General features: G+C 57.3%; 36 protein-coding genes and 2 pseudogenes (1 of these 38 only partly in view). 19 read left to right on the forward strand and 19 right to left on the reverse strand.

Annotated features, from left to right (window positions below; all coding sequences use genetic code 11):
* Positions 1-2,997: the 3' portion of an FG-GAP-like repeat-containing protein gene (locus tag HDF16_RS13500; protein ID WP_184217313.1), read on the forward strand. 4,362 nt of this gene lie to the left of the window's left edge; 2,997 of the gene's 7,359 nt are visible here — the last part of the coding sequence; its start codon lies off the left edge, out of view; it ends in the stop codon at positions 2,995-2,997.
* Positions 2,998-3,407: 410 nt separating this feature from the next.
* On the opposite strand, the pseudogene HDF16_RS13505 reads toward HDF16_RS13500, so the two are convergent.
* Positions 3,408-4,562, reverse strand: a pseudogene (locus HDF16_RS13505) (aldo/keto reductase).
* A 233-nt stretch (positions 4,563-4,795) separates the two neighbouring features.
* Here HDF16_RS13505 and HDF16_RS13510 point away from each other — a divergent pair.
* Entirely contained in the window at positions 4,796-5,803 is a 1,008-nt protein-coding gene (locus HDF16_RS13510; protein ID WP_184217315.1) for an AraC family transcriptional regulator, read from the forward strand.
* A gap of 302 nt (positions 5,804-6,105) precedes the next feature.
* Here the strand turns inward: HDF16_RS13510 and HDF16_RS13515 are convergent, their stop codons facing one another.
* Positions 6,106-7,041 carry an alpha/beta hydrolase-fold protein gene (locus HDF16_RS13515; RefSeq protein ID WP_246409058.1) on the reverse strand — a complete coding sequence of 312 codons (936 nt, stop codon included), beginning with the start codon at positions 7,039-7,041 and terminating at the stop codon, positions 6,106-6,108.
* Between the two features lie 706 nt (positions 7,042-7,747).
* On the opposite strand from HDF16_RS13515, the gene HDF16_RS13520 reads away from it, so the two are divergent.
* The 4 genes from HDF16_RS13520 to HDF16_RS13535 all read left to right on the forward strand — a co-directional run bounded on the left by HDF16_RS13520 (position 7,748) and on the right by HDF16_RS13535 (position 9,672).
* Positions 7,748-7,948: a YgaP family membrane protein gene (locus HDF16_RS13520; RefSeq protein WP_184217319.1), complete on the forward strand. Its 201-nt coding sequence runs from the start codon at positions 7,748-7,750 to the stop codon at positions 7,946-7,948.
* A 13-nt stretch (positions 7,949-7,961) separates the two neighbouring features.
* A complete protein-coding gene (locus tag HDF16_RS13525) occupies positions 7,962-8,468 on the forward strand; it encodes a sigma-70 family RNA polymerase sigma factor (protein WP_184217321.1) in 507 nt (168 codons plus the stop codon).
* Between the two features lie 2 nt (positions 8,469-8,470).
* Positions 8,471-8,713, forward strand: coding sequence for a hypothetical protein (locus tag HDF16_RS13530; RefSeq protein WP_184217323.1), 243 nt, complete (start codon positions 8,471-8,473; stop codon positions 8,711-8,713).
* A gap of 383 nt (positions 8,714-9,096) precedes the next feature.
* A complete protein-coding gene (locus HDF16_RS13535) occupies positions 9,097-9,672 on the forward strand; it encodes a TetR/AcrR family transcriptional regulator (protein ID WP_184217325.1) in 576 nt (191 codons plus the stop codon).
* A 106-nt stretch (positions 9,673-9,778) separates the two neighbouring features.
* Here HDF16_RS13535 and HDF16_RS13540 read toward each other — a convergent pair whose 3' ends face one another.
* From HDF16_RS13540 to HDF16_RS13585, 10 genes are all read right to left on the reverse strand, one after another.
* Positions 9,779-10,507 (reverse strand): SDR family NAD(P)-dependent oxidoreductase, encoded by a 729-nt coding sequence (locus HDF16_RS13540; RefSeq protein ID WP_184217327.1) that lies wholly within the window; start codon positions 10,505-10,507, stop codon positions 9,779-9,781.
* Between the two features lie 94 nt (positions 10,508-10,601).
* Positions 10,602-11,492, reverse strand: coding sequence for an NmrA family NAD(P)-binding protein (locus HDF16_RS13545; protein WP_184217329.1), 891 nt, complete (start codon positions 11,490-11,492; stop codon positions 10,602-10,604).
* A 99-nt stretch (positions 11,493-11,591) separates the two neighbouring features.
* Positions 11,592-11,921 (reverse strand): hypothetical protein, encoded by a 330-nt coding sequence (locus tag HDF16_RS13550; RefSeq protein ID WP_184217331.1) that lies wholly within the window; start codon positions 11,919-11,921, stop codon positions 11,592-11,594.
* An 83-nt stretch (positions 11,922-12,004) separates the two neighbouring features.
* Entirely contained in the window at positions 12,005-12,916 is a 912-nt protein-coding gene (locus HDF16_RS13555; protein ID WP_184217333.1) for an NmrA family NAD(P)-binding protein, read from the reverse strand.
* 144 nt (positions 12,917-13,060) lie between these two features.
* Positions 13,061-13,465 carry a hypothetical protein gene (locus HDF16_RS13560; RefSeq protein ID WP_184217334.1) on the reverse strand — a complete coding sequence of 135 codons (405 nt, stop codon included), beginning with the start codon at positions 13,463-13,465 and terminating at the stop codon, positions 13,061-13,063.
* Between the two features lie 345 nt (positions 13,466-13,810).
* Entirely contained in the window at positions 13,811-14,368 is a 558-nt protein-coding gene (locus HDF16_RS13565) for a DUF417 family protein (protein WP_221312724.1), read from the reverse strand.
* Between the two features lie 90 nt (positions 14,369-14,458).
* Entirely contained in the window at positions 14,459-15,001 is a 543-nt protein-coding gene (locus HDF16_RS13570; RefSeq protein WP_184217338.1) for a carbonic anhydrase, read from the reverse strand.
* 103 nt (positions 15,002-15,104) lie between these two features.
* Complete coding sequence (locus HDF16_RS13575; protein ID WP_221312725.1) at positions 15,105-15,947, reverse strand: alpha/beta fold hydrolase; 843 nt, start codon at positions 15,945-15,947, stop codon at positions 15,105-15,107.
* Positions 15,948-16,218: 271 nt separating this feature from the next.
* Positions 16,219-16,935, reverse strand: coding sequence for a hypothetical protein (locus HDF16_RS13580; RefSeq protein WP_184217340.1), 717 nt, complete (start codon positions 16,933-16,935; stop codon positions 16,219-16,221).
* Between the two features lie 313 nt (positions 16,936-17,248).
* Positions 17,249-20,506 carry a protein kinase domain-containing protein gene (locus HDF16_RS13585; protein ID WP_184217342.1) on the reverse strand — a complete coding sequence of 1,086 codons (3,258 nt, stop codon included), beginning with the start codon at positions 20,504-20,506 and terminating at the stop codon, positions 17,249-17,251.
* 380 nt (positions 20,507-20,886) lie between these two features.
* Between HDF16_RS13585 and HDF16_RS13590 the strand changes: the two genes are divergently transcribed.
* Both HDF16_RS13590 and HDF16_RS13595 read left to right on the forward strand, forming a co-directional pair.
* Complete coding sequence (locus tag HDF16_RS13590) at positions 20,887-21,744, forward strand: helix-turn-helix domain-containing protein (protein ID WP_184217344.1); 858 nt, start codon at positions 20,887-20,889, stop codon at positions 21,742-21,744.
* Positions 21,745-22,355: 611 nt separating this feature from the next.
* Complete coding sequence (locus HDF16_RS13595; RefSeq protein ID WP_184217345.1) at positions 22,356-23,165, forward strand: cupin-like domain-containing protein; 810 nt, start codon at positions 22,356-22,358, stop codon at positions 23,163-23,165.
* A gap of 714 nt (positions 23,166-23,879) precedes the next feature.
* Here HDF16_RS13595 and HDF16_RS13600 read toward each other — a convergent pair.
* From HDF16_RS13600 to HDF16_RS13620, 5 genes are all read right to left on the reverse strand, one after another.
* On the reverse strand, positions 23,880-29,939 hold the full coding sequence (locus tag HDF16_RS13600; RefSeq protein WP_184217347.1) for a beta strand repeat-containing protein: 6,060 nt from the start codon (positions 29,937-29,939) through the stop codon (positions 23,880-23,882).
* A gap of 599 nt (positions 29,940-30,538) precedes the next feature.
* Positions 30,539-31,969, reverse strand: a complete 1,431-nt coding sequence (locus tag HDF16_RS13605; RefSeq protein WP_184217349.1) for a sugar porter family MFS transporter — start codon at positions 31,967-31,969, stop codon at positions 30,539-30,541.
* Position 31,970: 1 nt separating this feature from the next.
* Positions 31,971-35,390, reverse strand: coding sequence for a tetratricopeptide repeat protein (locus HDF16_RS13610; RefSeq protein WP_184217351.1), 3,420 nt, complete (start codon positions 35,388-35,390; stop codon positions 31,971-31,973).
* Between the two features lie 66 nt (positions 35,391-35,456).
* Positions 35,457-37,439: a family 16 glycoside hydrolase gene (locus HDF16_RS13615; protein ID WP_184217353.1), complete on the reverse strand. Its 1,983-nt coding sequence runs from the start codon at positions 37,437-37,439 to the stop codon at positions 35,457-35,459.
* Between the two features lie 80 nt (positions 37,440-37,519).
* Positions 37,520-41,089 carry a TonB-dependent receptor gene (locus HDF16_RS13620; RefSeq protein ID WP_246409060.1) on the reverse strand — a complete coding sequence of 1,190 codons (3,570 nt, stop codon included), beginning with the start codon at positions 41,087-41,089 and terminating at the stop codon, positions 37,520-37,522.
* 305 nt (positions 41,090-41,394) lie between these two features.
* On the opposite strand from HDF16_RS13620, the gene HDF16_RS13625 reads away from it, so the two are divergent.
* A complete protein-coding gene (locus HDF16_RS13625; protein ID WP_184217355.1) occupies positions 41,395-42,489 on the forward strand; it encodes a LacI family DNA-binding transcriptional regulator in 1,095 nt (364 codons plus the stop codon).
* 678 nt (positions 42,490-43,167) lie between these two features.
* Here the strand turns inward: HDF16_RS13625 and HDF16_RS13630 are convergent.
* Both HDF16_RS13630 and HDF16_RS13635 read right to left on the reverse strand, forming a co-directional pair.
* On the reverse strand, positions 43,168-43,983 hold the full coding sequence (locus tag HDF16_RS13630; RefSeq protein WP_184217357.1) for a nucleotidyl transferase AbiEii/AbiGii toxin family protein: 816 nt from the start codon (positions 43,981-43,983) through the stop codon (positions 43,168-43,170).
* Positions 43,967-44,662, reverse strand: coding sequence for a type IV toxin-antitoxin system AbiEi family antitoxin domain-containing protein (locus HDF16_RS13635; RefSeq protein WP_221312726.1), 696 nt, complete (start codon positions 44,660-44,662; stop codon positions 43,967-43,969). Before HDF16_RS13635 ends, HDF16_RS13630 begins: the two co-directional genes overlap by 17 nt.
* A gap of 318 nt (positions 44,663-44,980) precedes the next feature.
* Between HDF16_RS13635 and HDF16_RS13640 the strand changes: the two genes are divergently transcribed.
* The 10 genes and pseudogenes from HDF16_RS13640 to HDF16_RS13695 all read left to right on the forward strand — a co-directional run bounded on the left by HDF16_RS13640 (position 44,981) and on the right by HDF16_RS13695 (position 56,654).
* Entirely contained in the window at positions 44,981-45,811 is an 831-nt protein-coding gene (locus HDF16_RS13640) for an SDR family oxidoreductase (RefSeq protein ID WP_184217361.1), read from the forward strand.
* A gap of 41 nt (positions 45,812-45,852) precedes the next feature.
* Positions 45,853-46,878, forward strand: coding sequence for an AraC family transcriptional regulator (locus HDF16_RS13645; protein ID WP_184217364.1), 1,026 nt, complete (start codon positions 45,853-45,855; stop codon positions 46,876-46,878).
* A 17-nt stretch (positions 46,879-46,895) separates the two neighbouring features.
* Positions 46,896-47,102, forward strand: a complete 207-nt coding sequence (locus HDF16_RS13650; RefSeq protein WP_281383462.1) for an ATP-binding protein — start codon at positions 46,896-46,898, stop codon at positions 47,100-47,102.
* Between the two features lie 717 nt (positions 47,103-47,819).
* Positions 47,820-48,047, forward strand: coding sequence for a hypothetical protein (locus HDF16_RS13655; RefSeq protein ID WP_184217366.1), 228 nt, complete (start codon positions 47,820-47,822; stop codon positions 48,045-48,047).
* A 1,936-nt stretch (positions 48,048-49,983) separates the two neighbouring features.
* A complete protein-coding gene (locus HDF16_RS13665; RefSeq protein WP_184217370.1) occupies positions 49,984-50,199 on the forward strand; it encodes a hypothetical protein in 216 nt (71 codons plus the stop codon).
* 115 nt (positions 50,200-50,314) lie between these two features.
* Positions 50,315-50,797 (forward strand): annotated as a pseudogene (locus HDF16_RS13670) (SOS response-associated peptidase); the annotation flags it as partial.
* Positions 50,798-51,038: 241 nt separating this feature from the next.
* The gene (locus tag HDF16_RS13675; protein ID WP_184217372.1) at positions 51,039-51,425 is read left to right on the forward strand and encodes a hypothetical protein; all 387 of its coding nucleotides are present in this window, start codon (positions 51,039-51,041) and stop codon (positions 51,423-51,425) included.
* 633 nt (positions 51,426-52,058) lie between these two features.
* The gene (locus HDF16_RS13680; RefSeq protein WP_184217374.1) at positions 52,059-54,539 is read left to right on the forward strand and encodes an ABC transporter permease; all 2,481 of its coding nucleotides are present in this window, start codon (positions 52,059-52,061) and stop codon (positions 54,537-54,539) included.
* Positions 54,540-54,796: 257 nt separating this feature from the next.
* On the forward strand, positions 54,797-55,015 hold the full coding sequence (locus tag HDF16_RS13685) for a hypothetical protein (RefSeq protein ID WP_184217376.1): 219 nt from the start codon (positions 54,797-54,799) through the stop codon (positions 55,013-55,015).
* A gap of 1,324 nt (positions 55,016-56,339) precedes the next feature.
* The gene (locus tag HDF16_RS13695) at positions 56,340-56,654 is read left to right on the forward strand and encodes a hypothetical protein (protein WP_221312727.1); all 315 of its coding nucleotides are present in this window, start codon (positions 56,340-56,342) and stop codon (positions 56,652-56,654) included.
* The last annotated feature ends 1,017 nt before the right edge of the window (positions 56,655-57,671 follow it).

Consider the following 57,671-nt stretch of genomic DNA (forward strand, 5'->3'; position numbering starts at 1 on the left):
AGCGGAGTCATCACAACGATCGCCGGCAACGGCGCTCAGCAGGCCAGCGGTGACGGTGGACCGGCAACCAGCGCGGGAGTCCCTTTCCCGACAGCAGTCGCGCTCGACGGCTTAGGCAATATCTTTATCGCCACGCCATCATCAGACACGATCCGCAAGATCGACGCGAAAACGGGAACGATCTCCACCTACGCTGGAGGAGGTGCGGGTATCTCGGGCGACGGTGGTCCCGCAACGGCAACAACCTTGTCCGACCCAGAGGGTATTGCTTTGGACGGCGCCGGTAATCTTTACATCGCAGAGATGTACAACAACGACATCCGAAAGGTCACAGTCGCAACAGGCGTTATTTCAACTGTCGCGGGCCAGCCAGTAGTAAACGGACAAAACCACGCCGGGTTTAGCGGCGACAACGGGCCTGCGAGCAGCGCATTGCTCAATGAGCCGGAAGGAATGACGGTTGATAGCTCCGGCAACCTTTATTTCGCAGACAGCTACAACCTGAGAGTGCGCAAGATCGCGTCCGCTACGGGCATCATCACGACCGTGGCCGGAAACGGCGATCAGAACTGCAACCCGCAGAGTGGTGACGGCGGACCCGCGCTGAGTTCTTCCTTCTGCTATCCGCGTTCCGTGACGGTCGACACTGCAGGCAACCTGTATGTGACGGACTACTCCCGGGTATCCTTCGTGACTGCACCAGGCGCTCCGCCAACGGCTGCGACCTCCGCACCGGCCTTTACCCTGGCCGCGGGAAGTTACGCCGGGCCGCAGACGCTGACCATCTCGGATACGGCAGTTGGCGCCGAGATCTACGTCACACTTGACGGCACCGAGCCTACCGCCTTGTCTGCCGCCTACCAGGGACCGGTCACCATTACTGGCAGTGTCACGGTAAAGGCGATTGCGCTGGCACCAGGCATGTTGCCAAGCAGCTCGACCTCGGCAGGCTACACGATCCTGTCGCCCCCCACCGCCGTGCTCAAGACCATTGCCGGCAACGGCAAGTATGGATTCTCCGGGCAAGACGGTCCGGCGGCATCCGCCACGCTGGGCGATCTTGAGGCGTTGGCCCTGGATTCAGCCGGGAATATCTATTTCTCAGACATTGGCAACGAGGTTGTCTGGCGCATTTCAGCGAGTACCGGAACCATCTCAGTGGTTGCCGGAAGCGGAACTCCTGGAAGGAACGGGGACGGCGGTGCGGCGACGAGCGCGCAACTGTATTACCCTCAGGGGCTTGCGATCAATGCTGCCGGAGACCTTTTCATCGCGGACTCCTTCAACAATGTCGTTCGCAAAGTCTCGGCGACGACAGGCATCATCACGACGGTGGCCGGGAGCGGCACCTTCAGCTACCCGCCCTTAATTGGGGACGGCGGTCCGGCGACCATGGCACAGTTGAGCGAGCCGCTCTCCCTGGCGCTCGATGGCGCGGGAAACCTCTACATCACGGATTTTAGCGCCAACCGGGTGCGCATGGTGGCGGCAGCGACGGGCATTATCACCACCGTCGCGGGTACCGGCGACAACATCGATAAAGGCGACGGCGGGCTGGCCACAAACGCATCGATCCAATATCCGACTGCATTGACGATCGACAAGACGGGCAATCTTTTCTTTGCATCGGCACAAGGCGGATCGATCCGCCGCGTGGATGCGGTGACAAAGAAGATCTCCACCCTCGGAGGCAACAAAAATCTTGGAAACAGCGGAGACGGTGGAGTTGCCCTGGCTGCCGAGGTCCGCGCCGAAGCTCTTGCCGTGGACGCTGCGGGCAATATTTACTTTTCAAATGTGCCGGGTTCGATCCGCAAGATCGATCCAACGACTGGAATCATCAGCAGAGTCGCCGGCAGCGGATATCCCGGAGTCGTAGCCGATGGCACTTCGGCAACTCTGGCCAGCCTGTCACAGCCGTACGGCATTGCCTTCGATAGCTCCGGCAACCTCTACATTGCCGAATACAACGGCTTCCGTGTTCGCGAATTGACCTTCCCGGGAGCGGCAGCGGCACCGGTGTTCAGTCCGGGAGCAGGTACGTATACAGGCACTCAGAACGTGACGCTGACGGATTCGACTCCTGGTGCCGCCATCTACTACACCTTGGATGGCTCGACGCCTTCGCCGGCCTCGACCGCATATACCGGAGCGATTTCGTTGACTTCGAGCGCTACGATCCGTGCGATCGCGGTGGCAGCGGGCTTTTCGGAGAGCCCGGTAGCGTCGGCAACTTTCACCATCAACCAGCCCGTCATCGACCCCCCTGTGCTCGGGACGCTTTCGCCGGCCTTCGTAAGTGCTGGAAGCTCAGCCTTCGTGTTGACGGTCAGCGGCTCGGCCTTCACCTCAAGCAGCGTTGTCTTGTGGGGCTCGACGAGCCTGCCAACGCAGTTCATCAGCGCGACTCAACTCACGGCATCTGTTCCGGCATCGGACGTAGCGATAGCAGGAACTGCGAATGTAACGGTACAGACGCCAGGAGCCGGCGGAGGCACGTCGAACGCTCTTGCCTTCGAGATCGACTCCGCAGGTTCGGGTGGCGCAGCCACCTTCTCTCCAACCACCGCAACCGTGACGGCCGGGGCGACCGCAACCTATCCTGTGACGCTGCCCGCGTCGGCTACAAATGTCACGGCGACATGCCTTAACCTGCCCTCGGGGGGCATATGCAGCTACTCGGCCTCCACAAAGTCGCTTACGATTTCAACAGCATCGACGACTCCAAAGGGGACCTACCAGATCACGGTGGTCTTCACGGAGACGCTTCCTGGCGCGGCTGCAGGATCTCTTCTGCCGCTGCTTCTCCTGCTGCCAGTTCGCAGGGGAAAGCGTAGAGTTAGCCGTGGCTCGCTCGTTGTCATCACAATCGTGCTCGCGTCCGCCGCCTTCTTCACGATCGGCTGCTCAAGTGGTGGAGGCGGCGGTACGACGACGCCACCGCCCCAGACCCATCAGGCTACAAGTTCGGCAATAGTGACCTTGACCGTACAGTGATGTTGCCGGCGACTTTGCCCGCTCTCAGCAAATGGGGAGGAGCAAGCAAAGTCGCCGGAGTCCGCGTCGACGTACTAAGCTGGTCGGTGAGCGCATTGGGCTTTGTCACTTATTGACATGGCTACGTCGGAAGTCTGTTCGCACCTAAGCACAAATGCACCTTGGGTAGTCGAATCTCTGGACGAAGTGGCGGGCATGCCTAGATCCGCACTCGCAGCGCACTCCAAAAGATCTGCTCGGATGGAGGAGCTGGCGATTGCTGTGCGCATGAGGATTGCAAGGTCAGTGCCGATAACAGTAGGCCTAGCATTACGGTTTTCATGGCTCTCCTTGATGTGTGGTTGCCGGTTATGAAACGTGAAGAGCCTAACTGGTCGTTCACGCTACGTAGATAAAGGAGGATTCGACACTCAGGATTTCGGGGGCGCTTCGACGCCCGACAGTGCGAGTACCCCGTCCGGCAGACGCTTCCCTTGAACCTCAATGCTCGATACCGAGGCGTTCAGCTCCTTGAGTTCATCCGGACCGAATTTGATAGAGCTGCCGCCGAGATTTTCCATCATGTGTGCCATCTGGGTAGTGCCAGGGATCGGCACGATCCAAGGCTTTTGCGCCAGCAGCCAGGCGAGCGCAATCTGAACCGGAGCGGCCTGCTTTCGCTCAGCCCATGTCTTCACGAGTTTTACAAGCTCAAGGTTGTGCTTCAAGTTGTCCGGAGCAAATCGAGGTTCCGCCCCGCGAATGTCACCCGCTGCGAAACGAGTGTTCTCGTCAATTGCTCCAGTGAGGAACTCCACACCTAAGGGACTCCACGGCACAAACCCGATGCCCAGCTCCTGGCATGTCGCGATGACGACCTCTTCCGGGCCGCCCCAGAGCATTGAGTATTCGCTTTGCACAGCGGTGACAGGCAACGCTGCGTGCGCTCGGCGAAGAGGGTTGAGTCCCATTTCGCAAAGGCCCCAGTGCAGGACTTTGCCTTGTGACATGAGATCCTTGACCGCCACTGCGACATCTTCGATAGGAACCTGCGGATCGACTCGGTGCTGATAGAGAAGCTCGATTCGGTCGGTCCGGAGCCGCTCGAGCATCCCTTCGACAGCCTTCCGACTGTGATCGGGCTTGCTGTTAAGCCCCGCTTAGCGCTGGCCCGCTTCGGGGTCGATATTCCATCCGAACTTCGATGTAATCACGACCTTGTCGCGAAAGGGCGCTATGCTCTCACCGAGAATTCGTTCGCATTCCAAGGGCCCGTAAGCCTCAGCCGTGTCGAAGAACGTGACGCCATGATCGTAGGCTGCCCGGATAATCTCGATCATCTCGGGGCGGTAAGGTACGGTCGTCTCGTATTTGCGGCTCATGTTCTGGACGCCGAGACCCACACTTGGAACGTCGAGCGAACCCAGCTTGCGCCGCCCACTCACATGATGTGGGGCGACCGGCTCAGCGATTGCGGAAACCGAGAGGCCGCTAGCTACCACCGCAGCGGCGGCAACTCTAGTGACGCCTAGGAAAGAGCGACGGTCGATGTTGCGCGTTGTGCCGCTATCGTCGATTTTGCTCATGTTTGATCCCTCTAATCGTGATGTCGGTATCGGGCCTGCTATTCCCAATTCGCCGCAACCACCTCTTAAAATTAGCTTCGGCACAATGACTCTGCACTGCCGCCTACGACAATCACACTGCGAATCACGACAATTTCGCTAGCAACCGACTTGACGCTTTTCGCAGGCTCTTTGACGTCTTTCGCATGGCCGGGCGTTGCTCACCCCCGGTATGCTTAGCGGAGAAGTCTGTCATGCTCAAACACTTCCGGGTGCCAGGACGTCTTGCTGTAAAGCTTGAGGAACTGGGCGTTTCCGTTTCTGCGGTACTCCGCAGAGCTGGTCTCCCACGGGATCTCTTCGAGCAGACTCGCGTGCTTGTTTCTACAGGTGAGCTTTTTGCCCTCTGGCGAGCGATTGATCAGGTCTGCTCCGACCCACTGATTGGAGTAACGCTTCGAGTCGAAACGAAGACTGAGCGCTTTCACCCAATTGCGATCGCCGCGCTGTCTACCGAAAATCTTGTCGCTGCTTCACAGCACATGGCTCGATTCAAGAAGCTCACAGCGCCCGAAGAGATCCTTGTGGAGCTGGATGAAGAGGAGTTCACCGTCGGCTTCCGCTGGCTGCTTGCCGTCGATGACGAGCCACGGACTCTAACCGACTACTGCTTCTCGTGGATGCGTTCTCTGGCCCGACACGGGAGTGGAACGGCGCTCAACCCAGTGAGAGTCGAGTACGTTCAGCAGCGTTCCAACGTCCGGCAGATCGAACGTCGTCTCGGGTGCGAGGTCATTACCGGTGCACCGCGTAATGTCGTTGTCTTCTCTGCCTCAGACGCGACGAAGCCTTTCGTCACTCGCAATGCCGAATTACTCGACATGCTAGCTCCTCAATTCGAGGAGCAGTTGCGCCAGTACAAAGAGGAGGACAGCTTCCTGGAGCTGGTTCGCCGGACCATCCAGGACAATCTGAACGGGCACCCTCCGTCAATCAACGCGATCTCGCAAGCCCTGTATATGGGGCCGCGAACACTACAGCGCCGCCTGCAGGATTCGGGGTCGAGCTTCCAGCGCGTACTGGATGAAGCCCGTCATCAGATGGCTCGGTACTGTCTCACCAACTCTGCGCTGGAGCTGAACGAAGCAGCTTACTTGCTTGGTTTTGAAGACCCTAACTCGTTCGGGCGAGCATTCCATAACTGGGAAGGTATGCCGCCAAGCGACTGGCGGGAAACAAATCGATCAACAAAGGTGATGTGATCACCACTCGCGTTTTTGCAGCAGATATTACTTTTCCTTAGGCGCACTCCCGTCATCTATTCTGTCGGGTGCCAAGAAGGAACACGTGTTACCTGCCATCTCGGATGAGTGATAAATCGCCAATGCGCGTTTCGATGAGATCGCTTGGAAATGGGCATTAGCCTGAAGTCAACAGCTGGGTCTAAAGACCACTTGTCCGAAAAGCTGACTACACAGACAAGTGGAGCGAAGCGTGTTGGTGTATTCCGGTCGGTGAACTTCACGTTGCATCGAAGACTCTCTGCTTCAGTCGAACCGACGAGCTATTGCGAGGTCTGGAACAGGAGCGTGGCGAACCGAGTCAGGCTTGGATGCCACACGGTCCAGGTATGGCCTCCAGGCATCGTGACGCTGGTGACGGGCAGATTATTCTGTTTCATCCAGGCCGCGAGCTCGAGGTTTGGATGAAGATCCGGGTCACTCTCGCCGCAGCTAATCCAGATGAGGTTCAGGTCCGCATTCTTGTAACTTGTGGGTAGGTGATCGCGAATATTCCCATGCGTGCCGGAACTGAAGCCTCCGATCCAGGCGAACTGGTCGGGGTGATTGAGTCCGATCATGATGCTTTCCGCTCCGCCCATGGACATGCCGGCAATGGCGCGCATTTTGCGATCTTTGGAGACGTGGTACTCGGCATTGATCCTGGGCATGATTTCCTCCAGGAGGACCGGAGAGAACAGAACGTCGCTGTTGTCCCAGGTAGCGTAGAAAGAATCATCTCCGGTGGGCGGAGACCCCACCACGCCATACGAGAGCGGCATGACGACGACCATCGGCTGTGCCTTACCCTGCGCAATGAGGTGGTCGAGAATGAAGTTTGCGCCGCCGGGATAAGTCCAGTCGGAAGCCATCATGCTGAAGCCGTGAAGCAAATAGAGCGTTGGATATTGTTTTCCCGCCGGATCGTAACCGGGCGGCGTGTACACGTAGTATTCGCTTTGCCCATTGGGCAGCCCCTTCATCAGCTTTGAGGTATAGAAATGATGAGCCACCGCCCCATGCGGGATGTTATCGACTTCCCATAACTGGGGCTTTGGCCCAGGAACGGTGATTACGCTGTCAAGGTAGAAGTAGTTGGGGAGCGAGACCTTGTTGTAAGGGTCGAGTTGGTCGTGGCCGTCGACATTGAAGGAATACCAATAGATTTCAGGCGAAAGCCGAGGAGTGGTCGCCGACCAGATGCCGTTGGTGTTGGACATGGGGATTGGCTTCGGCAGGGTATCGACCCTTACGAGTACGGACGTGGCTCCCGAGTCTTTGTAATGGAAAGTGACCCTTCCGTCGGTCAGTATTTCAAAGGACCGAAAAGGCGCGTCCTGCCCGAGGCAGTAACAGGAGACTGCCTGGAGAGCCACCAGAACTCCGATACACAGGTACCGACCACGATCTTTCAGCATGGCAGATCAGCTTAGCACGCACACCGCTAAGTGTGGTCTATAGTAAACCGAGGGCAACGTGATCTCCGCTTTCCGGACATGGCTACATTCGTGGATCGGCCGACATGGTCTAGTTCAAGTGAACGTGTAACCGGCTGCTCAGACAAGTGATCTTCGCCAATAGAATCGTCCGGGCTTTCACGATGCGCGCATTATCGCCTATCCACTTATCGAGGAGCCGTCGAACTCGAAACGTGCATTGGCCTGTTGTCGTCAGTCGAGAAGACTACCTGTTGCCTCCCGTAAGCCGACTTGTCAGTACCGGCCCGAGGCCGAATCGAACAACCTTTCGCAAACCCTCTGCACATCCTGTACCACCGACTGCCAGCGGCAGATAAGACCACCCGAACCGCGCGTGGTAATGGCATGAGCAAGGCAAAGGGGCCGGAAGCCCGCCAACAAAATACCTCAGTCCACCGAACCCTTTTGCCCGGTGCGGGTCTCTTGTGATTGACCAAAGGAGGTCACCATGCTCTATCGCAAGAACCTTCCAACCTGGGAACGATTTGCCCGCATCTTTGGCGCGATCGTCCTGACGACCTGCGCGTTTCATTACGGCAGGAATGCTGTCGGAATCACCTTTGGTGTGGCCGCGATCGGCACGGTCCTCACCGGCCTGGTTGGATATTGCCCCTTCTGCCGGATCGGCGGCAGGAAAGGAATAGCCTGAGTCAGGGTCACTTGTGGAACGAGACCAACTTATTGCCGCGGCACGGGCCGGCGATACCGACGCGCTGAGTGCTTTGTTGAAAGAGTGCCAGCCTGATCTGCGCCGGTACGCTCAGAGCAAGTGTGCGTCCAAAGACGTCGATGATGCAGTGCAGGACGCACTCTGGATCCTGCATGAACAGTACAAAGCCCTGAAGCATGCCGCCGCTCTATCTGGATGGCTATTCAAGATCATAAAAGGCATCTGCTTTCGTATGGGATACCGTGAGAGGAATCTTACGACTCTCGAGGAGGACGTTGCTGAAGGGCAGACCTCTCACCCTGAAGACTTGCGTCTCGACCTGGAGCGCGCACTGGCGGCGCTCGAGCCGCAGCACCTGGAAGTTCTTCTGTTACGGGATATGTACGGGTACTCTGCGGAGGAGGCGGCCACACGGCTACAAATTTCCGCAGAAGCAGTAAAGAGTCGTCTACATAGAGCGCGCACCAACGTGAGGCAAGCGTTGGGCAGAGGAGAATAACGATGTTGATGTTTGGAAACAGATCGCTGTCGATTCATATACTCCGTGGCATCGGCGGTCTAAGCCTCGTAGCCATGTCAGTGCACCTCATCGGTAAACCGCATGGCTGGCTCGCAATCCTCTTCATGCCGGCAGCCCTCTACCTGTTGAAGGGGTGTCCGGTTTGCTGGACCATCGGCCTCTTCGAGACCCTTGCACATCGGGTCCGCGAGTGGTCTGAAAAAAAAGCGTTTGTCGGCCAATAGCGGAGCAGACGGACAGCCTGCAAGTCCTTACCAGGTTGCGCGCACTCGTCCCGAGCTAAGCTCGACAACAGCCTGCCTCGCCTAAGCAGCAGTTCCCACCAACTGTCTGTTGCGATTCTGCGCAGGCTAGTCCTCATAAACGCTCTTCTCGGAAGCAGTCCATCTCGCCCTAGAGGGATGTGGTCTCAATGAGTGCCTTGGCCTGATATCGCCAACCGAAGACCGTGCGCACACAGATCTGCGGGCAGCGATCGGTCTGAGAGGCCAATCTGCAGATTGCTCCGGACTTCGGTAAAGGTCTGTAATGCTCGATGAGCAAGCCTCGTGGACTTGCCTTGAACCAATGAGAGGACGCATGCCATCTAACGATTCGGGAGCCGCAAATGAGGAAGTCCAAAACCGAAACTGCTGAGACACGAGCGCGAATCGTTCACACAGCCGCGAAAATGTTCTTAGAGAACGGACTAGGTGCAGTTGGAATGAGGGACATCATGGCCGCGGCCGGCCTCACCCGCGGGGCTTTTTACCGGCACTTCGCCTCGAAGGACGAACTGATAGCCGAAGCCAATGGGTCATCAAGTGAGCGGCTGTACTCCAGGCTTCAAAACGGCATAATTGGCAAGTCGCAAGCGAAGGCGCTCGAGAACATTGTGTCCATCTATCTCAGCCAGGCTGAACAACAGGATGAGCAATCACCCTGCACGCTCGCAATGATAGGGGCAGAACTCAGTCACTATGACCGTGGTGTTCGCGACGTCGCGGTTAGTGCGTATGACCACATCGTCCAGCTCATCGCAAGTCAGTTGCCACAACAGAACAAGAAAAAGCGCCTGAGGATTGCGAGCGGAATAGTGAGCACGATGGTTGGTGCAGTGACCCTCGCGCGGATTGCCCCTGATGCGGCAGTCGCGAAGACAATCCTCGCCAACGCGAAAGCTGCGGTATTGGCGGCACAGTGAACAGCTCCGTTAAGTAGGTGGTCCTGACCATGTGCAATCCTCCAGCCTGTACCAACGTGGCGCGAGACTGGAGGAATGAACGACTCTTCACCTAATCTGCGCATGCTCAGGGAAGCCGGGTCAACATTTTCGCCTGAAACCCTTTGGGATCGGCTGAGAAGGCCTGGTAAGCATTCTTTGTCAGAGTTCCGGCGAACACTTCATCATTGGTGCCCCCCTCCACTGCATCAAGAGCATCCGCGACTACCTCCTCGGGTGTTAGCCGAGGCGAAGGTAGCTTTGCTCCCATGGATGTTTCGGCCTGTACTGCCAGAACGCCGACCACTAGCGTACCCTGGGCCGCCAACTCAGCACGAATACTTCGGGTGACAGAAAGGCCCGCTGCTTTGGAAGCCGAATAGGTCGCAGCCGCAGGGAGACTGATCAGAGAGAGCATGGACAGCATGTTGACGATCGCACCTCCGCCCGACGCTGCGAGAGTAGATTTGAATGCTCGCGAAAGGGCGAGGGGCCCAAAGTAATTAACTTCCATCTCCTCACGTGCATTCGAAAGGTCAGGAGACGAGATTGCACCTTCGAATGCAGCAAAACCGGCATTGTTGATGAGAAGAGTGACATCCGAAGCGACCTCGGTTGCATCCGCGATCTGAGCTTGATCCGTGACATCGAGAACCATCGGAATGACACGAGGATCTTCCGAGCTGATGATGGATGCAGCGTCGCGAGAGGCCACGTATACCTTCGCCGCACCCCGCTTCAGGACCTCTGCTACGAATGCTTTGCCGATGCCTCGATTTCCTCCGGTGACGAGAACTACTGATTCGCTGATCTTCATGGTGTTGCTCCTCTGGTGTTGCATTTCCGCTGTTAGGTACCGATAGTCTAAAAAGCAGGCGCGGAGTCGGCCGTCGCGTGAGTCACTTGGTGGGCTAAGAAGCACGCTTGGGATTGAGCTGATCGATGTGTGCGAGCGCAAACTCGCCGACGGTCATGGAACGCTGCCCGGTCAGCTTTTCGATATTGTTATCCGCACCAGACATCACACCGTTTTGGTAGTCAGCCATCGCTCCGCCGAGATGCTGCACGACGTAGGGAGGAACTCCCATTGCGGCGATCGATGCACAGTATTCATCGATGGGCAGATCTTGGAAGGTAATCTTACGCCCCAGGGCTGCCGTGAGTTCAGCCGCCATCTGCTCATGATCCATCTCAACGGGACCCGAGAGATCGAGCGTCTGGCCGAATAATTCGTCCGGATTCTTCAGGATGGCGGCGATGGCCCGCCCTTGATCCTCCGCCGCAATCGGAGAGTGACGGCCCCTCCCGACTGGCATACGGAGTTTGCCCTCGTTTACAAAGAACGGCAACTGCCAGGGATACAAGAGCCATTGAAGAAAGTAAGTTGGTCTCAGATTGATAAACGGAATACCAGACCACTTGATCACTTCTTCCGCGATGAATGTGTCACGGCACGACCAGCTCGTGGATGTGCGGCTTGCTGAACGTTGCGACAGGTTCACGATAAAGGAAACACCAGCTTCCTTGGCCGCTTGAAGAAAATTGACTGTTGCGTTGACGAGGCCTGGGGCGACCGGGTAGACGAAGTAAGCTGCTTCGACACCTTCCATGGCCTTGCTGAGTGTATTGATCTCTTGGAGGTCCCCAATCACGACCTCAGCGCCCAGCGCTTCAAGCGCTTTGGAGCGCTCGTCGACCTTTCTTACCATGGCCCGGACCGTTAGCCCCGCTTTGATGGACTCCGCGACGGCGGCCCTGCCTGTATCTCCGGTTGCTCCTGTGATGAGAACTTTACGGCTCATAGAGTGCCCTTCCTCGTGGCGCTTCGCGCCGATAGTGCATGCAGCGATCAATTGTGATTGCCAGCGGTGGAGCGGAGTTCCAGCGTCGGCGGTGGGCGATTACTGAGTGAGTAGAAGCCTGAGCGGAAAGAGTGGGCCCAATTCGATGAGTTCGAAGTTCATCAAGTGTTCTTTCGCCAGGGGTAACGCGCTGAGGTACGTGTGCGCCTGATCAAGTGAGGTCAAATTCAGAATGAAGACAACGCCCTTTCCGTCTGGTCGACCGAACCATTGGTCGATCACGCCGTCGAGGTAAAGCCGAACCGTGTCCGGCACTTCCTGTGGCATAATGGCTGCTCGCTGCTGTGGCGTAATGGGCTCGTCGACCTTGCCGATCGCCAGGATCTTTGTTGTACGGCGTGTCAATTTCTCATCGGTAGCAGTTGCCATGTATCCCTCCAGGATGGTGTTGCCGTCAAGTGCGCCGAGGAAAGGCCCCGGCGCACTTCGCTTCTTCTCTGGGTTGCCGGTATCTAAACGAAGGCGGCATGATTCGCCATGACGAAGTCCTCAACGGTCATCAAGGGTTGGCCGATAATTGCCGTTCCTGTCTCGTCGGTTCCACTCAAGAGGCCCTCTTGTTGATCCACCAGAACAGAGGTGAAATGGTTTCGCTTAGCGGTGTCCTCGGACAAGCCAAACATATCCAGGAATTCGGAGACGCTAACTTGCTCAAACTTGATCTCCTTGCCCAAGACGCGACCTACCTCTGCAGCCAGCTCTTTGTGACTAAATTCAACGGGTCCGTGGAGTTGATAGGCCTTTCCTTTGTGAAGAGACGGGTTCTCTAAAATGCCAACCACCACTCGAGCGATATCGCTCGCAGGCATCGGAGCGAAACGGCTCTCAGCGTCGAACGGCACAACATACCGCCCTTTCCGAATGAGTGGCGCAATGTAGAGCAACCATTCTGCGAAGAATGTGACTCTGAGATGCGCTGTCGGAACCCCGGACCAATTGAACACTTGCTCTGAGAGCCAGTGGCCCCGGGTTGCGGGGCTTCGAGCATAGGGGCGCGATTGCTTGTGTGACATGTTGGCGATCATCTCCACTCCCTGCTCCTTCGCCGCCTGAGCGAAGATGACGGAAGCCTCGACGATTCCAGCTGCGAGTGGGTAAACGAAGTAGGCGGTTGACACGCCCTTTATCGCCGCCCTGATTTCGTTGAGATCCAAGAAGTTTCCGACGACCACCTCGGCGCCGAGCTTTCTTAGAGCGTCAGCACGCTCGTCCTCTTTTCTGACCATCGCCCTGACGCGGTGACCCTTTTCCAGCAGAAGCTTGACTGTTGGGCGTCCCGTGTCACCTGTGGCCCCCGTCACGAGAATCAGCTTCGCGTCGGGAGCGCATGAAGCGCCCTCTTTGATCGTTTTCTCTGTCGTCATGTGATTTCTGCTTTCTTCCCGCCTAGTGGCTTCCGCCCTAAGGGGGTCTCGATGTAAGTGTTTTCTTTTCTGATTACCTAGCTGTGAACAGGTGTGTGCTGCCTAAAACAAGAGCCAACGGGTCAGCTCCGGCTTGGTACTGGTTCAGTGTTGGCTTGCATGAGGAAGCGAAAGCGCCAGCGGGCTGAGCGGACCGATTGGAATCAATTCGAAGGTCATGATGTTCTTCTGGACAAACGGGAGATTGCCCAGGAAGGCTTGAGCATCACTGACCGAAGAGGCGTTGATCACGAAAACAACCCCGTCTCGATCTGTGAGGCTGTACCACTGATCGATCTTCCCGGAGAGATACATCTTGACTGTGTCGGGAAGCTCGTCAGAAGCCAGGAGTTTTATGATCTCCGGCGTGCGCGGACCGGTAAGGTGCCCAATCGCCAGAACTTTTGTGGTTGGAACGGCTGGAAGCCGAGCTGGTTCCGTGTTCTGAGCGCGTAACGAAGCTGGGCAAGTTGCTGCGAAAAGAAGTACTGCAAGGACAAGATTCTTCATAAAGCTCTCCAGTAGACGTTCTGGTGATGCCGTGGCGACCGCGGTTCGGCGTGACGGTGATCTCTCATGCAGGTGCATGCAACCTACAGCTATCGGTCCATTTGCTTCTTTGCTGATTCAATCAAAAAGGTAGAAAAAACCTCGTTAGTTGCTACCTAGATGACTTCCTTCCGCTGTGACGGTGTCCCTCATGCAAATTTAGAGCGCAACTGTCAGCTAAAAGATGCAGAAAGTTTCAATCGGGACTGGCTGGCTGATGCGATGGATCCCTGCGCTTTGATTAGAGCAACGCCGCCCCGCAGGGGTCACGGTCTGTGAGAGCGGTCATGCATTGATCAGTCAGGTCTATTTAGAAAGTGCTCTTCGAGCGGAGTCAGACAGTGTGACAAGGGAAGCCGCGAGCATGATCGCATCTTTGATCACCAGTCGCCCGACCCCGGATAGGTATGGAAAGCCATGGGCCGTGTCCCCGAGTGCCGGCACCCATGCTTCTGGCGTCGTGATAAGAAAGCTGAGCGTTGTAAGGGACATGAAGAAGAGCAAAGCACTTCCTATAGCAGACACTCGCGGTGCGATTGGGGCACATGCGACGAGCAGTCCGATCCCTACGATGACGGCACCTAAGAGATGAGAGAAGGTGTAGGTTCCATTGTTTTCGTGCCATCGCCGATTAGCTGGCTTGAGTTCACCTTCCTTGTTCATATGTGAGCGATAAGAGGCGGGGTCCCGATATAAGAACTTCATCAACGGGCTATTGGCAACCAGAGGAACGATGCTGTCGGCTTCATAGTTTGCGAACTTCAAGCCACCGATCCAGAGGAGCACGAGAACCAAAGCGCACCGCAACAGGTTGAGTCCGAAGCGCTCGAGATTTGCAGCGCGGCCTAATAATGTCGTTGCCATCTTCATCTCTTAGGAACCTCTTGCCTCAGACAACTTTTGAACTTGCGACCGCCGTGGCGTTGGACGCCGACCGCTTCGAGTTGCGGGACATCACTCGTTACCGCGAAGCTGGGTGGGTGCCACGATGACTTCTATCTTTCCCGATGAGACATCGTAGACGAGACCCGAGATCATGAATCCGCCTGGGATATCTTTCTGTCTCCTATACGCTACGACATCCATCGCGACCGCTTTCCTCGGATCGGTGATCTCCATAGTGTCCAGCTCAGATCGGCTAACGCCGAGATGGGTTGCGAGCAGATCCGGCGCGTGTTTGTAGCACCCAGTGATCCCACACTCGGTGTGGTGAAGCACGACCAGGTTCCAGCCCGATCCCATCTCTTGACCGGCCGCCCTAGTAACGATTGGAAGAAGAATCATAGCTTCAACCAAGGCCGGATTGATCCTCCCACCAATGTTCCGATAGATGGCCGCTTCTCCTGGCTTAAGCCCAAGAACATCCAGCGGGTCAACTCTGGGGTCGAGGCACCCGATGATGATAGTCTTCGTCGATGGAATGATCTTCAGATCCGCCGAATGACCGTGATTCGCAAATTCCGAGTTGCGCTGAATAACTGTTTCGATGAATGTCACAACATCCTCCGCTTATTGACCAGGATTCCTTTTCGTGGGACCAACAGTGTTGTTGCTCTCTGACTTGCAGCGAGCTAGGTGGTTTCGTAGGCCATTACAGCTTTCAGACGTTAACCGTCAGATGAAGGTCAATCCAGGACTTGATGTCGGAGATCACCACCGACTTGTCGATGTCGTTGAGCAGATCGTGGAAGCCGCCCTCGTAGAGCTTCAAAGTCTTATCCACAGAACCGACCACGTCGTAGAAATGCTGGCTTCCGCTCGGCTTGGTATTCTCGTCAGCGGTGCCATGAAGAATGAGCACCGGCAGCGTAATCAAAGGAAATTCCTTCTTGAGACGCTCGTCCGCGCGAACCAAAGCAGCCATTGTTCGGGTCGGCTGAGTCTCTTTCCCGATCAGCGGGTCATTGTCCATGACCTCCACCGCCCGCGCGTCGCGCGAGAATTTCTCGTTTGGAAGGTGGAGCAGATGAGTGTGAGGTGCGATCAAGCTCAGCCCTTTGAAAACGGCGAGAACGAAATCCGGCGCCGGCAGTTCGTGAGCAAAGCTTTCGCAAATCAGTCCAGCCAGTTCATTCGGATGATCAATCGTATAGAGACAGGCGACAACGCCCCCGGCGCTGTGGCCAAGCATCAGGATCGGAAGCCCGGCTTCTCTTGCTTTCACGATGTCCATGAGGGCTTCAACGTCGTCGACATAATCTTCGAATGTCTCAACATAGAAGCGCTCTCCATCCGATTTACCGCGTCCACGTAGATCGATCGCGTATACGGCAAGATCGCCGGCAACGAACTGTTCGGCCACCCAGCCGTAATAACCACTGTGCGCGTTGAATCCGGGGATGATGACGATCACCGCTCGAGCCTTTGATGCAGGCTGCCATGATTGAACGAAGATATTCTGCCCCTTCGCGTTTTGAATCATTTCCTGTTTAGGTTCGCTCACAAAGAATTCCTTCTAGACTAGGTGATTTCCCCATTGCGTTACATGAGGTAGACACGTACGACGCTACATGGGGGTTTGTGATCCTTCTTTGCGAAACAGACCAATCGTTGTCGAAAAAGGTGACGATCATCGCGGGATACCTCCCTAACCTCGGAGTACTACCAAAAGCTTGCTCACTTTCGGTAAAGGCGGAATAGGACAGGCGGAATGACGACCCCTTGATGCTGTCGGGCCCGGCGTCGCGGGTGTGCTCTAGCTTTGCGTTCTTGTGCTAATACGCCGTCACTTCGATCATGTCTACAGCAAGGAGTGGCGCCGCCGGGACGATCCGATAGTCGCCGTCGGACGCGTACACTCGTCTCTTAGTAGGTACAACGATCCCTTGAACTTGGCGATATCGTGACGCGAAGTTAAGCCAAGTGGCTCCCTTGAGCAGATCGACTGAGTAGTCCTGTCGGCGGAGCAGACCGTCGGGGCCGAAGCAGGACACCTGGTCGCGAGTGTGACTGGTTACACCTTCCGGAAATGTCACCCACAGCCTTCGCCAGGTCTCCCCCTCCTCCTCGACCGAGGCAATCTCCCGGGTGACGAAACCATCGTAGCTGTACAGAAATGGGACAGTGAGATCGGTCCAAAGAGCTTCACTGCTAAAGCAAGCGACATCGAAGTCATCCCAGGGTGTCACGCGGTTGTGATTCGCCAAGCTGCCTCTTGGGTCATCGCGAGTCTCAAGAATCTTACCGTCGAAAGTTTCAAACACGATCCGATTCGGTTCGAAGATAGATCGCTTGCCTTGGGTGGGGAAGTCCGTAATGAGCCGCTCCCGCTTGGTTTCCGCCGTCATCACAACTTCTTTGAGAACATCCTCCTGGCCCTTATCAGACCAAAGAGTGCCGGTTATCGAAGCGACAATTCGAATGGAATGGAGCTTGTTCCAAGCTTTCAGCCCTCCATGCGCCTCGATAGCAAGATTTAGTAGATCGCTCATCTGGATCTCTCAATAGTCAGAGCGTGTCGGCGCAAACGTGGCTGTTCATACCTAGGCTGTTATGTCGTGCAGAGTTGCGAGGCTCTTCGAAAGAAGGCGGTAGCGCTTTAGTAAAAAGCCGCCGAGCGACCTGGGTACGTGGTCTGTCACCAACATCCCAGGGGTTGGCCTGGAGCTTCGCTTAGACTAGGACATTGAGAAGGATTACATCTTGTTCAAAAGGATCCTCTCCTTGTCTATTTCGGGCATAATGATGCCAGTCTGTTCCAGTTTCTAGGCAAGCTCTTGTTGAGTTGATTCGAGCATGTTTGCACTAAGCCTTGGCATGCAGGTGAGCGTACTCGATCTTGGCCTGCTGGAATATAGGGAGACTTGCGTCTGCGCTCTTCCAGAGCGCGAAGAAGGTCTCATAGGACTTCTGCGCGGCAGCCGGGTTCCCTTCCATGGTTTCAGCTCTTGCCACCTGTAGGTGCGCTAGGGCGGCGGTTACGTCTCGACCGGTTAAGCCGGGGTTATCGATAAGCTTTTGAAACTCGAGGGACGCGAGGTGACCTTGACCTGTTTGCAAATACGCCAGCCCGCGTATGTACGCGGGGTAGATACCATTGAAGGATTCGGGGGCGGCTAATTCATACGGGGAGGTCGATCGCAGGGCATCGATCGCCCCTTTAGGGTCATGATTGCAAATCATAATCGATGCTCGGATGGTGGGTAAGTAATAGTGTTGGACGATCGTATCTAGCGGGGTTTCTAGATCAAGCTCATCCATGATCTTCTGAGCTTTTGCCGGCTCGCCGGCTCTCGCGAAAGCCAATGCAAGGATTGGCAAAGTATTCGCGTTCTGGACCATAATCGAGTACTTTGCTGCAAGCTTTCGTGCGACGGCCTCGTCACCAATTTCGGCTCTATCGAGAGCAAGGAGATCACCATATTTAGCAGTGGTGGCTGAGTCTCCGCCCTTGTCAGCCATTTCGATGGAGCTATTTGTCAGGCGAGTCTCATCCGCAAACCGCCCGTAATACCCCTGCACCATCGCCTCTGCGAATAGAAACCTGTGATCGATGTGAGGCTTGCCAACTGCCCAACTCGACTGTTCCTGCATGCCCGGTTCATTCTTCGTCAAAAAGGCAAGAATGAATTTCTGATTGCGGAGATCGGGGTTGTCGAAGTTCAGCCTTTCTGCCTCTGCGATCGTCGCTGCAGCTTCTTCAAATCGATTGGTCACAATATAGACATAAGCAAGGGAGTCATAGCTCCATGGACTGGGGAATACGCGGACAGATTCCCTGGCCTCAGATAACGCCTGATCTAGCCTCCCGACCGTAAGCAAACTGATGCCGTAATTGGTATGAGCTATAAAATCGTCGGGATATAGTTGGACCCACTTCGCGAGGACGGAAAGATTCTTTTCCTGGTCCCCGGTCGCGGCTTGGTAATAGACATTATCGATTTGGAACTGAACTGGCTGCGTGACCCTGTCTCGGAGAGTGAAGGCCTTTTTAGCAGCCTCGACAGCTAAACTGTGGAGTCCGATCTTGTCCTCCATTCCGGCCAACGCGGTGTAAGCCATCGCGAGATTTGGGTCGACAGCTATGGCTCTATTGAGGTCTGAGAGAGCCGCCGGAATGTCGAGAGCGAGGATGCCTCTGTAACCCTCCATCAGGAGTTGCAATGCTTCGGGCGAGGCGCTCAGTGCTATGTCTAAGGGCTTGTTATAGGCGTTGACTGAATCTGGGGGTTCCCCTAGTTTGCCTCGCAGTTCGGCAAGCAGCTGCCCCGCCTCATGGGTTATCTGGGTCCTGCTTGGAACTCCCTCCTCAACGGCCGCGAGAATAGCCCCGGACTTGCAATCAAGCCCCTTCATCTCGATGCGAAAGTTGTTCCCTTCGTTGGCGATGGATGCCTCGATGACCATTCTGCTGTTGGTACGAACGCAGACCTGACGCCCTATCTCCGGAGTGATCTTGGCGTCGTTCGCTATGTGCATCTCAGCCATTGCTTCCTGAAGCTTCACGGTCTGCATCACATGCACGTAGGGCGTTTGCTGAAGGCCGAAATAGAGCGTCGAGTACAGCGCATCATCGAAGACTGGATCTCTTGTCTCATTCGCGGTTGCAAGTACGACCGTATCGTTTGGGGAGAGGACGATCCGCGGGTGGGCACGGCGATAGAGTGCTGTCCCTGTTCCGACAAGCGCGAGAACAGAAGCAGCCAAGATGCTAAGCTGCCTGCGGCTTGGCTTCAAGGTCGAGTCTGCTCGAACTTGCTCAAGAGCGCGACGCATCTCCAACGCGGAGGAGTATCTTCGTTTACGGTCTTTTTCCAGGGCCTTTGCTATGACTGCATCAAGCTGTCGCGGCACCGATGGGTTGACTCGTCTGGGAGCGAGGGGGGTCTGACTGAGAATCGCATTGTGAACGAGTGTTGCATCCTCACCCTCGAAGGCACGCCGACCGGCTGCCGCCTCGTACAGAACAAGCCCCAAAGAGAAGATGTCCGTTGCGGGATCAAGTGGTGCTCCGCGGATCTGCTCCGGTGACATATAGCTTGCCGTCCCGATCTTCGAACCCGCGACTGTGATCGAGGTGTGGATCGCCTTGGACGCAGAGCCGCTGAGTCGACCGCCCTCCGTGTTCTCGATCGATGCTGGAAGCGCGGGGACGCCCACAACATCCTCCTGATCAATCAGTTTCGCCAAGCCGAAGTCGAGTATCTTTATCGGTCCCGATGTGGTCAGAAAAATGTTCGCTGGCTTGATGTCACGATGAATGATGCCTTTAGTGTGAGCTGCCTGAAGGCCGTCGCAAACCTGAAGTGCGATCTCGATGATCCTCGTTGCCGAAAGAGAGTGGGAGACAGACTGATCAAGTTCGTGGCTCAGCGAAACTCCGTCGAGCAACTCCATCACAATGAAAGGTTGGGCATCCTGCTCCTCAACTTCATAGACCGTACAGATATTCGGATGGTTCAGAGTAGAGGCGGTCTGTGCCTCGCGCTCAAATCTTAAGAGCGTAGTTTCATCATTGGCCACCGCCGGAGGAAGAAATTTCAGTGCAACGCGACGGCCGAGCCTTAGATCCTCGGCGCTGTAGACGACCCCCATTCCTCCTACTCCGATGGCCTCGAGTACCCGGTAGTGCGATACCTTCTTTCCGATGATTTCGTCGCGCGGAGGAAGATCCTGTGCGATCTGCAAGCGTGGCAGCTGAGGCAGAGCGGCCGACTGAAGGACTTCTACTTCGACCAGCAGCCGATAGCCGCGTCTCGCCAGGGTTTCAATGTACCGGGGTTTGTCAGCAGAATCGGATAGCGCGCGGCGAAGGATACCTATGGCTACATTGATGCTGTGATCAAAGTTCACGATGGTGTCGTTTGGCCAGAGGGTCTTGCGCATTTCGTCGCGGCTGACCATTTTGCCGGGACGCTCAAGGAGCAATTTGAGAACACGGAAAGGCTGCTCTCTGAGGATCAGCCCATTGCCGCCATCGCCGTGCTGGGAACGCAATTCACCCGTCTGCAGATTGAGCTCAAATCCGCCAAATCGGACCCGTGATGGAGCGATCTTTTCCATTTCCTTCTTACAGGTCAAGCCACCACAGTTCCGCGTTGCCTCAGACCAGCGCGGGTTCGCGTGAGTATCCAGGCCGACGCGTCCAAGGCATTCACTGTCGTCGGACTTGCCTAAAGTCTATCGCGAAGGGGGCCCAGGAAGACCAACACTCGACGTGATGCACAAGGGGAAACGGTCGGCATGTGTCCTCATCAGCTGCGAAACGCGTGGTCAAGTGTAGATGTTGCCTCAAATGACCGCTAGATGATCGGTGGTGTACCTGATGTTTGGTCGAAAAGAGATACGGTTTTTCTGTGATGCAGCATCCGGTTGTCGCTCACGAGCTCCACTCCACGATTCATTCAGTCTAACGCGCTCAGATTCCGATCACAGGCACTGGAATGCAGACAAGCTCTTCGCATAAGCTCGACGGCCCGCGCCTCCCAATCTCCTTCACTGGCGATCCGGAGATGCCAACTTTCGATTTGCGCCTCAGCCACAGGAGCCCGGGTTCCGAGGTTGCCGAAGGCTCTGAACCGTTCTTGATCGTGATCGTGAACCTGTACCCAGCGTCGGTGAAGCAGCAGTGGTCAACAGGCCTGTCTGCTCCTGCAGACCGCCCGCTCCTTGCAGATTCTTCGATTGGGAAGAACCACAAATACAGAGGAGTTCGCTACCATGTCCCGTCCGACACTCTTGACCACTGCGCGAAGCTTCATGGACTGAACTTGGCGGCCATCGAAATCAAGACAAAGATGTTCCGCTGCCCGATCTTCAACCGGCTCACCCATCTTTTTCTGGCGTCGATCGAATCTCCAATCGCTGTAGCCCCAGCATTCATGGACCATTTCGCCACCTTGTTTAGTGCCCAGCTACTCCATGCCCAACTTCCGGCCTCGAATCAATTTCCGGCGAGGGGTGGACTAACGGCTCGCCAGAAACGCCAGATTGGGGAAGTGTTTGACGAAAATGGGCGTGAAAATGCGAGCCTCCCGCAGCTCGCCGGAAGGTGCGGCCTCTCGGTAAGCCATTTCGCGCGATCATTCAAGATCAGCTTCGGCACGTCAGTTCACCAGTGGATCATCGCCCAAAGAATCGAGCGATCCAAGGAACTCCTGCTGAACTCGGATATACCGCTCATAGAGATCGCGTTTCTCGCAGGCTTCTGTGATCAGGCTTCGTTCAATCGGGCCTTTGCAAAAATCACGGGCGAAACTCCGGGCCGCTGGCGTAGTGCGGGCAGATGTCCTCGCGGCTAATGCTTCGCTGTCGAGCGTTGATCTCGGAACGACACCGACTCCCGCGCGACCAAGAAATAAAGGGAGTGAGCACACTCCTTTTGGGGAGAATCGCCTGAAATTTGGGTGAGCCCTCCAACGCCCTCAATTCCACTCGAGCGGTAGACGCGCGACGGTTCGCCGTACACTGGAATGGTGCCAAATCGCCAATGCACTCGTCGAACGGTCGGATTGCTTCCGACATGCCGACTTATCGGTACCGATTAGCCGCGTGCAGGAAGGAATTCGGCGGAAGTGATGGTGCGGCGGCTGGCATGCCGTGCTGCACCGCCGGACACCGCCGTCTTCGACGAGGAACTTCGGGTGACGCTAGCTACGGCTCGCACCGTTCCGTCCCTCGCACAAAACAGGTCAGCGTCTCTTTGAACCTCAGCATGGAAGGCGGCAGCTTGGTCGCCGGCAGCGCGATAGGATTTACGAAGACAGCAAAGCGATATTCGAGCCCGTCCCGTGAACCGGTCGAGACTGCATAGAAGACGCCAAAGCCATCGATATTCTCGTACTGATTGTTTTACTTTAGACCGGGCTGGAGTCGTCCAGGATCTATTCTCAAAAGGTGTAGGAGTCGATAGATGGACAGTCCTGTTGTTTGGTTTCCCAAGATATGTGAGGCTACCCGTGAGATGCCTCGCCTCGCCGCCCTGGACGTTCTTGATTCTCTAAGTGACGAGGCGTTTTCGAAAGAGTATGCAGCGCGCTCCAAGCCTTTTCTACTGCGGCTGGGTGCGTTAAAGTTCTCTGAAGCGGAGATCTTAGGTCTGCTGCAAGGAGCCTACGGCGATCAGCCCGTGAACGTCCGTTTCGGCAATATGGCAGATCCAGGAAGCTACCTGAATCGCCGCGAAGAAGCGATGCCCCTGAGAAATTTTATTGGGGAACACTTCATGCAAGTAAACGATGCCGGGACGGCCTATGCCGCCGGCACCGTGATACCCGTCGAGATGGCGCGCGATCTAGGGGTCCCTTTTCCGATGTTCTACCCTGAGTATTTTCTCAATGAGCCACGTATGTGGATGGGTAAGAAGGGAACGGTGACTGCCCTGCACAAAGACATCCCGGACAACTTCTCGTTCGCATACTTCGGTGCCAAAGAATGGCTTCTCTATCCGCCAGCCGATTTTCCTTATCTATACATGATTCACCCGAACCCGAATGCACTTCCAGACTTCGGGGTCAGCATGGTCAACGCAAAGTCTCCGGATGCGACTCGCTTCCCGGAGTTCTCGAAGGCTACACCGATCTCCATCACGCAGCGTGCGGGTGATCTGCTCTATGTGCCTGCGGGGTGGAGTCATTTCGTGGAGAACCACGAAGACTCTCTGATGATCAATTTCTGGCTAAGGCGCGGAAGATCCCCTGCGGTGTTAGGCAGGGACCGATGACAGGCGTACTCACCTTGTCTAACAATTGCGCCTTGAGAAGGATCAGTGGCAGCGCTTCAGACAATGCATCGTCTTTTGGTCGGACATGGAGAAATTGTACGGTGCGAGCCTACTACGACGGCCAGGAGGCCGTCCGTATGGCGAAAAGAGCAAAGAGACCCAGGAGCGTTCTCAAACTTCCCAACCTCGATTATTCCAAGTCGGCGGTTCTCAACAGTCTTCCATCCTTGAACTCGCGACGGTCGTACGAACACGCCATCCGAGACTTCATCGAGTGGTGTTACTCCGAGCCACGGCTCGCGTTCAACAAAACGGTTGTGACCCGCTATCGTATCGCTTTGGAGCAACGTAGCGATGTAAAGCCTCAACTGTTTCCATATCGTCACTTCTACAGCACACAGGTGACAAAAGCGAGATTGGTCCTGATAAACGCTCTTCTCGGAAGCAGTCCATCTCGCCCTAGAGGGATGTGGTCTCAATGAGTGCCTTGGCCTGATTCTCGTTAACCGAGAATCGAAGCTCCATATCAGAATTCGAGAGGCAGAATGTAGCGCAAGTAGTATTCGATTACCAGCGCCGCGCTTGCCCCGTCCGATTTGCTACAACTTCTACGGCCTGCCGGCCGGTTTAGCGACCAAAGAGAGGCCGCATCGTCGCGAACTCCAGCCCTAAATCAATACTTCGTTTCGCCCTACGGTGTCGCAGGAAATCCTGCTACTGCGTCTGAAGCAACACTGATACCCCCACCGAATTCGTTAAGGTCACCGCTACTCCTGCGATGGACGTCGCATCCGAGTCCAGCGTAAACGGCTGCGTATAAGTAAACGCCGACCCATACGCATCCGACGGCGCTGATCCATACCAACGCGCAAACACCGCACTTACATCGATTGTCACATCGGGGTCCTTGATCAACGAGCCAGCCACCGGCGTAAAGTGAAACACCGCCTGTGTCACCTCGCGCGTGTTCGAGAAGCCGACCACCGCGACCGTCACCGTCTCTCCGCTCTTCGTCATCCTGGCAGAGTTCAGAGTGGGCACCGCCGCTGGAATGGTGATGACCACCGGGGCCACATCCGCTGGAGTCACATCCGCCCCATTGGAAGTCACCGCAAGCGTCACGGTAGCCGTTCCCGCGATCGTTCCCGTTTGCAACTGCACAGCCGGGGTTGCCGTCGAGTTCGCCGGAATGCTGAAGTCGATCACCTGTCCGCCCGTTGCAAACTGCACGGCCGGATCACCCGTCACCTTCGCTGAGGCGACCGGCGCGAACGTCAGCGTCAGAGCTCCGGCCAGCGGAAACGGATAGGGATTGGTCAGCGTGAAGTTAAGCGCAGGCTGTTCGCCCGAGCTCGCAGTGGATGGTCCCGACAATACGAACTGCGGCGCTGGCGCGACAGTAAACGTCGCCGCCGCTGTCACCGTCTTGCTCACGGAATCGGCGACCGTAATCAGGCCCGTCCCTGCCCCGGCAAAAAAGGTGGCAGGCAGTGTCGCCGTCAAACTTGTCGCGCTAACCAGAGTCGAAGGAACCGCCGTCCCATTCAACTGCACCGTGTCCGTGCTCGCGAAGTTTGTCCCCGTCAGCGTCACCACCGTCGCGCCGCTTCCCACGATCCCAATCGTTGGCGAGATACTCGCCAACGTCGGCCCCGGTGCACTTACGAGGAAGCTCCGCGAGACAGGCGTCGCTGCGGCGTAAGTCGTGTTGCCCGCCTGCGCCGCCTGGATCGTCACAGTGCCGACTCCGGTCACCGTCACCGTACTGCCGACTACAGTAGCCGGGCCGCTGACTACGCTGTAGCTTATGTCGAGACCGGAGGATGCCGTCGCCGTCAGCACAAATGGCGCATCCCCATAGACATGGTTCGGAATGGCAGGGAATGTGATGGTCTGCGCAGTCCCCGTTACGGTGACGATCTGCGCGCCGCTGCTGCTGGCGATGTAGTTCGTGTCGCCACCATAGCGCGCCGTAATGCTATGCGATCCCACGCCAAGCGATCGGACGGTCAGGCTCGCGATACCCGTGGCACCGGACACCGTCAGCGTTCCATTGCCCAGCGACGTCGTGCCATCGAAGAACGTGACACTGCCCGTGATCGCAGGAGAAGTGAGGTCGGTGACCGTAGCTGTCAGCGTCTCTGCTTGCCCGGCGGTGATATTCGCCGCCGAGACTCCGAGCGTCGTTGCCGAAGTCGCCTGCCCCACCGACACCGTCTGCGCCGCACTTGTGCTCGCCTCAACATTCCCACCGCTATAGCTCGCCGTAATGCTGTGGGTCCCTACCGCCAGCGCCGTCGTCTGGAACTGCGCCATCGCCGTCCCGCTCTCCTGCGATGCGCTCAAAGCCTGCGTCCCGATCACCGTCGTCCCATCAAGGAAGTTCACCGTTCCGGTCGGCGTCGGTCCGGGCACCGTCGGTGCGAGAGGCGCTGCGGTAACAACTGCCTGGAAGCTCGCCGCCTGTCCTGCAGAAAGCTGTAGCGACGAAGCACTCAGCGCTGTCGTACTCGTCACCGGACCCGGGATGTAGACCGTTCCCACGGCACCCGCGTTGCCGCCGTCAGAGCTTCCGCCCGTAGCGGTGGCCAGCGTCAGATTGAAGCCATTGGTGTTGAAGTAGAGCGCGACTCTTCCGCCGCCACCGCCCGCCTCACCGCCCCCGCCACCGTTCGCCGCGATGCTTCCGGAGCCCGCGAGGGCCGCTGTATGGATGGATACCGATCCACCCGATCCGCCCCCGACCTGGAGACCGCTTCCGTCTCCGCCGTTCGCCGATATGACGCCATCGTCGGTCAGCGTTCCTGAAACCGTGAGCAGAAGCGCACCGCCACCCGGTCCAGGAATCGTTCCGCAGCAGCGCGAGCCACCCCCGGAGCCGAGATCGACGGGCAGCATCAAGGATCCATAGATCGGGGATGGAGCAGCTCCGTCGCCCACTCCACCCAGCCCGCCATAAGACCCACCCGCGCTTGTACCAGCCGGAGAGCCGCCCGGCCCCGCGTTCGCGACGTACCCTTGCGTGTCGGCGTTCAGCGAACCCGCTGCATTGACGTTGATCGAGCCAGCACTGATGGCTACGCCGGATCCCACCCACACGTCGTTCACCTGTGCCGTATTATTCGCGGATTGCGCGACCACGGTCCCGCTCACGGTAAGCGCCTTGGTCACCGTCACGGTGGCGCCGCCTCCGATCGTCAACAGCGCCCCACTTTGCACCGTCACGTTGTTGTACGTCGGAGAGGCTCCCGCAGGAACCGTGAAGTTCTGGTAGACAGCAAGGTTGTTGTTCGTCGCCGAAGTATCGAAGAACGCCGATGTACCGTTGCTCCCCGGAGAAGCTGTAGCGCTGGTGCACTGGGTGCCGCAACCTCCACCCGAGGCGGTCGATGCGGAGAAGCCGGTGAAGTTGCTGGACGGTGCGTCGTAATAAATGGCCACACGACCGCCGCCTCCACCCGCCTCCCCGCCCAGCCCACCGTTGGCAGTAAAGGCTCCCGCCCCTGACAGCCCCGCGGTCTTGACGTAGACGGTTCCGCCGGAGCCGCCCCCAGCCTGGTAGCCGACGATAGCCGCGCCGTTAGCGGAGATCGTTCCATTATTAGTGAGAGTTCCCGACACATTGAAGAAGAGCGCACCCCCGCCCGCTCCCGCAGAGGTGGAGCAACAACGCAGGCCGCCGCCCGAACCGAGGTCGACGGGAAGACTCGCCGAACCATACGTAGCTGCCGAGGCGCTTCCGTCTCCCGTTCCTCCCGCTCCTCCATAGGAGCCACCCGCACTGGTGCCGACCGCGGCCCCGCCAGGGCCAGCACTCGGGACATATCCCTGGCCATCGGCGTTGATCGAGCCATTCGCGTTGACGACCACCTCTGCCACGTTTAGGGTGACTCCGCTACCTTGCCAGGTTCCGTTCACCAGGGCTGTGTTGTTGATCGATTGCGCGACCACTGTTCCACTCACCGTCAAAGAGCCGGCAACCGTAACCGTCGATCCGCCGCCAATCGTCAGGACCGCATTCGGCTGCACCGTGATCGAGTTATAGGCGACAGTCGTACCTGCGGGGATCGTAAGGTCCTGGTCCACCATCAGGTTGCTGTTAGTCGCCGAGGTATCAAAAAAGCCTACGGTCCCAACTGCGCCTGCCGAAGCTGCTCCGTTCGAGCATTGCGTGCCGCAACTGGCCCCGTTCGACGTGGACGTCGAGAAACCGGTAAAGCTGCTGGTCGGTGCGTTGTAGTAAACCGCGATCCGTCCACCGCCACCGGCTGCCTCGCCGCCCGTACCGCCATTGGCCGTAAATACACCCAAGCCCGCCAGCCCCGCCGTCGTGACCCAGACCGATCCGCCGGAGCCTCCCCCACCCTGATATCCGACCAAGTTCGCGCCGTTCGCGGAGATAGCACCGTTGTCAGTCAAAGTCCCACTTACGATCAGGCGAATCGCTCCGCCGCCATTCCCAGCCACCGCTCCGCAGCAGCGAGATCCACCGCCCGAGCCAAGATCGGTGGGTGTTGTATCGGAACCATAGATCGGACCCGCCGGAGTAGGCCCTGACCCCGATCCCCCCATTCCACCATAGGACCCGCCAGCGCTCGAGCCAGCCAGAGCTCCACCCGGACCCGCACTTGCCAGATACCCCTGACCATCGGCATTGATCGAACTGCCTGCATCCACCTGTACAGAGCCCGCATTGATCGTTACGCCCGCCCCCCTCCATGCACCGTTCACCTGCGCTGCGTTGTTGATCGACTGCAGCACCATCTTCGAATCGCCCGTGACCAGGACCTCGCCGCTGATATTCAGCGTGGAGCCGCCGCCAACAGTAAAGTTGCCGCCGCCTGTCACCGTGACACTATGGGAAGCCAGGGTCGTACCGCTACCCACCGTCAGCGTCGCCGCGTTGTTCACCGTGACGCTATTGAAGCTGAGGTTCGCATTCGGCGGCAAGGTCGTATTGTCCGAGACGGTCAGGTTCGAACCCGCACCGAGTGTGTAAACCGTTCCCACCGCTCCCGGATTGCCGCCGCTCGATGCACCTCCGTTGGACGTGACCATCGCTGTGTCGAAGCCGTTGTTCGTGTTGTAGTAAAGCGCGACCCTGCCCCCTCCGCCGCCCGCCTCTCCGCCCGACCCCGCATTCGCCGCGACGCTGCCCGAACCCGTCAGGGTCGCGGTCTGAATCGATACGGTTCCCCCCGAACCTCCACCCACCTGCAGCCCGACCCCATCTCCACCATTCGCCGAGATGACGCCGTTATCGGTCAAAGTGCCCGAGACGGTGATCGTCAACGCTCCGCCGCCCGCACCCGGAATCGTTCCGCAGCAGCGCGTGTTGCCCCCCGAGCCGAGATCGGTGGGCGCAGTCGTCGAGCCATAAATCGGCCCCGGAGAGACGCCGTCACCTACGCCGCCAAGCCCGCCATACGATCCACCCGCGCTCGAGCCGCTTGGCGCGCCGCCCGGCCCCGCCCCCGCAACATATCCCTGGCCATCCGCATTGATTGAACCGCCCGCATTGACCACAACGGACGCCGCATGAAGAGTAACGCCGCTCCCTTGCCAGCTGCCGCTCACCTGCGCCGAATTGTTGATCGCCTGCCCGACCAGCGTACCGCTGACCGTCACCGCACCCGCCACATTAATAGTCGAGCCGCCGCCGATCGACAGCGTCGCCCCTGCCTGCACCGTAATCGCATTCAGGCTATGCGTCGCTCCCGCAGGAATAGTGAAGCTCTGATAGACACTCAGATTGTTATTCGTCGCCGAAGTATCGAAGAACGCCGACGTACCCGTGCCGCCCGCCGAAGCCGTGCCGTTGGAGCACTGCGTCTGGCAGCTTCCTCCCACCGCAGTGGACGCTGAAAATCCGGTAAAGCTGCTGCCTGCCGCGTTGTAATAGACGGCAATCCTTCCGCCACCGCCCGCCGCTTCGCCGCCCGTACCTCCCGTGGCCGAAAAGACGCCCGCACCCGCCAGTCCCGCCGTCGTCACATACACCGATCCGCCGCCGCCCCCGCCGCCTTGGTACCCTACCAAATTCCCACCATTCGCTGAGATCACCCCGTTGTCGGTCAGAGTTCCGCTCACGATCAGCCGAATCGCTCCGCCGCCGGTCCCGGCAATCGCTCCACAGCATCGAGAGCCACCGCCCGAACCCAGGTCGGTCGGAGTAGCGGCCATACCGTAAATAGCGCCCGCAGCGGTTCCGGCACCCGTTCCGCCCAGGCCACCATACGATCCACCCGCGCTCGATCCCGCGGCCGCTCCAGCCGGACCGGCATTCGCAACATATCCCTGGCCGTCCGCATTGATCGAGCTACCGGCATCGACCTGAACCGAACCCGCGTTCACCGTCACGCCCGTGCCCTGCCAGGTTCCGTTCACCTGCGAAGCGTTGTTGACCGATTGCAGCACGACGTTGGAGTTCGCCGTCACAAGAATCGCTCCGCTGACCGTCACCGTCGAGCCGCCGCCAACCGTCAGCGTGGCGCCATTCTCAACCGACAGGCTCGTCAGGTTATAAGTGCCTGTCGGATAGGTTGTGTTCGTGGAGATCACCACGTTGCCCGTCTGCGCAAGGAGAACGGGCTGAAACGCCGAAATCGATGCAACCAGAACGCAGAGACCGAGAAGGGCAGACTGCCAGGACTTTGGGATCAGGGCACCAATCACCAACTCCTGAAACGAGAGCAGCTTAACGAGGTGAATCGAGTTATGTCGACCGTTGAAGGTTGATTGAGGGCTCGCTTTCGCGCTTGCGTCAGCCTGCATTGGGACTCCATGGTCGAGTGCGTGTACGGCGTGCAACCGTGAAACGAGCCCAATCGCGGCGATGCGCTACGACGGGCACAGAACGCAAGGGACACCCGGAATCTTGACCGTTTACCTATTGACCTGGGGGCCGACTCGGAAAGCCTAACACGACAGGGATTTACTGGAGGCCGATTTGACGGCATATCCGACATTCCCGAAGTGCATTTAAGTAACTAGGCGCCCGGAGCTCAGGCGTGCCGTCTGCCTCGTTGATTTGGGGCCGGTATAGACGAAAGGCTACAAGCGGATGAGGAGACCGACCTGGTTTCAAGTTTCTCTCTCATTGACATCCATTCATATGTCCGCTTACAAGGTGCGTCGATTTGTCACGGCCCATGTGCACCTCGTAAGGGATGCTTCTGGATTCACTCGAAATCGCCAATGCACTCGTTGAGGCAGACGGGGCTGGTAACGTGCATTGGCCTGATATCGCCAATCGAGCGTATGCGGGTGTCAGGGGCGGAGCAAGAGTGAGTCATCTGCGCCGGTAGGAGCTTTGAGATTGGTACGGCACGAGGCAAGCCGTATCAACCGGAAGAAACAGGCCGCCCCGATCATCACAGTGAATTGAAGAGCTCTTCAATTTCCTCGAGCGACCTACCTTTGGTCTCCGGGACGAAGCGATAGACAAAGACCGCTCCAAAAAGACAGATGGCAGCGTAGGCCGAGAAGGTGCCCCCGGTGCCGAGTGCACGATTCAGAAAAGGGAAAGAGTACGTAAGCGCAAAAGATGAGGCCCACAGTGCGGCGACAGCGATCGAAACTGCGAGCCCGCGGACACGATTCGGAAAGATCTCTGCGATGAGAACCCAGGTGATTGGCGCTAGCGAGACGGCATAGCACGCGATCGCACTGAGCGTGAGGATGAGAACAGCCGGGCCGCGCATGCCGCGTGAGTAAGCAAACGCAGAGAGAAGGTGGGAGACACCTACTCCCAGAGTGCCGAAGAGCATGATGGAGCGCCGGCCAAAGCGATCGACGCAAGCCATGGCGACGATGGTGAAGACGAAGTTGATGGCACCGGTGATGACGATGTTGAAGAGTATCTCGTTAACGCCATAGCCGGCGCTCCGGAAGACTTCCTCCGCATAGTTGAAGAGGATGTTGATGCCGCTCCATTGCTGGATGACAGCGAGTGTGATGCCGATCAGCAGGACTCGGCGCAGGCTGGGGGCGAATAATTCGCGCCAGGCGACGCGGGACTTCGTTTCATGATTCAGACCCTCATGGATAGTAGCGACCGAGTGATCGGCATAGCCTGGTCCGCCGATCCGATTGAGGGTGAGGCGGGCCGCAGATTCGAACCCATGCACCATCTGCCAGCGTGGGCTCTCGGGAATCAACAGCGTGGCGAAGAAGAAAATCACACCAGGAAGCGCGACTGCGGTAAACATCCAGCGCCATCCATACTGCACGTTCCAAGATTGTTCGAGCGCGAGAGCGCTGGCACCTTCTACAACTTTGCGTGCGATGGCGAAGTTAGCAACCTGGGCCATCAGGATTCCGCTCACGAGAGCAAGCTGATTGAGGCTGATAAGCTTGCCACGCCATTGCGAAGGACTGATCTCCGCAATGTAGGTTGGACACACATTGGACGCGAGTCCAATCGCTACGCCACCAGCGATCCTCCAAAAGATAAACGCGACGAAGCTATAAGACCATCCGGTAAGCAACGATGAAAGAGTAAAAAGTAAGGCAGAGCAAAGAAGGGTCTTCTTTCGCCCCGCCGAATCGCTTAATTTGCCTGCGGCGAGCGAGCCAAGCAGGCAGCCTATAAGAGCACAGCCATTGGCCCAACCGACCTGAAACTCCGAGGTGAGATGGAAGAAAGACTCGTAGAAGGGCTTGGCTCCGCCGATCACTACCCAGTCGTATCCGAAGAGAAGTCCCCCAAGCGCAGCGACGGATGCGATACCCCAGATGTAGCCGGCGTTCAGCTGCGTATTGACGTCTCCTGTATCCGTAGCTGGCGAGTGTACGGTCTGCATGCTACCGGCCTCTCGTACTCGCAGCGGATTGCTGCACCAGTCTGCTGAGATTCTGTGCGGCCACATGGTTGATGTCGAGCGATTGGACGATCTGCAGCAGGCGGCCGGCCTCAGCAAAGTTGCGCATACCGAAGCGTGCCTGCGCTTCGAGGAACGTGGCTTCGATCTTATTGCGTTGCCCGAGATCTTCCTCAAAGAGCAGCATCGTTGGCAGCGATGTAGCGAAGTAATCAATGGCGGGCAAAGTGGAGTGAAGCTCCTCGGCGAAGTCGAAGATGTTGCGCATTAGATCTTGCGCTGCCGCCTCCTCACCAAGCATGGCGAGCGATAGCCCAGTCCACAGGGTCGCAGTTGAGACGGAGCGCACGCTCATCTGCTGGAAATCGCCGGTCTGTCGTGCAGCGCGCTGCCACCAGTCGCGGGCTTGGCCATTCTCACCGGCCATGTGGAAGGCCATACCGAGCCAGTAGTAGATCTCACTCTGATTGACGAGTAGATGTCTAGCTTCGCCTAGATTCTCCGGGGTGTGCAGCGCGGCGGAGAAGCGCTCGACCGCGATACGTGGATCTGATTGCACGAGCGCATCCTGTCCAAGCACCAGATTGGCGCGAATGTATTGGTCAAGAACGAGACCTTCGCCTCCCTCCCACGCCTGGAAGGGACGCGATGTTAGAAGGTCGAGGGCTTCGCTCGAACGGCCTGCCTGATTGAACAGGGTTGCGAGCTCGACAGAGAGATCGTTGCGGCGAGCGGTCAGGTCTGGGCGATTGAGTAACTCTTTGAGCCTGAGAACGGGATCAACCCCGATACGCTTCCAGAGCTGGTCACGCTCGTAGAAGATGCGGGCGTCTGCCGGATTTGCGGCCAGGGCGCGTTCATAAGCTTCACGCGATCTCTTCCCATCGCCCTGCACGTTGAAGTAGGCGACGCCGAGGTTTCTCCATACCGTCGCAAAGGAGACTCCGAGCTTGAGTGCTTGTTCCCATGCGGCAATCGCCTCCTGGTGACGGCGCCGGTCGTAGAGAAGGTTGCCAAGATAGTAGGAGGCCATTCCATCTCCAGCCGTTGCAGCCTGCTCGAGAATCAGCATCTCCTGAAGCGTGCTGGGAAAACAGTATCGTGGATCAGCGCTCTGTGCTTTCGCACTGCAGGAAGCGGCCAGGCTAACATCACCCACCGTCCTGTAACAGTGGGCAAGCGTGTAAAGAGCGATCGGATTCGAACCATCCAGGGCTTCACTCGAAGAAGCGGTTAGAACAATAATTGCCTCGGCGAAGAGTGCACAGCGCATCAGATCGGAGGCAAGCGCGAGACGCTTGTATCCGTCAGCGGGGACGATGCCTTCAGCAAGAAAGAGCGACCAACTGTCGAGCCGATCAAGTGTGCGTGTTTCTCCGAGTACTTGTTCAGCTTCGACCGAGTTACCTGTGCGTTCAAGCGCAACAGCAAGAAGGTTCCTTAGATTGAGATCGTCGGCGTTCATGCGCAGCGAAACGCGTGCGTGCTCGACGGCAAGAGTCCAGTCTCCGCGTGAGGCATCAATCTGCGAGAGTGCATGATAGCCAGGTCCGCGCCATGCTGCATTCCATGTTGCTTTGTAGAAGGCCTTATACGCTGCGTCCTCTTCCCCGAGATAGCGGCATACGAGGCCAAGCGTGTAATAAGGCTCCCCGTCATACGGGTTGGGGTTGAGTTCCGTAAGTCTGGCAATCGATCGCTCCAGATGCACTTTGGCTTGGACTAACTCACCGCGCTGCAGATGCCAGCGCCCCATCGCATGGCTAGCGCGAGCATCGTTGGCATCCCTGCGCAGGCACTCCCGCCAGTAGTCTTCAGGACGGCGCGTTGCGTGACGATATTGCTCGAGGTGCATGCCGATCAGGAAGAGTTGATCGGCGCTGGAAACATCTGCAGGCAGCGGGGGCTCAACTGCCGGTGCAGGCTCTACCGCCTCGACATAGCCAGCAGGTTGATGGGCGTAATGCAGGAGACGCTGCGCCCCCTGATAGATGGATACGTCCAGGTCTTCCATTGAGACGCTTCGAGGTAGTCTTTCTACGAAGAAAAAGGGGTGACCGACTGTCAGGTCTTGCTCCGCAGAATAGAGCGTCTGGCCACCCGCTTTAACTTTTACCGAAGCGGCCGGTCGATCGCTGGTCACGGAGATGCCGAAACGGGCTACGCCGTCTTTGACGGCAATGCTTAGCGCGGCATCGCAGCTTGCCTGAACCGGAGGGCCGATCTCACGGATCGGATACCAGAATTGGCTGAAGGTCTTCGTCTCTCCCGAAGCAAGAAAGGAGAAGTCCGGCTGATTATCGGTATACACACCAGCCATCAGCTCGATGTAGGGGCCGTCGTTATCGGTGAGATTTCGGTCCCAGAGATATCCAAAGTCATGATTGCCCCACGTCCACTGCTTCTTGCCCGGAGCAATGTGGTGGTTCGCGTAGTGCACGAGGCCGGCACGCGCTGCGTGGTCATATCCTCCGACAAAGTCGCCTTCGCTTCCAAGGACCATGTAGCTCGTTGGCACAGGGATATTGGCGTACCAACTGAGATCATTCGCTGCGTAGCTACCGTCCGGGATGTGGTGGCGCGGCATCTCTTCAGCCGGAACGCCATCCTTTGCGCGTCCCGCATAGTCGATACCGTAGTAAGTCCCTTCGCAAAGGGGAAACTTACTGATGGCACGCTTGGCATGGTCCGCGACGTACTTCGCGTCGGGCGGGAAAAAAGATTGATAGTGCTCGTGGACGCGCGTGGCGACGTTGGCCCACCACAAGAAGGTCTGCGTGAGAGGAGTGGGATTGTAGAGGCGAGCCTTCAGTTCGAGATAGGACTTGCCGGGATGAAGGCATACTCCGTGCATCCCCTTCAAGCCGCTCATACGATCCACATCGCTGCACCAAACGGTCACGCTTCCATCGCTGTGCCGTTCGATGTCGATATCGACAGGCATGAACGTGGCCGGACGATGATGCTGCGGCCAGTTGAACTCAACGCCCCCTGATGCCCAAGGGCCAGCGAGACCCACCAGGGCAGGTTTGATCACGTTCTGACGGTAGAAGAAATCGTAGCCGTTCCTCTTGTCGAGACCGATGTGAATGCGGCCGCCGATCTCCGGAAGAATCATCACACGGATTGATTCGTTTTCGATATGCACCGCCTGCCACTGATGCTGCACAGGCTCAACGGCAACATGGTCGATCACGGGCAAAGGGTAGACACGTCCGCTGCTGCCCTGGTAGACACGCTTCTCCAGAAAGAGCGGATTTACATCCGGAAGGTCCGGCATATAACTGCGCATGACAACTGGCTCCTGCCAGGCGCGCACAGCGTAACGATGTTGCTCCGCCGGAGCATCGGGCAGATGAAGCAGCCCCTCTGACTTACCCTCTGTGCCGGTTTTTTCTTGCATGCAATTTTCACCCTTCTCAGCTTTACTGCAGTTATGCAGTCGTTTGGTTCCGAGACGTTCAAGATGTCAATTCGGAGTGACTTTGAGATTGTCGAACTCTGCCCTGGTCCAGCCAGTGCCGATGGCAAACATACCACGCGTGTGGTCTTCGTCGTCCGCGGAGAAAAGTTGTTTACCGTTCACGGTCGCACTGACGGTCTTGCCTGAGAAGTGCAGTTCCAGATGCTGCCATTGCTTCGACGGAAAGCCGATCTTGCCAGCCGCAAGGGCGTGAGTGGGCTTTTTGTAGATAGAGGAGTTCAATTGCCAGCGGCCATTCTCAAAGAGGCTGAGAATGTAACCACTTGGCCAGAGCGCCTTGCCATCCTGAAAGACGTCCGCAGAATCGACACGACCCATCAGGGTGATCGGACCATCATCGACGAAGCGGGCATCCACGGAGACGGTGTAGTCGCGCCAGACGACATCGCCTGCCAGCGTGAAGGGGTCCGGAAGAGGCGACCAGGGAATGGGCTTCTCGGTGATGACCTGCTCAAGGCACTTCCCTGCCCTGCCTGTGCATGGATGCACTTCGAAGGCTCCATCCTGATCTGAAAGATACTTCGGTGCACGCGCAAGCGGCGTGCCCTCAAAGTCATCACCGTAAGGCATGGGAAAGGCTGCGGGCGCGGGCGGCTGTGCTGTTCCCTTATGTTGCCCGGTGGTGGTGGTCAGCGAATAGAGAGAGTCCGGATCGAACTTATATTCGTAGACACCATTCGTCACTGGCACATCTGCAACATGCTCGAACGACTTAGAGCGATTGGTCTGCCAGATGTGTACAACTCCAGTCGAAAGACCATTCTTGAGTTCGAAGCGCACCTGCTGTGGTTTTGTCGCGGCAATTGTTTCGAGCACGGTGCTCCAGTTTTTTCCATCAGTTGACCTCAGCGTAACGAAGCTCCCCTTGCCAGAGAGCGTTCCGGAACCCGTGTCGAGATATTGCCAGCCTGGCTGCGCAAACTGGGTCGTATGCGCGGTCACCCAGATTGTCGATTGCACATCATAGTGGCCCGACCATGGAGTATTCGCATACATGAGGCCCGAGTTTGGCGCGGCAAGAATGTCGTAGTAAGAGGTGATTGGACTCCAGATTTCAGTCTTGGTCAGGGCACCCTCCAGGTAGTTTCGGTTGTAGACCGTAGCAAGAATCCGGCCGCCTGGGTTCCAAGTACGCTGCAGGATCGGTCCGCTCCCAGGGTTGGGCTGATCTTCGCTAGACCACAGAGGTTTCCCGGAGTTTCGCGCGGCTTCCGTCGTGTTGAGCTTGCCGTTGTCCTGGGGATAATGGGATCCGATCGCGGCAACCGCTTCTCGCAGTTCAGGATCGCTCTGCATCGCTTTCGCGACCTCCCATTGTTCTCCATCTTTCGTCTCGTCCTGGTCGCAGCAGACGATCTTGGTCTCGAGGTGTGCAGCATCGAGGGCTCGGCGCAGCTCCTTCACGTAGGCGGCATCGTACTTGCGCTCATTCCAACTGCCCGTGTACGCGATGTCGAGCCCATATTTCGTCTTGGCGCCGGCGATGAAGTCGGCCATGTACTGCGCCATATCCGGCGAGTAGAGTTTCCCGTTCCCGATCCACCCTGGAGCACCCCACGGCAGTGTGTCAAGGATGATCTTGGGATTGCGCTTTCTCGCTTCGAGCATCAACCACCACTCATAGCCGCGAGTGTAGTCTCGATCCGTACGAGAACGCATATGACTCGGCTCAGATCCATCGGTCGAGTTCACATCTCCGCCGACCTCGACCTTGAGATGCTGTAGCGAGGCGCCGTAGCCAAGCTTGAAGAGATAGTCGAGTATCTGGCTTCTCTGCGGTTCCGGGTAGTCGACAAGCAGACGTGAAGAAGCCCCTGCGCTGAGGGCTCCGATACCTTCGAAGACGCGGCCTTTGCTGGTTCCATCGACGATGACAGATTGCTGCGACCACACCGGTGCGACTGAACAGGGGGATACCGCAATGCAAATCAAAGCCACAAGGCCGAACAGATTCTGACGTACTCGCATGGCACACCTTACCTTTTGGATGCTCGCTGAATTTTCAAAAAAGAATGGCGGGAAGACAGGATGCTTCCCGCCATTGGAGATCAAAAGATAAACTTCATTGCAAACTGAACGAAGCGCGCGTCAGGACTGTTGCTTTGCAGCGATCGAGACGAGGTGATCTGGCCGCCATTGTCTCCAACACCGCCGTTCCGCGTGCCATAGGCCGGCGTATTCAATACGTTGAATACGTCAGTACGGAACTGGATGGTCGTTTCGCGATACACAGGGAAGACCTTGAAGATAGACATATCGATTCGCTCATAGCCAGGACCATACGCCTGATTTCTTTTACCTCCTAGATAAGCGAGCGCGGCAAAGCCGGTGATCTGCTGATTACCGGTGATGAGGTTTCCGTTGGGCGGGTTGGCGAAGGCGCAAGGGTTATACCAGTTAGCGACAGTGCGCACCTTGGTCGGGCAGGTGATCTCCGGATTGGTCGGATCAGGACTACCACCGGCCTTGAAGGGGTCGCGCACCTGGATGGCGTGGGAGCTGGCTCCATTGACGGCGGAGTTGTTGCCGTTGACGGTGTACGGTTGGCCCGTCTGCGCACGGAAGACGAGTGTGCTCGACCAGCCACCAGCGATGTAGTTCAACGTTGAGCCTTTATTCAGATAAGGTTTGCCATGTCCGAAAGGAAGCTCATACGTGCCGTTGAAAGTGATGCGATGCCTAGTGTCCCAGGGAGAATTGCTGTAGTCGGCCCCGATGCCGACCAGGTTCGGATTCCGGAAACCGCCATCTCCGTTGCTACCTAACTGAGTGGGGGCGTCGTCGAGAGAGTGCGAATAGGTGTAGGTTGCCAGCAGGTTCAGGCCGTGGGAGTAGCGTTTGTCGAGCTTGCCTTGGAAGGAGTTGTAGTTACTTGAGCCTTCGTAGACGGTGTACTCGACACCGTTGAGCAGGGGGAAGGCACGTACCGTGTTTGAGTTGAGGTTAGGAGCGATGAGCGCTTCTGGGCCGTTCCGATCATAGGCCGTTGCCAGGTGACGCGACAGCGATCCAACATAACCGGCAGTCGCAACCAGATCGTGAGACAGGGCGTACTCCATCGTAAGGTTGAACTGCTCACTGTAAGCGGTCTTCTGGTTCTGCTGCGTACCAACGAGAGACGGACTTTGCACCGCGTTGACCAGGCCCGCCGCGATCTGACTACTGAAGCCGGTCTCGAGGTTGAGCCCATTCGTAGGACAATCGTTGGGATCGCAGTTCCCGCTGTTGAAGTTTGATGAAAACTGGAATGGATAGTTGAAGCCAAGATTCGGTGATCCACCCTGACTTTCGAGACCTCCAAAGAAGATACCGAATCCGGCACGCGCAACAAGGCTGTCTCGCACTTTGTAGGCTAACCCGACACGTGGAGCGAAGTTGAGGTGCTGCGCGTCTACCAGCGAATTGTTGTTCGTATATTGCAAGGTGACGTTGCTACTGGACAGTAGATTGAGGAAGGTGTCCGGAAACTGGATGCTTCGGTTCACGCTGGGGAGTATGAAGTCTCCAGTTCCTATACCGGGTCCAGTCTGTCCAGTCACATCGAAGCGAGCCTGGCGCTGATGACGCTCGAAGATGGGCTGTTGGTACTCATACCGGACACCCATGTTCAAAGTAAGGGACGGAGTGACCTTCCAATCGTCCTGGAAGTACGCGGAACGAGCCCAGCGAACCTGATCAACGCCGGCAAAATTGGAGATGCCGGCCGAATCGATCTGATCGGTAAGGAAGTCGGCGACACCGCTACCCGTAAAGCTCGTTCCTGGCTTTCCTGTGAACTTGCCACTGAAGGCATAGGAGCCGCGCGCATTGATGGGTGCCAGCGTATAGAAACGGATGTGCTGGAAGTTTACGCCGCCCTTCAAGGTGTGGTTTCCAGCGACCTTCGTGAGATTGTCGAGGATTTGAAAGACGTTCTCGTACTCGTTTGCAGCATAGAACTCCGGACCTCCGAAGTTTGCAATGCCCGTGATACTCGTGAAGGGCAAACCGCCGTTGAGCGGCGCATAGGGAATGCCGCCGAGACCAACCGCGGCGGCGGTATCTGTATTCGCGCCTTCTTGCAGATCAGAAAAATGGCCGTAGTTGTAACCGAAGCGGAACTCATTGATGAGCGTATCGGAGAAGCTGTGGGTCTCGCTCATAGCAAAGTTCTCACCGAGATTCTTGGTCGTACCTGTGCTGCCATAGCTGCCGCCATCGAGGACCGGCCCGAGTGGAGCAGGGTAATTCACCGGCTCATTCAAATAACTGAATCGAGCGAATGTCTGGTCACGCTGACGAATGTTCCAATCGGCACGTACATCGAATTGAAAGGTGTTATCGGCGACATTGCGCAGCACATTGAGATTGTTATAGGTGTTCGCGCCGTTCGTATTGGGCAACGGATAAAGATTAAGCAGCTTTTGCGCCACAGCACTGATTTGGTCTGCGCAGAGCACGTTCTGCTGTCCGTCGCAGTTCTGGAGCGTTGCCCCTCCAGAACCAGGGCGGTAGAGCGTAACTGGCGCTTGCCCGGTCAGAGAGGTATTCAGAAGCTCTGTGAAATTGCCCTGGCGCATCAGAGGCGTGGGTACCGTGTAGATGTTTTGTTGACCAAATATGATGCGGTTTGCCTCCACATCCCCGAAAAGAAAGAGCTTGTCTTTAAGGACTGGAAAACCAAGCGTAGCGCCGAACTGGTTCTGCCGGTACTTGGGGACTGCTGGCGCAAAGTAGTCGCGCGCGTCCAGCACATCATTCCGGAAATACTCCCACAGATCACCGTGGATCTTGTTGGTGCCGGACTTGATGCTGGCATTAACCACAGCCCCCGCAGAGTGACCGAACTCTGCGCTGTAGGCGCCCGTCTGGACCTTGAACTCCGCAAGTGCATCAGGTGGAGGCCGCACCACGAAGCTGGCCCCGTTGAGGAAGTCGACGACGTTGGTGTTATTGTCCACTCCGTCGAGGATGAAATTATTCTGTTCGGCTCGTTGTCCGTTGGCGTTGAAATCGCCTTTGCCCTGCCCGCGTGCCCCGTTTGATCCGTCGACTCCAGCGGTCAGCTGTGCGATGAAGACCCAATTGCGTCCATTCAAAGGAGTGGCATCGATCGTTTTAGCCTCGATGACCTGGCCGGTCGAGCTATCTTCGGTCTGCATCAACGGAGGTGGGTCCGTAACCTGCACCGTCTGACTGACTGAACCCACCGATAGCTTGACGTTGACTTCAAGACGCTGCTGAATGTCTACGCGGATGTTTTCCTGGTTGGTCGTCTGGAAGCCCGGGGCCGTAACGCTTAGCGAATAGCGGCCGATTTTGATCGGCGAGAAGACATAGACACCAGATTCGTCGGTGTGTCGCGTCAACAGCAGGCCAGTGTCAGTGCTCGTCAAGGTGACTGCGGCATTAGGAATACTGGCCCCAGCCTGGTCCTGCACCGTGCCAGTGATGGCTCCCTGATCGGTTTGTGCGGAGAGAGAGCATCCTGGGCCGATCAACAGGAACAAGCTCACGGTCCAGAAGACGGAAGCAATTCTCCGCCAAGCCCAGGACATGAGCTTACCCATCTTGCGCTCGGTAGAAGTTCGGTTGAACTGAAAGCCCTTTTCGATGGGCCGGCCTGCATCAATCGCCATTTTCTTCTCCCCTAAATCGCCACTCTCAACCCAATTCCCCGGACGCTCGTTGTTCAATCTGAAACACCGTGTACGTACACGTTTTTTGACGAAACGAAATGTAGCGATTCGCAGCCGGATTTGTCAATAAGAATTCTGAACAAATTTTCGCAGTGACATTGGCTAGGTTTCGGGAACGCATCCCACAAGTGATAACTTCGTGTTCGTTACCGCTTTTTCGCGCTCTTTCGCACTACCGACCCTGCGACAGGGACTTCGGAGCAACCTCGGCCTTCGTCCTCCGCCTACCCTTGTATCCTTGCCAGATGCAGGACTCGATTAAGCTCGCCGGAATCCGAGAGATCGCCGAGGCGCTCTCGATCTCGAATGGCACGGTGGACCGCGCTCTTCATGGACGCGGAGGCGTTAGCGCGAAGACCGCGGCGCGCGTGCTGAAAATGGCCGAAGAGCTTGGCTATCGCCCAAACCTTGCGGCAAGAGCGCTGAAGCTGAACCGGCGCATCCGCATCGGCGTGCAATTGCCGAAGCAGATTGCTTCGTTCTTCGATCCTCTTAGATCGGCAATACGCAGTGCTGCGACGGCTTCGCGGGGGTTCCAGATAGCGTTGGACTTCGAAGAGTATCCGCGCTTGGGTCACGGCGACGTCGAACTGCTCACGAGAGTACTGGGGAGGCCCAGCGACCAGCGCTACGATGCGCTGATCGTCACCCCCGGCAACCCAGCACGCGTCGATGCGTTGCTGACGAGTATCGCGCGATCTGGGACAGCGATTATTTGTGTCGCCAGCGATGCCCCACGCAGTGAGCGACTGGCATCCGTCGCGGTCGATGCCTATACGAGTGGTTCGATCGCGGCAGAATTGCTTGCAAGAACACTGCCAAACGGTTCGGTTGCGACGATTACAGGCGACCTGACAACCCTCGACCACGCAGACAAGCTGCGAGGATTTGCTGCGACACTCGCAACGCTAGCACCGCATTTGACTCTGCTCACTGCGGTCGAATCGCACGATCGAGCAGAGGAAGCGTACCGTCAGACCGTCGCTCTCTTGAAACGGAGGCCTCGTCCTGTCGGCCTCTATCTCAGCACGGCCAACAGTATTCCTGTCCTCGAGGCAGTGCGCGAACATAGAATGGCTGGCAAGATCCAGATCGTAACAACCGATCTCTTCAATGCCCTGCTGCCCTATATCGAGTCCGGAGATGTACTCGCTACGCTGTATCAGCGGCCCCAGACGCAGGCCAAGATCGCCCTGGAAACGATCACTAGCTACCTGCTTGAAGGTACGTTGCTCAATCCAGTCACGCGACTTGCTCCGCACATCATTCTGCGAAGCAATCTCCCGCTTTTTCTAGATCACGTCACGGAACGCCAAATATCCCGCGGAGTAAGCTTCTAGCACTCACCATCCTCTGAACAAATAGGGCGATCATTACTCTGTCGATGGCCTTGTGTCATCTGGATCATCTAGCGCTCTCGGCCGAGGATTACAACATCGCGCCGTCAACCGATCAAGCTGTCATTCGGCAAAGCCGCCAGACCGGAGAGTGCGAGTTGATTTGGCCCGCTGGGACCTGGTGCCGCTCTTCACGAAGAGCCTTACTGACATAAAGCGTTGCACCATCCACCTGGGCAGACAGGTCTAGTGAGGCATCTGGGGCCACATCCATTGCCCACATTCTCTTCGACCGTTCCCTACACTATTCCCCACAGTTAGCATTAGCTAGGGGTCTTGCAGCGGCTATCCTGCACTTCTACCTAATGTGCAAACGGTTGAAAAGATTAAGCGAAAATCGATAAAACACTGGCATTTTGCAGAATCTGGGACCATAAACGTCTCAACGAGAATGCCCGCTTGGGTTTTATGTTCTTGATTATAAGAGATTTATATGCGCTGGTTGCCCCCCAGGGAACCACTGGCTTTGATAGTACAGGGGTTACGGTCTTTTCCACATTTTTCCCCAAACCTTTCCCCAAACGCAAATTAAGGATGTGTATCCCGGTCTACTGCTCTTCGTGGGGCCTCGTCAGAATAGCCGTGTGCAATCCGCCGAAGCGAGCGTGGACGGAATCACTCCTATGCTTTCGCCAGCAAGTCTACGAAGACACTGAACCGTGACTCAATCTCAGTGGCCGAAGTTGTCGAATAGCCCAGCTCCTTCGCCAGCACTTCGAGCTCCGGCTTCCACTCCGCTGCGAGCTGAACAGTCGGCGGAAAGCCATGGGTAGCGCGTTCCTTGAACACCTGTTCCGCCGCCGCTTGTACTTTCTTCGCATCCAACTTGCCGAGCATGTCGATCAACAGAATGTCGAGAACGTCGCGGGCGCGGCCCGCAGAGTACGGCCCCGTGCAGGCGTGAAGTTTTTGAGCGATTTGTTCGCTCAGATTGAGGCAGCGGATCGGAGATGGGACGCGCAATCCCATCGCGGCAAGTCCTTGAATTGTTGGCACGACAAATTCCACCGCGCCCCGTCCAGATGGTCCCAAATCAACGTCGATGGTTTGCCACGCGCGGGTTCGGTATCGGATGGCGAGTTCCAGTCGAACCGCGTCCACCTTGTCGATGTTCAAGGGCTTCCCTTTCAAACGAAAGGTGAAGTCATCGAAGCTGAGCGCGACGGCATCCTGAAATGCCCGTAGCCGCTTAGTCCGTTCGGCCGGTACACCGATGTCGATGTCCTTTGTCGCTCGTGCTCCCTCGGCGAATCTGAGTTCAAGAGCGACGCCGCCTTTCAGGTCGTAGCTGTCGAGAATACCTTCGCTCACCGCTCGTTCAAGAACGCCGCAAAGCGCCAGGAACGTAACCCAGCGGCGAAGACGCTCCTGCGCGACTCCCTGTTCCTTGGCGACCCGAGCTAGTGTCTTTTCGAGGCGTTCAACTGGCTGCGGCATGATGCACCTTCACCGACTTTCCGTTCGTCGATGGTGAGGGGATAGATGAAGTACGAGTAATGGATCTCCGAAGGCTGCTTGCCTCCGCGTTGTTGAGTAGCCCCTCGCGGAGCGCGGCGCTAACGGACTGCCGGGCAACATCGGTTCGGTGTGTGGCCGAGAGTACGTCCAAGATGCTGCGGCTCAGCGTGGTAACGGGGAGACCTTCATGTTCCCCGATGTCCTGGGGAGAAAGATTGGCTCTATGGATCGCTACCCACTCCGGGCACTTCCGACGCAATCTTGCTGAGGTGGGAACGGTAAGATTTACGCGCGGTGGGTTTGCATCGGAGATACCGTAGAGTAGCAATGCCGTCTCATGCGAGAGGGCGATGTCCTCTGGCCCTTGGCTGGCCTTAGCCCACAGGACGGCCTCGCGGTATTGAGCGAGACGGTCTGACGGGTAATGAGCAATCCGATAGACCCCCCTAGTCATGCGCTCCAATCGGCCACGCTGCGCCAGACGAACCAAAACGGAATCTTGTATGCCGGCGGCGCGCGCCTCTTTCGACGTGAGCAGCCCATCATGCTCTTCGGCAAGTGCAAACAGTTCATCCATGCGGGTGCGCGGCATTAATTGATTTTGCTCCCAGCGCGCTAGCTCTGTCAATATCGTTCCATTGTTGAATGATACTGACATGCTCAGATTGCTCAGTGAGTAACTCGGCGATTTCGAGTCAATGGAGAAACGCTACGGCCGAGATCACCGGCTTTAGTGATTTCTTTGCGAGGCCTATCGGCCGCCAGGTATCGCCTGCACTTAAGCTCGGCGCTCACTTCCCGGCGTTCCTCCTCCGAAAGATACACCTTTCAGGGATTGGCGCCCTCTGCAGGGTAATTGGCGTGCTTTGCTTGGCAGCCATCATCTCCGAAACCTAGCTTAAAACATATTGATTGCGAACGGAGCTCGACCCCTGAAAGGTTTGGAAGCGAGTCGGCGATCCATAGGAGAAAGTCTATGAACACTGAAGTGGTTGTAGTCATCGGTGCTGGTGGCATTGGGATGGCAATCGCCCGTCGTCAGGGCTTTGGCAGACACATTCTTTTAGCGGACTTCAACGAGCCGTTGTTAGCGGTCGCTGTAAAAGAACTTGAGGTGGCGAGTTACAAGGTTTCCCCGCTGAAGGTCGATGTTTCGTCCCGCAAGTCCGTGCGTGCTCTTGCCGATATGGCGGTCTCCCTCGGAAGCGTAATCAATGTCGTCAATACGGCCGGGGTTTCGCCGAACATGGCACCTCCCGACCGCGTGCTGGCCGTGGACTTATACGGGAGCGCAGTTGTCTTCGAAGAGTTCGAACATGTGATCGCTCCCGGCGGGTCGGCGCTGCTTGTTTCCAGCATGGCAGGCTATATGTCCCCGGCGCTGCCGAAGGAGCAGGACCACGCCCTGGCGTTTACACCGGCAGATGAATTGCTAACGCTGCCGTTCCTCAGCGCGGAAGCGGTTCCGAATTCGATGGTTGCGTACATCCTCTCCAAACGGGCAAACCACCTGCGTGTACAGGCATCCAGCATTAGCTGGGGAAAGCGTGGCGCTCGCGTGAACTCCATCAGCCCAGGAATCGTCTCGACTCCTCTTGCACAGCATGAGTTGAACTCGCCGATCGGCGATATGTACCGCGCCATGATTGAGGCGTCGCCCGCGAAGCGGATGGCTTCGCCCGATGAGATCGCCGTTGCAGCAAACTATCTCCTTGGCCCAGATGCAGGCTTCATCACTGGGACCGACCTGCTGATTGACGGCGGTGTCATTGCTGCAATGCTCGCCGGTCTCCTGCCAACACCGTAACAGGCCATCACAACATATCTCTCTTGAAAGCTGAGACGACAATGGTCAAACACTTTCGCGTACCAGGTAGTCTTCGGTTGAGGTTGGAAGAGGCGGGCATCCTTGTTCCTGCAGTGCTGCGCAGGGCGGGGCTGTCGCAGAACCTCTTCGATCAAACCCGTATCCTCGTTTCCACGGAAGAACTCTTCGCGCTTTGGACTGCCATTGGCGAGGTCAGCAAGGACGCGTCTATCGGCGTGCGCCTTGGGACAGAGAGCAGCATCGCACGCTTCCACCCCATGGGGCTGGCAGCTCTCTCGACGGAGAGCTTTGGCACGGCAATCAAACACATGGCCAGATACAAGCGGCTCGCTGCCCCGGAAGAGATCCTGCATGAGGCGGTCGAGGACGAGTGGGCCATCCAGTTCCGGTGGACGCTTGCTGTTGATATCGAACCTGCGGTGCTTGTCGAGCATTGCTTCGCATGGGTGCTCACCATCGCGCGGGAAGGCACAGGAACCCGGATCAAACCGCTTCGCGTTGAGTTGGTACAGCCACGAAGCCACACGAAGGCGTTGGAAAAGCACTTCGGCTGCCCCGTGATCTGTGGCGCGTCGCGCAACGCAATTATCTTCCGCGCCGAGGATGCAGCCATCCCGTTTGTGACACGGAATGCAGAGCTCCTGGAGATGCTCGCGCCTCAATTCGATCAGGAGCTGAAGACACGAACTGCGGACGAAGACCACTTCATCGACCTGGTGCGCGGCACGATTCAGCAGAGGCTTACCGGGCACCGTCCAGTGGTGGACGACGTTGCAAAGGACCTGCACATGAGCTCCCGCACACTTCAGCGGCGTCTTCAGGATTCAGGCTCCAGCTATCAACGGGTTCTTGACGATGCCAGGCACCAGATGGCCCGGTACTACCTCAGCAATTCGGTACTCGAACTTGCAGAAGCTGCATATCTTCTGGGCTATGAAGATGCTAACTCTTTCGCACGGGCCTTCCGCGCCTGGGAGGGAATGCCGCCGAAGAATTGGCGCGAGGCCCAGCGAGCCACCCCGTCCAGCAGCTCTCGGCCCAACTGACCTTAAAAGACTTCGAGATGCTCAGCCAGCGATACGAACGCGGATCGACTCTGATCACTTCGAACCTGCCGTTTCAAGAGTGGACCGAGATCCTCGGCTCGGAACGGCTGACCGGAGCCTTGCTCGACCGCCTTACCCACCACGTCCACATCCTGGAGATGAACGGCGACAGCTATCGCCTCAAGCAGAGCCGCCGCAAGCGTCCCCCATCTTCCGAACGCTGACTCTACCCCCGAACGCGCCTCGGGGGAGAAGGGCCGCTTCCGCTACGCTCCAGCGGCCCTTCTCCCCCGATACTCAACAACCTGACTGCCAAATACTGGCCTACTTTTACTCCGCAACGTTGGTCTGGTTTTACTCCGCCCTTGACACCGGTCGTCTTGAACCTCACGCCAGATCAATACCACCGGCTAAAGTTCGGCTGCTAGATCACGATCGCAAACGTTGTCACCAAAGCCGCGCTTCTTCGATGGTTCGCCGGTACTCGAAACTTGATCCGACAGATACCTCTCGCCAGTTACGACGGATTCCACTAAACCTTGTTTTTGGTCGTGGGTGCTTATTTGAGGATGCTAGGGTTTCCCAATGACAAGGGCTCATGCAATCTTTCTTGCAACACAACGAAAGCAACTTATTGCCTTACTCGCATCCGAAGGTGGCGCGGATACTTCATCCGACAGTGGAGGCAGGTATTCGCATCTTGCCGAACTCTATGATGAACTCTCACTAGTCGAAAGTGCCTTGGACGGAATTCCCTACGAACAACTTACGCTGCTACTGTCCGGGCTCGCAGTTTTGGGCGAAACCGGCCAAAGAGTTGCTGTGCCTCAAACGGTTTTGCGCAACACCTGAAGTACCTCTCCGTGCCATCTCTCCCCAACTGACGCTGCCAAGTTCGACTTGCGCTCCGAGACTCCTACCTCTAGGACTAGAATCGGCGGATGCACCGTGAAGCCCTCCTCAAGCTTTGGAACATGGACGAGATACCAGCTTGCGACAAAGGTATGGAACTCGCCCAGGCTTTCCTCATATCCGCTGGAGAGGCCGTCTACCGCCTCGGCACCGAAGAGCCTGGCGACCGGCTCACGGAGCTAACGGCGGCGTACATGGCAATGGCGGAACATTACGGCGGTTGCGACAACTGCAACGAAAACGCTCAGGCTGGCTAAAGTTTGCAGAAAAGTGGCCACCCCGAAGAGTGGCCGATGAGAAGCCATTGTGTGAGAGGTGAAGGTCTTCGCCTTCTGCTCTAGCTTATCGAAATTTCGCTGATAGGCGACATAATCCATGCGGTCAAACCACCTAGACGAGAGTGCAATTTCTAGATTGCATCCAAGGAAGCACGGCTTGCCGGTCTCGAACCTGCACGGATAGGATGATGGCGATGAATTGCTCATGCAAAGGCGGCGCGCTCATACGACAGCAACGGAGAGGCTGGATAGACGCAATTATGCGAGCGCTCAACCTCTTCCCTTGGCGTTGCACTAGCTGCGACCGAAAAGCCTATCGGTCTGCGCGGCACTAATGGTAGGAGGTCGCCCGTCTCGATGGCACATCTAGCAGACTCTGAGATAGAAGGTTGCAGAGAGTCGCCCCGAAGTGGGATGGGTTATCTTCGCCGACGGCATTAGTCTCTTCTCACTGATTCATTGCGCAACATTCTGCGATTCCGAGCTTGACACGCAGCCTCCTTTGAACAGTTGCCCTGAGTGTCAAGCTCTCTTTCTCATTCGCGGACAGCGTGCTGGATGTCGACTCGTGGAGAAACGACGGCTACATGACAAGCGCCGAAGAACAAGTGTCGAGGCCGGCGGCCATTTTGGGGTAAATGTATTGAAGTCTCCTGCACTTTTTGATGGTGAGGCTGGAGTTTCCACTCGGGTGAATAGTTCTTTGGCGTTGTGTACTATGCCGGACGCACCAATTCGTTTGTTCACCCATAGAATCGGGCGATGCCTAGCGGCCAATCGAGGGACCATATGTCTAAACGAGTTCTGATTCACGGAGCCGACCCGACCCTCTTAGAAACGCGCCGTCGGATACTTTCGTTGGACGGTATCGCTGCGGAGACAGTCTTGAACGGATCAATCATGGTCGATTTGATCCGGGCAAAACGGCCCGACTTGCTTATCGTCTGTTCGAGCCTACCGCTCGACTTGCAGCAGCGCGATGTTCGGGCCGCCAGCGCAGTTCGTCCGAAGGTGAGGTGTCTGGTACTGGCACCACACCGACATACCGGCTCCGAGATCAGCGATGCGGATACAGTCGTCCACCCATTCGATGGCCCTGAACGGTTCGTATCTGAAGTTCGGAAGTTGCTCTCATCGTAAGCGGTGTCATCCGTGGCAGCCCCTGGCGTCACGATGCTCGGCCCCGCCCCAACCGACCCTTCACCACCTAGAACCGAAGGCAAGGCAGACGCAACGCGGTCGATTTTGCACGCATCTTCAAAGGGGGATGGAAAACAAGAACATCGTCGACGAGGTTCGCCGAATCTTGCTATAAGAAATCGACCCGAATATAGATGTCGTTGAAGTCGAAACCGCCTCGAATGTCTACGTCATCAAGCCCGCCGAATCCTCTCAAAGAGAATCCCGAAACCGATTAGCACCGTGCGGAACAACGGGCCGGAAATGCCGGACAGGCGCATACCTTTTCGGCATTGAGTCAGGATCTAAATCACTTCACGGTCAACCCTCGGATAACGCACTCGTACACCGACCCTGGAATCCTTATAACTCGGTAGCGCCGTTTTCGATTAGCGGTGGGCCGATTTACGATGATGACCTCCGCGACGGTGAAGGCTTGCTTATCGGTGGTGGATCTGTTGGTGAGCATGTGACCTCCTGCTATGTGAATTGGGCGTCGTGGCCGACAGTACTGCTTCGTGGCTCCGCGGTCAAATGATTGAATCTAAACGGTATACAGGTCAAATAGTAGGTACACGTAAGAAGTACAATTAGCACATAAAACTGTGGATGATATTCGCCTTGTATTCGCCTATTGTCCAGGCATGAGCCGGGAGCCGGCACACACCCCGGACGTGGTCGAGACGCATATGTTGCTCCTAGATGCCGCTGGAATCCCCGCCCGCCAGAGGTCCGAATGTTTGATCCCGATGCGAACTTGCCCCGCCTCAACCGCAATATGGTCTATCTCGGCGCTTGCCTCATCGCGGGGATTCGGCTTGCCCGTGAGAAGCAAGTCAACATCCGGGTGATGCCGACGAGCGCGGCGATAGATGAGTCCGTCGAGATGGCGCACGAGATTTACAATCGGGTGTTTCGCCGGGTGCACACGCGGATCGGGGAGAAGGTCTAAAGCTCTCTTAGAGAGTTGGGCGGGATCACCAAGCTATGTGTGGACGTTATCTTCGGAAATCCGACAAACAGCGCATCGCCGAAGCGTTCCACACGCGAACATCAGCACCCTTGCCATGTCGCCGGACGATTACAACATCGCCCCTTCGACCTTTCAGCCCGTCATCCGAGAGAACAAAGACGAAGCGGGTCGCGAATTGGTGATGATGCGATGGGGCTTGATCCCGTTCTTTACAAAGCAACTATCCGACGTGAAGGGGATATCCACCATCAACGCGAGGGCCGGAACGATCCTTCGCAGCCCGATGTGGCGCGAGCCGTTCAAGAAGCGCCGCTGTCTTGTCCCTGTCTCCGGCTTCTATGAGTGGCACAAGATCGACGCGAAGACTCGGAAGCCGTACATCTTCACAGTCGCAGACTCATCACTGTTCGCATTTGCGGGGCTTTGGAACTCCTAGAAAGACCCCGATGGGGGATGGCTTCAATCCTTCTCCATCGTAACCACCGAGGCGAACGAACTCATGTCCTCGATACACACTCGAATGCCGGTGATCCTCCATAGCCGCGACTACGACCGCTGGCTATCACGCGATGTCACCGAACAACCGCCGATTGATCTTCTACGACCGTTCGAATCAGACGAGATGGGATGGAACCGGCTAATCAGGCTGTCGGCAATGTTCGAAACAACGGGCCGGAGATGTTGATTGGCGAGCCGCTGGTCAATACGGTTTCGCGGCCCTAAGATCGGGAGGCAGATATGACCGAACAAGAACAAGAAACGATGCGAGTCTGGATTTGCGACAATTGCAACGAGGCTTAGAGGAAGGAATTGAGCAAATGATCGAGGAGCATAAGCGGAGCATCACTTGCTTAGTATTTCTAGGAAGCGAGTTTGATGGCGATGTCTTCAAGCCGAAGCACTACTGGTTGCAGTCCGCAAATAAAGCTTGGAAACGTCCGGCACCATTCCGCTCTTTTGACCGCGAGGAGGCGCTTGCTGCCCTCCCTACGAGCGTTCGACTGTTCTTTGAGCCGCTCGAACCGGCAATGATTCGCGGGAATGGTTTCTGGACGCTCCGTCTCGGCGTGACAGAAATGGACGAGGACGAACTGGATCGCGAATGGATATCGACCCCACATCCCGCCGTGGTCTTTCGTGAACCGGTGAACGAAGGAGACGACTGCGTTCCCGGGCTCGACGTGCCGGATGTCCTCATCCACTGAGATGCTGTCGGCGATGTGCGGAACAACGGTTCGGGAATGCTGGATAATGCGTGAACTTACTCCTACGTCGCACCCACCCATCAAAGCCACAGCGCATCTAGGGACGGCGGGGATCGTCTAGCCTGCCGGCGCGGACCGAAGCTTGGAGCGCCGACAGTCTTTCGGCTTGCGCTGCTGTGCGCGGCTTGTCCTGGACATGCCTAGGGGAGTTTTTCGCTAGGCGCTAACTGCCGACAAGGGTGACTGTTCAATGAAAACGGCGTTTGCGGAAGTTTCGGCTCCGCCGAATCGTCCGGACCGGCGAAGTTTCCGCAAACCTCGACTTTCCTGAAACCCATCTTTTTCGTTCTGCGCCCACCAAGTAAGTAGGGACTGCCCGAAAGGAACCTGTTCAGACGACCAACTTCATTGCGAACCCACTCACCGGCCTACATTCCAAAACCTCACGAATACTCCGTCGTCCATAGGCCGCGTTCTCAAGCGAGCAGCTCCCCCGCCCCGTTCATTGCCGGACACAGATTCCATTTTTGGACAGTCACTACTATCCCCCTTCCAAGAAACCAGCAGTTCCAGTGTTGCGAATTGGCCACAAACCTGCAATGTCCCGGTCACTCTCTTCCGCCGGAGGCACCTTTGGAAATCCTCTTCCGTGAACAGCGCCACACCATCCGCCAGCTCCGTAAAGCACCCGGCTTCACCCTCGCCGCCGTGCTTACGCTCGCCTTCGGCATCGGTGCCACCACGACCATCTTCTCCATCGTCGAAGGGGTTCTCTTGCGCCCGCTTCCCTTCGCCGACCCCTCCCGGCTTGTCACCCTCGACGATCGCCTCTCCGGTGCCGGCGATGGCGTCGCGGGCATCTCCGCGCCAGAGATCGCGCCCTACACCCACGACACTCACAGCTTCACTTCAGTCGCCGCTTACCGCAGGGAAGCGGACGCACTCACAGGCGTCGGGGAACCCGCTCAGATCAGCGTCACCCGCCTCAGCGCGAGCGGCTTCCCCACGCTTGGGGTCTCACCTCTCTTCGGTCGGGTATACACCCTCGAAGAAGACGTACAGCGGCAGCAGGTAGCCATCCTCAGCTATCAGACCTGGCGCACCCGCTTCCACGGCGACACCAACATCCTCGGTAGGAAAATCCAGCTCGACCGCCGCGAATACCAGGTCATCGGGGTCATGCCCGCTACCTTCGAGTTCCCATTGCTCCCCGGCCAGATCATGCGCAGCGAGCTCTGGGTTCCTCTCAGCCTCACCGACGCGGAGCAACTCCCACCTGCCATTAGCTGGAATTACAGCTTGTTCGGCCGCCTCAAGCCCGGCGTCTCTGCCTCCCAGGCCCAGTTCGATGCCCAGCAGGTCGCGCAACAGGTCATGCGCGGCTTTCCCGCGGCCATGTCCACCCTCCACATCAGCTCCGTCGTCCAGCCGCTCGACGAAGCCACCGTCGCCCAGGCCCGCCCGCTCGTCCGCACCCTCTTCCTCGCCGTCGCCTTCGTCCTCTTCATCGCCTGCACCAACCTCGCCGGTTTGCTCCTAGTCCGCGTCATCCGCCGCCGCCGCGAGATCGCCGTCCGCATCGCCCTCGGCGCCACAGCCGCCTCCGTCCTTCGTCAGACGCTGCTCGAAACCCTCACCCTCAGCGCAGGCGGCGCCGCTCTCGGCCTCGCCGCCGCCTCCGTCACACTTCGCGCCGGCGTTCGCTTCCTTCCCGAGAACCTGCCCCGCATCGCCTCCATCACCCTTGACTGGCAAGTCTCCACCTTCGCCTTCGTCCTTGCCATCCTCACCGGTCTCCTCTGCGGAGTCGTTCCAGCACTTGCCGCCTCACGAACCACCGTGAATGATGCCCTCAAGGAAGGCGGACGCACCGGCACCAGCGGCGGTTCACAGTCCCGCCTTCGCTCCGGTCTGGTCATCGCCGAGCTTGCCGTTGCTCTCGTCCTGCTCACTGCTTCCGGCCTCTTCCTGCGCAGCTTCGAAAAACTCCGCTCCGTCGACCTCGGCTTCAGACCCTCCCACAGCCTCACCGCCTCCTATAGCTTGCCCGACGAGCACTACCGCACCCAGGCCCAGATCGATGCCTTCAACGACCAGCTCCTCCTCCGCCTCCAGCAACTGCCCGGAATCGAGCACGTCGGCGTCACCTCCCAGCTCCCCATCAGCGGCGGCCCAGCCGGCAATTCCTTCCTTCCCGAAGGCACTCCACCCGCCAAAGACGGCGGCCTCATCCTCGGCTGGACCGCCCAGGCCTTCGGTGACTACTTCGCCGCCGCCGGAATCCCCATCCTCCGTGGCCGCGACTTCACCGAAGCCGACCGCCCCGACGCGCCCCTCGTCGCCATCGTCAACCGCACCCTCGCCCAGCGCTTCTGGCCCAACCAGGACCCCATTGGCAAGCGCCTCCACTTCGGGCTCCGCGACACCCCGCTGCCCTGGCTCACCGTCATCGGCGAGATCGGCGACGTCAAACAAACCAACGCCACCGCGCCCGTCGAGCCCCAGATCTTTCAGCCCGCCGCCCAGGCCAAGGCCTCCTACGGCATGCTCGCCCCTGCCGCCATGTTGAATGCCGACACAGGCTCCATCATGATGCGCGGCAGCATTCCTCCCGAGCAGATGGAGAACGCTCTCCGCTCCATCGTCCACTCCCTCGACCCCCAGCTCCCGCTCATCCAGGTCGAATCCATGCAGCAGGTCGTTGAAGAGGGCCAGTCCCCGCAACGCTTCAACGTCTCCGTCATCTCCTTCTTCGCCATCGCCGCCGCCCTGCTCGCCGTCCTAGGCATCTACAGCGTCATCGCCTTCTCCGCCGCCCTCCGCACCCAGGAGATGGCTATCCGCCTCGCCCTCGGGGCTCAGCGCCAGGGCATCATGAAGATCATCCTCCTCTCCGGAGCAAGGCTCGGCCTAATCGGCTGCACCATCGGCGCGGTCCTCGCCATCTTCGCTACCCGCCTCGTCCGCACCCTGCTCTTCGAAGTTGACCCCCTCGACCCCACAGTCATTGCCCTCGCCGCAATCGCCATCTTCCTTATAGCCATCGCCGCCTCGGCCATCCCCGCCCGTCGCGCCGCCTCGATCGAACCCATCGAAGCCCTACGCTCGGAGTAGAGAACGTTCGCCAATCGTGGATATCAGTGGCTGCACAGATGTGAGTACCGCAGTGCTCCCGTTATGGCTGATAGCCATCGCCATTAACATGGCTGCCTTCTGAAAGCCATGTGGGGGCATCCTCACGAAAAACGAGGTTTGCGGCAACTTCGAGCCGTTGTGCCACCCGCGTTGCCTATCGACCACATTGGGCGGACTTGCCCCAAACACCGACTTTGCGGACGTCTCACGACAGTCCTACCGCGATAGCTCGCGAGATGGACGAGAAGGTCTGGTTGCTTTGGTTTGAGCAAGCGAGCGAAGAGGGTGAGGACACGGAGCTGCTCATCGGCGTTTACCGAACCGAGGAGACGGCAAAAGGGGCGATCATGCGCTTACAGGATCAGCCCGGTTTTAGAGAGTATCCCGATGGGTTCCACATCTACGCACGGATCCTGGACCAGGATTCGTGGACGGAAGGATTCGCGAGGGTATAGCTCCTCTCTGCAGCCGCAAGCGATGAAGTGTCCCATAACGTCGACTTCGTGGGAATTAGGACGTCAAACCAGCTCGATGGGAAGGAGCTGAGAACTTCTTCTTCATGTCCGTCCAATGCATCTGTGCTGAAATCAGCCCCGGCAGCACGGCATCGACGAAGCCGTCTTCCATCGTTGTGGACCCGGGCGAAGACAACCAGCCAAAGTGGAAACAAGCAACATGCGCGGCTCGCACAGCAGCATAGCAAGCGATGGAAATGACGATCCACAGAGTGAGATATTGGACATGACCTCCACGGCGCATTCTCTCCCACTGTGCTGACGACCGACGGCTTTGGAGCCACTTCCACGCCATGGGGAAAGGATACACATCAACGCCAATCCCGGAAAACGGCATTGTCGGAAACTTCCACCCGTCCGGTGGCCCGAGGCCCGTCCTTGCTGGAAAAGCCGACGTTGCGGGAACTCCGCGTGCTCTCATTTCCAAGCAACCACACACTGCTTCAGAATGCACGGCGCAGTCCAGGCGGTCATGAACTCTTCTCTGGGTATCGATTTCCCCTCTGCAAGCCTTAGCTTTCCACGAGTGGCTCCAACGATGATGGAGAAGTGACCGGTGTCGGACGGGGTATCGTACAGAACGATAGGGATACGTCCCCGTTTCCTTTGCGCCAGTACTTCGGGCAGATGAATCGCGCATTGCACGGGGACACCTAAGCGTTTCAGGCGATGGTAGCCACGCATCTCGAAACCGCCAACGTCCGCGTCAGGATCTGAGTGGAATGAAACTTGAAGGCCCAGTTGTTTGAGGCCAGCTGCTATGTGTACGGCGAACGCTCCATAGCGTTTCGTGTGTCGGCAAGCAGAGATGATCTCGGCCGGTTCGGGACTCTTCCCAAAATGATGAAGTGCACACCACGCAGCGAGGGGGCCACAATGCCCATCCAAGTTCAAGATTTCTTCTGGAGCCGTCCACCAATCGGGAAGATTCATCGTATGCACGCTTCGGACTAGCTGAATGCGCTAACGCAGAGCATACAGCGTTCCCATCCCGGGAAATGGGGTTATGACCAACTTCGACCTAGCGAGCCCACTTCATACATCTGATCGGCCGTCCTGCTTGTCCGAGCTTGCCACGAAGACGCCTCTTGGGCCAGTTCGATGATGGCTTCGGCGGAACGCTTAGCTAAAATCGAGCTCCGCTAGAAACATCCAGTGTCTACAATTTAGCCAACACGTAGTCTCGGGCAAGAGCACGAAAATGCTGACTCACGTTGAATTTAGATCCGACCGATTTGGTGCAGTGGCAGGGGAAGGCAAGCTCGTGAATCCTGATCTTTGGGGAAGAAGGCTTGCGGATTTCCTAAGAGCAGGCCTGATCAACGAGGGATTTGAGGTGACGGAGCCGATTGCAGAAGACTGGGGCTGGGCCATGAAGATCAAGAGCGAAACCCCGTACCTCTGGGTCGGATGTGGTCATTACCAGGAACATGCCGACGGCTATCTTTGTTTCATTGAGCCGAACGCTCCTCCTGCTTGGCGGCTATTTGGCAAGATGAAAATGACGAGGCGGATCGCGGAGCTTCAGAGGTCAGTGGACAGAATTCTTGCCGAGGAAGCTGGCATCCGCGCAAAGTAATGGTGGAGCTACGAGGATTTCAACCTGCATCGACGTGAACTTCCCGGTATTTGAAATTGAACTGCCTTGATGGGATGACGACGTTGCCGAAGTCGTCAACTTTCGTGGAGCAGCCTACATCTGGTTGCTCCGATTGGACCTCGAAGCTCTCCACCAATCAACCGCTAAACCTAAAGCGCCACCGACCGCTAAGCCATAAAGCGCGTAATGAGGAGCATATTCGAATTCCATCCACATAGGGCGAGCATGTCCAAGGAGCAAGGTCCCGAAGAACATGGATCCACCGAGCAAGAATGCCCCTGTCCCAGCGAGGCAAACTGTGTATTTTGGCTTTTCAGGCGAAACCATAAAACCAAGCGTACTCGCGACAAGCAGGTACGTCATTAGGCCTGGTTGAATCTACTGCAACCTGCTCCCGAGTGTGACCTCCCGCGAAACGGTGTTTGCGGAAGTTTCGGATCCGCCAAATCGTCCGAACCGCCAAATTTTCCGCAAACAACGACTTTCCGGAAGTCTTCAGCGGACACTACAAGCCGTAGTAAGGTGTGAAGTCTATGGAACGATTCCACCTTGATGCTGCGCTTCTTTATTCGGAATGGGCATTTGAGTTTCTTCTGCTCCCCCCGATATCGGCCCTATTCGTCGGAGCCGCGATCAGCTCAGTTTGGGCAGGACTCTATCAGCGACCGTTCCGAAAGCATCTCTGGAAGCGGCACTACGCGCTTGTGCTGACTCACTTCTCATTCTTTGCGGCAGCTATCGTAGTCGGCTTACTTTGGGTGAACGATCCGAGGAATCACCACCCTGCCAGTCGGGTCGCGACGTTCTGGTTAGACGCTGTGATTTGCGGATCGCTCGCTTCTTGCATCATTTGGACTTGGCAGATGAAAGGATTTCGGTGGTTTGCGGCCAGCTTGATGGTATTGGCTGAAGTGATCACGTTCGGCGCTATCTTCGTGGCTGGCATGTCGATATCGGGCGACTGGTTGTAGGCTGCTGTCACGCCCTAAGTCCCGA

This window comes from Granulicella aggregans (assembly GCF_014203275.1).
In the GTDB taxonomy this organism is placed as follows: domain Bacteria; phylum Acidobacteriota; class Terriglobia; order Terriglobales; family Acidobacteriaceae; genus Edaphobacter.

Coding starts and splice junctions, on each gene's coding strand:
- HDF16_RS13510 (WP_184217315.1), top strand. CDS start 4,796: ATGCTCAAACACTTCCGGGTGCCAGGACGTCTTGCTGTAAAGCTTGAG.
- HDF16_RS13630 (WP_184217357.1), bottom strand. CDS start 43,983: ATGCCGCAGCCAGTTGAACGCCTCGAAAAGACACTAGCTCGGGTCGCC.
- HDF16_RS13590 (WP_184217344.1), top strand. CDS start 20,887: ATGCAGACAAGCTCTTCGCATAAGCTCGACGGCCCGCGCCTCCCAATC.
- HDF16_RS13635 (WP_221312726.1), bottom strand. CDS start 44,662: ATGTCAGTATCATTCAACAATGGAACGATATTGACAGAGCTAGCGCGC.
- HDF16_RS13550 (WP_184217331.1), bottom strand. CDS start 11,921: ATGGCAACTGCTACCGATGAGAAATTGACACGCCGTACAACAAAGATC.
- HDF16_RS13520 (WP_184217319.1), top strand. CDS start 7,748: ATGCTCTATCGCAAGAACCTTCCAACCTGGGAACGATTTGCCCGCATC.
- HDF16_RS13565 (WP_221312724.1), bottom strand. CDS start 14,368: ATGGCAACGACATTATTAGGCCGCGCTGCAAATCTCGAGCGCTTCGGA.
- HDF16_RS13625 (WP_184217355.1), top strand. CDS start 41,395: ATGCAGGACTCGATTAAGCTCGCCGGAATCCGAGAGATCGCCGAGGCG.
- HDF16_RS13595 (WP_184217345.1), top strand. CDS start 22,356: ATGGACAGTCCTGTTGTTTGGTTTCCCAAGATATGTGAGGCTACCCGT.
- HDF16_RS13535 (WP_184217325.1), top strand. CDS start 9,097: ATGAGGAAGTCCAAAACCGAAACTGCTGAGACACGAGCGCGAATCGTT.
- HDF16_RS13615 (WP_184217353.1), bottom strand. CDS start 37,439: ATGCGAGTACGTCAGAATCTGTTCGGCCTTGTGGCTTTGATTTGCATT.
- HDF16_RS13675 (WP_184217372.1), top strand. CDS start 51,039: ATGATCGAGGAGCATAAGCGGAGCATCACTTGCTTAGTATTTCTAGGA.
- HDF16_RS13515 (WP_246409058.1), bottom strand. CDS start 7,041: ATGTCCAACACCAACGGCATCTGGTCGGCGACCACTCCTCGGCTTTCG.
- HDF16_RS13685 (WP_184217376.1), top strand. CDS start 54,797: ATGGACGAGAAGGTCTGGTTGCTTTGGTTTGAGCAAGCGAGCGAAGAG.
- HDF16_RS13560 (WP_184217334.1), bottom strand. CDS start 13,465: ATGAAGAATCTTGTCCTTGCAGTACTTCTTTTCGCAGCAACTTGCCCA.
- HDF16_RS13650 (WP_281383462.1), top strand. CDS start 46,896: ATGCTCAGCCAGCGATACGAACGCGGATCGACTCTGATCACTTCGAAC.
- HDF16_RS13665 (WP_184217370.1), top strand. CDS start 49,984: ATGTTTGATCCCGATGCGAACTTGCCCCGCCTCAACCGCAATATGGTC.
- HDF16_RS13530 (WP_184217323.1), top strand. CDS start 8,471: ATGTTGATGTTTGGAAACAGATCGCTGTCGATTCATATACTCCGTGGC.
- HDF16_RS13645 (WP_184217364.1), top strand. CDS start 45,853: ATGGTCAAACACTTTCGCGTACCAGGTAGTCTTCGGTTGAGGTTGGAA.
- HDF16_RS13620 (WP_246409060.1), bottom strand. CDS start 41,089: ATGGCGATTGATGCAGGCCGGCCCATCGAAAAGGGCTTTCAGTTCAAC.
- HDF16_RS13580 (WP_184217340.1), bottom strand. CDS start 16,935: ATGAGCGATCTACTAAATCTTGCTATCGAGGCGCATGGAGGGCTGAAA.
- HDF16_RS13640 (WP_184217361.1), top strand. CDS start 44,981: ATGAACACTGAAGTGGTTGTAGTCATCGGTGCTGGTGGCATTGGGATG.
- HDF16_RS13610 (WP_184217351.1), bottom strand. CDS start 35,390: ATGCAAGAAAAAACCGGCACAGAGGGTAAGTCAGAGGGGCTGCTTCAT.
- HDF16_RS13555 (WP_184217333.1), bottom strand. CDS start 12,916: ATGACGACAGAGAAAACGATCAAAGAGGGCGCTTCATGCGCTCCCGAC.
- HDF16_RS13585 (WP_184217342.1), bottom strand. CDS start 20,506: ATGGAAAAGATCGCTCCATCACGGGTCCGATTTGGCGGATTTGAGCTC.
- HDF16_RS13600 (WP_184217347.1), bottom strand. CDS start 29,939: ATGCAGGCTGACGCAAGCGCGAAAGCGAGCCCTCAATCAACCTTCAAC.
- HDF16_RS13655 (WP_184217366.1), top strand. CDS start 47,820: ATGCACCGTGAAGCCCTCCTCAAGCTTTGGAACATGGACGAGATACCA.
- HDF16_RS13540 (WP_184217327.1), bottom strand. CDS start 10,507: ATGAAGATCAGCGAATCAGTAGTTCTCGTCACCGGAGGAAATCGAGGC.
- HDF16_RS13545 (WP_184217329.1), bottom strand. CDS start 11,492: ATGAGCCGTAAAGTTCTCATCACAGGAGCAACCGGAGATACAGGCAGG.
- HDF16_RS13605 (WP_184217349.1), bottom strand. CDS start 31,969: ATGCAGACCGTACACTCGCCAGCTACGGATACAGGAGACGTCAATACG.